The sequence below is a fragment of the Ruegeria sp. CDSA246 genome (genome assembly GCF_059611225.1).
Window position 1 is genome coordinate 229,814 of the sequence record NZ_JBXWPD010000003.1, and the last position, 57,671, is coordinate 287,484.

Here is a 57,671-nt window from a genome sequence, read left to right on the forward strand (position 1 = left end):
AAGACCTGTGTAAAGCGTACGGAATTCTTGTGATTTTTGACGAAATCGCGACTGGGTTTGGTCGCACGGGCGAACTGTTCGCGATGCGTCATGCCGAAGTGGTTCCTGACATCATCTGCATGGGCAAAGCGCTGACAGGCGGACATATTACTCTGGCCGCGACCGCCACGACTGAAGATGTCGCGCGCCGAATTGGCGAAAGCGAAGCAAACGTTCTGATGCATGGCCCGACCTATATGGCCAACCCGCTGGCCTGTTCTGCCGCGGTGGCCAGTCTGGACCAACTATCGGTCAGAGATTGGCGCGCCGAAGTGCACGCGATCGCCGACCAGATCAAGCAAGAACTTGCCCCCGCACGTGAATTGCCAGGCGTTGCCGATGTGCGCGTGCTTGGCGCGATCGGGGTCATTGAAATGGAGCAATGGGCTGATCCCGCGGTTGCGCATGCGCTGGCACCCGATACCGGCGTTTGGTTGCGCCCGTTTGCCCGCAACATCTATTGCATGCCGCCTTACATCATCTCTGCGAATGAATTGAGCCGTGTAACATCGGCCATGATCTCGCTCGTCAAAGGCATGTCATGAAACAGCGGTGGTTATCGCATTCCGGAACGGATGAATTGATCCTGATCTTTGGCGGTTGGGCGCTGGGGGCTGCGCCTTTTGCTGGGCTTTCAGGGCGCGGTGATGTGCTATTCGTCGACGACTTCCGCCACCTTGACGATCCTCTGCCTGATATTGCGCAATATGACCGGGTCAATCTGATTGCCTTTTCTTTTGGTGTCGCATCTGCGGGCCACTGGCTGACGCAAACTGGATTTTGTCCCGATCGGCTGATTGCCGTCAGCGGCACGCTATGTCCGGCTGACCCCGAGCGTGGCATCGCACCGGATATGATCCGCGCCACGGCGGAAAACCTGACCGCAGCCAGTTTCGCAAAGTTCTGTCGCCGCGCCGGATTGAACGGGCCGGTTCCCGAAATTGATCTGGAGGCTGCGCAGGCAGAGCTTCACGCCGTGATCGACCGTGGTGGCGCACCCGAGGTGGCGTTTGACCGGATTTGGATCCCCCAGCGGGACCGAATTATCCCAACGCCGGCGCAAGAGGCGGCATGGGCGCACCAACAATCTGCCGTGCGTGGTATTGCCACCCCGCATGTCCCGTTTCGCGACGGTCAGAACTGGCAGGAGTGGGCCGCATGAACGTACAGATCGCAGACCGCGTCCAGCGCAGTTTCAGTCGCAGTTTCCGCAGCTACCACAGATCAGCGAGCCAGCAGGCCAAAATCGCGGATCGGCTGGTCCAAGAGATGCGGGCCGGCGGCGGGCCGGACCGTTTCCCGGCCGGTTTGGAATTTGGGTGTGGTACCGGCCACCTCACGCATCGGGTGTGTAGCGCATTCGACATTGGTCAGTTGACGGTCAATGACCTGTCGCCCGAAGCGGCTGAGACCGCAACAGCGGTCGGCGCGGACTTTTTGTGTGGTGATGCCAAAACTGTTGAATGGCCATCTCAACCCAATTTGGTCATTTCCGCATCCATGATCCAATGGCTGTTTGATCCCGCAGCCTTCTTGCAAAAGGCGGCCAACGCATTGGCTCCTGGAGGGTGGTTGGCGGTTTCAGGCTTTGGACCAGAACAGTACCGGGAGCTGGTGAAAGTCGGCTCCACAGCCAAAGCGCCGGGCCTGTGCCGATCTGAAGATTTGGCCGCGGCGGTCGAAGGCCAGTTAGAGATTATCAGTTGCGGCGAAATTCTCTCTGCATTGCGCTTTGATACGCCCCGAGACGTTCTCAATCACCTTCGAAGAACTGGGGTCAACGGGCGCGCGCAGAAGGTCTGGACCAAAACCAGTCTTGCCCAATTCTCGGAACAATATATCCGACACTTTGGCGATGATGATGGCGTGCCCCTGACCTATAACCCAACTTGGATCGTGGCCCGCAAACATAGCTGAGTGCTGTTACCAATCAATGCGCTCATAGGCTTCGGTCTGGATACACGAGATCTCAGAGCCCGGGTTGGTCACTACCGCTTCGGCCATAACATCGCCGCCGGTTTCCGCGTCACTTTGCGCAAAATCCAAGTGCCACGGCGCGGGCGGTTCAACCAGTGTTGTTGCAGCAAGCGTTTCGGACAGATCAGGGGCAAGGTCTTTTGCGATTTCATCTGTTTGCCCGACGTCCAGAGCAAAGGAAGTCACTGAAGTCAATTGCGCCCCGTTAAATCCGGTGTCCGTCACCAAGATTTCCCCTTCGATTGCGCCTTGAAATCCTGGGGGCGGGGAAATCTCAAGAAAGTCGAGATCCCAGCCAGATAGATCCGCAGAGCCGCCATCTGTCATCAGTGAATCCTCACCGCTGATCAGCAAAGTATTTGGTGGCAGCCCTTCTAAAGATACAGCAGCCTGATCACTTGCTTGGTCCATCTCGATTGCGACTTCGATCGTCCCGTTTTCGCTGACATATGGGTCTGGGTCAGCTTGCAAAAGCTCGCGCCCCGTTGTGTCCGGCCCGTCCCATTCCAATTTCAATCCTGCACGACCGTAATTCTCAAAATACCGAACTTCGATATCATAAGTGCCGGGTTCCAGGTCGATTTTTCCGGACCGCGTTCGGAACCCATGCAGACCATCATTGTCCACGATCCTAACGCCGTTGACGAAGAGTGCTACGCCATCGTCCGCACCGGCAAAAAAAGTGTAGGAGCCGCCTTCTTCTATTGTGATTTTACCTTCGAGTTTTGCCCCAAACGTATCCCTTGAACCGCCTTCCCAGAATGAGTTGCGACTGTTATCAAAATTGATTTCAGGCACAAATTCCTGTTGCGTCGGGTCAGCGGACCAGTCGATGTCGTCCAGCTTTGACAACCTGTTGTCCATGTCAAAATAACTTGCGCGGAACCCGCCCACAATTTTGGCATCTGGTGAGGGCAGGTCAGCCTGAGTTACTTCGAAAGTCAGGTATTGTACGCCGTCGTGACTGCTGTTTTCACTGGTCGGCGTAGAATGATGCAGGGCTGCTTCGACTGTTCCCGCAAATTCTGGCGGCGGTGTTATGGTGATCATCTCACCTTGCCAGCCTTCCATCTCTGCGATCCCGTCCACATTTGCCGCGAATGCGATTCCGCCAGCCTCGACAATTGTTCCAGTCGGCAGACCTGTCAGTTCGAACGTGGTTTCATCGGTCACGCTGAGCGTTCCCATATCCACACCAATGGCAAGTGGCACGCCCGAAACGGTTTGGGCCGCGGACACGTCTGGGGCTGTAACCACCTCACGTTCGTCAAGACCTGGGCCCTCCCATTCAAGCTTCAGTCCAGCCCGGCCGCAATTTTCGAAGTATCGGATTTCGATCGAATGTGTTCCCGGTTCAAGCTCAATTTCACCTGTTCGAGTTCGAAACCCGTGCAGCCCGTCATTTTCAACGACCTGTTGGCCGTTGATTACCAACATCGCCCCATCATCGGCGCCCAGAAAGAAAGTGAATGTTCCGCCTTGCTCAACTTCGACGCTGCCATTGATCTGGACGCCGAACGTGTCTTTCGCGCCTCCATCCCAAAATGTGTCGTGACCGTTAGCGTAGTTGATTTCGGACGTAACCTCTTCATGGGTCGGTTCTGCGGTCCAGTTGATGTCTTCCAGTTTGGAAAGACGATGATCAACGTCGAAATATTTGGCGTGAAACCCTGACGAAAACGTCATCTCGTCCGTATCCGCCACATTGACAGTAAAGCTTTCGGAGTGACGCAACCCGCCTGCGTCGATCACCGTGACATCAACGGTGACCGAGGATGCCTCTTCATAGTCCAACGCAACACCGGGTTTCAGACGCAGTTGACCACCGATGACTTCGAACCGGTCATCCGAGATTTCGAACCTATGGGTGTCGTCCTGATCCGGATCCTCAAAACTGAGCTGCCCGACAACGGCCCCATCAACATTTTCGGCTACGGTCAGCTCTGCGGCGGTCAGTGTGATGTTATCAACCAAGGCACCGTAGGTATCATTCTGTCCCTCAGGTTCGCGCAGTTCCAGCGTGTCTTGTCCGGTCCCAACGACCTGCAGCTGGAACGTTTCCCAATCTGCGGATTGCGGGTCCAGCTCCGCCACCAGATTGCCGTTCCAATAGACCTCGACCGTATCGGTTCCACCTGCTAGACGCTCACGCAGGTCAACGCCCAGATCATAGAGTTGACCATCCTCTGTCTGGACGACCTGGGAAATACTGTCGATGCCCCGACCATGATCCATCTCGAGCAGCTGATCGCCATCGGATGCACTCGTACCGCCTAAATGATCCCAGATTTCCATTCCATGCGCGTCTTGCCAGGACCCGCTTTCATCCGAGCCAAAGCCTTTCCACCTGCCTTTATCCAAGTCAAATTCTTCGAAACTGCCATTCTGAATGAGGTTTTCATAGGCATTGTCCAGCACAAGACGTATCGGACCCTCGTTCACATCCTGAACGTCTACTGTGAAACGCTCGGTCAGGGTGGACCCGCCAGCATCCGTGACGATGACGTCGACCTCTATCTGCGCCGCTTCCTCATGATCCAGTGCATTGCCGGGCTTTAGCTGCAATTGGCCATCAACGATGTCAAAACGGTTGTCCGAGATGTCAAAGCTGTGCGTGTCCGACGCATCTGGGTCTACGATGGAGATGTTTCCGATCACTGCGCCGTTGGCGTTTTCGGTGACAACACTGTTGTCCAGCGCCAGTCCAGTCGGACCCTCGTTCACATTCTGAACGTCCACGATGAAACGCTCGGTCAGGGTGGCTCCGCCAGCGTCTGTTACCGTGACATCGACCTCTATCTGTGCCGCTTCCTCATGATCCAGTGCAATGCCGGGCTTTAGCTGCAACTTGCCGTTCACGATTTCAAAACGGTCGTCCGAGATGTCAAAGCGGTGCGTGTCCGACGCATCCGAGACTACGATGGAAATGTTTCCGATCACCGTGCCATTGGCGTTCTCGGCGACAGAAGTGTTGTCTAGAGTAACCTCTTGCAGCGCGCTGTTTTCGGTCTGTGTGTCGGTTGGTATTGCCGGGGCTGCATCCAGATTGGGTACGCTTGGCAGCTCCGGACGAGAAGCCGAGCCGCTTACATGGGCAATTCCCACACCTTCGGCTGTTTGGGCCGCTGGACTTGCGGCACTGAATGTTTCCACCCTGGCCGCGCTTTCAACAATTTCCAACGCCTCTGCCTTGGGGTTCTGTGCAATTGACCCAGCCAACGTGTTCGTCGAATAAAAGGTATGGGCGACTGGATCAGTGTTTGTGACGTTGCCGGATTGTTGCGCATGCAAGGTGCGAGGGTTCAACTCTTCCGGGGCACCCTCGCTCCGAGTGTTAGGTTCAATTGTCCCAGAGAATTGTTGGCCTGTGTGTAACGAACTGCGCGTCGGATCTTCGCTTGGCCCGACAACATTGCGGGAAAGATGAGTGGCGATCTCGTGTTGTTCGTCCATATCGGCCTGTGCGGACCTTGTGTGAAAATTCAGGTCGGTCTCTAGTTTACCCATCGCACAATTCCCCAAACAACAGCTGATTCACCGTATTTGGTAACACGCGCCCGCCGATAGCGGACAACTAAGCGCTTAAATTTAAAGGCAAATCTTAGGCAAGATGAGCCGGGGAATTTACGGGTCTTAAACGGAATCCGACCACTCCTGCTGAAATGACCAAGGGGGTGAAAAGCATCATGGAACCGCGTGGATTTGTTGGTCGCATTTCGGCACCTCACTTTGATATCCCGCTTTGGGTTGCCTCTCTGACTATAAATATTCTGTCGCTTTTGATGCCGATTTCCATCTTGCTGATATTCGATCGGGTTATCCCATTTCAGTCTACAGACACGCTGCGCGTATTGACGGTGGCACTGGTGATCGGTGCCGGTATGGAGCTGTTGCTTAGACAGTGCCGTGCCGTCCTTTTGACAACCACGGCTGAGGGGGCAGCGGTCTGGAATTACCGCCGCTTTATGACCAAAGTCCTTTACGCGAATTCTTTGGACTTCTCGCGCGAACCCGCCAGCAATTATGCGGAACGCTACGCAGCTATAGGCCAGTTGCGGGACTACCATTCGGGGCAGGGGCAAACACTCTCGATTGATCTGCCCTTTACCGTCTTGTTTGCGATTTTGATCGGATTGATCGGGGGGTGGCTGATTTTGGTGCCATTGGGCGCGTTCTGCGTTGTGATCATCTTCGCAGCGGTCATGAAGCGGGGGCAGTGGGCTCTGTTCAAGCACCGCAAGTCCTTAGACACACACCGATACGCGTTCTTGTCCGAGATTTTGTCGAACATGCCCACGGTCAAGGCAAACCGGATGGAGCCACAAATGGCCCGCCGCTTTGAATTGCTTGAAGATCAGACCGTCGATATCAGCAAAAAGCTGATCCATTTCTCGAGCTTCGCACAAAGCTTTGGAGCCATTTTCTCGCAGATGACTGTTGCCGCGATGGGGCTGCTGGGGGCCTACTTGGTGATCATCAACCTGATCGGTATCGCCGAATTGGCTGCCTGCATGCTGTTGAATGGCCGAATTATCCAGCCTTTGACCAAACTCATGGCGATGTGGGTTCAGTCGGAAAACTCTGCCATTTCACAAGCACGATTGAACGAAATGGAACAGCTTGAAATCGGGCAAAGTGCAGGGCTTTCCTGCGATCACTTGGGTCAGATCAAGGTGTCCGGTTTGTCCATGCGCCGTTTAAAAGGAAAGGGGAGAGCTTTCTTGCCCCTCAACTTTCAGGTGGAGCAAGGGCATGGCGTTTTGATTGAGCCCGAAGAAAGCTGGATGGTCGCAGCTTTGTTTGACGCAATGACGGGGCAGCGAGAGCCAGATAAGGGTAGATTTTTCATTGGCGGCTTGCGGGCATCACAGTTGATCGGGTGGCGCGGGCAGGACGCGCTGGTTGCGCTCGAAGCCGAGCCCGCGATCCTGTCGGGAACACTGCTTGAAAACATCAGCGCTTTTGGTGACGCAGAGACCGTTGATCGCGCCAAGCAAGTTGCCCTCGCCCTTGGGCTAGAGAAACGCATTCACCGTTTGCCCATGGGTTATGCAACCCAGCTTAACACCGGAACCGGGTTTGAGGCCGACCCGGTGAACCGGCATCTCATTGCATTGACACGGGCCTTGGCGCTGCGGCCGCGGGTGCTTTTGATGAATGAACCAACAGCGGTTCTAGATACAACGGAACGCCAAGCTTTGGCGGATTACCTCCAATCCGTGTCACCGCGGCCCACGATATTTGTTGCAAGCCCGGACCCTCGGATGAGGAAGATAACGGACAAGTGCGTTCGCTTAAGTTCTTCAAACGCCCTAGATCTGGCGGCATGGGCGGTGGACGCAGATCTTGAACGCACTGCCGCGGAAGCCTGGAAAAAGGGTGCTGCATGACCGTAATGAACACTCAGATTGCAAGCGGGATGCTATTTAGACTGCTTTCGGCGGGTGGGTGGCGCAATAGTGAAGACCGGCTGCTTGAGGCGTTTCCGCACGTGCTGGATCGGCTCCACCCGGTTGACATTTTCGAGACGTTGGAAAACCTCCATATCCCCTACACGCAGATCAGATGTCGTGAACGTGAGATCACGGATCACGAATGCCCGGCATTGATAATACCGGACAATGGTGCCTGCTACCTTGCGTTGGATCGGATAGGTGGCACGCTGCAAATCAGCGAAGATCTGAACCCAGATCTGAACCACCTCAAGCCCGGCCGCCGATGGTGCACCGTCATCCGGATCGACCGCTTCACGCATCACCAGACAGACAGGCGGTTCACATCTGTCCGCTCGGCATTCGCAGAATTAGGCCCGATGTTGCCCTGGCTGCTGATCGCCTCGTTGTTGTCCAACGTCCTGGGGCTTATGGCGCCATTGCTGATCATGGGCATCTATGAGCGGGTCATCCCGTCGGGTTCTGTTAGTTTGCTGGTTTCGCTGTTGATCGGTGTGGTGATTGTGGGTGCGTCAGACCTGTGCTTCCGCCATGCGCGCACGCGGGCGTTGGCATATGTTGGCTGGCGTGGAGAGCGTCAGTTGATGATTGCGCTGTTTCGCAAACTGATGTCACTGCCGCTGAGCCAGCTCGGGAAAACGGATGTAAACCAACAGCTATCGCGTTTTCGCCAATTCGAATCGTTGCGCGATGCATTTACCGGGCAGGTCATGACGACCCTTCTGGATCTGCCATTCGTGGTGATTTCCTTTGCGGTCCTTGCATATCTCGCACCGCAGGTCGCGCTGCTGACGCTCGGCTTGGCGGTCTTTCTTGTCTTGCTTGGCGCAATCATCATCCCACATCAAAAACGGTTGGATCAAAAAACGACAGAGGCCGCCGCCGCTAGCCAGTCGGGCGTTCAGGACGCTATTCTTCACCAGCGGGCCATTGCAAATCTGGGGATGCAAAACCAATGGTTGGACCGCTGCATGCCGCTTGCAGAGCGCGCAGAAGCGGCCGCGCGCCGCAGCCGTCAGTTTCAGGCGCTTGCGCAATCATTGGTTCAATCCGTTACGGCACTTGCGACGATGGGGGCCATCATCTTGTGTGCGCATGGCGCGTTGCGCGGTGATATCAGCTTTGGCGCGTTGATCGCCTCGATTGCGTTGGTGTCCAAAATTCTGGCGCCGATTCAGTCTCTGTATTCCAGCTTCCCCCAGATCCTTTCCTTCCGAAGCAGTCGAAATCAGGCGGATCGTGTCCTTAGTCTTGGCGTGGAGATCGAGGTGGGGCTGGAACAAACGCATCAAAAAACATTAAGCGGCGCGATTGCGTTTTCTTCGGTCACGTACCGGCCGGACCCTTTGAACGCGCCTGTCCTTTCGCAAGCCAGTTTCAACTGTGATCCGGGCGAAGTGGTGCTGGTCATGGGCAGCGATGCGGCCGGTCGCACAGCGGTGCTGGATCTGATCGACGGCCTTTACGCGCCTCTGGCAGGTACGATTGAACATGACGGCATCGACATTCGTCAAATTGCTAGGGACGAATTGCGTAAATCCATAACCTACGCCACTTACGACATGTCGATGTTCTACGGCACCGTCGCCCAGAATTTTCGATTGGCCTCGCCGTCTCTCAATGATGACAATATTATAGCTGCTTTGACTGATATGGATTTGCTGGATGACCAAGGTCTTCTGCCAGACGGCATCGACACTCGTTTGACCGACAGTGACCTGGCGCAGATGCCATCGGCAACCTTAAAGTCGCTGGTTCTTGCACGCAGCATGGCGCGCCCTTCTTCGGTCTATCTGTTTTCCGAGCCAACCAACGGCCTGTCTGATCATCGACGGATGTGTTTCAGAAACTGGATTCGCGCGCAGCAAGGGCGCAGGACTGTGATAATCGCAACGGCGGATCGCTCATTCATGCAGATCGCCGACCGTTTCATCTTTCTGAATGGCGACAAGGTTGTCGTGAACAGCGCTGGTGATGCGGGGCGCAAGAGACTTCAGGCCGTATTGAAAACGCTTGGGAGGGCACAGTGAAATCAGGTCCAAAGAAACGTGACACGTCCGGTCCAATGCAACGTGCAAATTGGAGGCGCCGAATGCGGCGGCCTAGATTTGCGGCCTTCCTCTCGCTTGCGGTTTCGGCCATGGTTGGATGCTTGGTGGTTCTGGCAGGGCAAACTACTGTTCCCCAGGTAACCCGCGCCCCAGGGACGATCCTGCCAGTTGGCGCGTATCCACAAATCGAAACGATGCCTGGCGGCATTGTCCGGGCTGTTCATGTCCGCGATGGCCAGTTGGTTGAGGCGGGGGATTTACTGGTTGAACTGCATCACCCGGATCTGACGCGGGAAAGAGACGTCACGTCGGGCCAGCTTGCTGCGGTTCAGCGAGACTTGGCCACAGCGTCCGCTGTACTGGCGGTATTGGATCGCGAAGCTGTGCCTGACAAGGCGGAAATTGATGCGCTCAAAGGCAAGGGCCTGATTTCTGCAGCGGCAAGGTTGGACCTTTATGCTGAAGGCCAACGCATTCAGCTGGCCACGATCAAGCAGCAAGAGGGGACATTGGATATCCTGACACGGGCCACGCAGTTCGCTCAGGCCCGCGTTCGAAAGAAAGAGGAGATTCTGGAGAGATATGCGCAGCTGCGGACGCAGGGTCTAAAATCCCTGAGCGATTTCCTTGAGGAAGAGGATGAAGTGGACGCGGTTCGCGCGGCTGCATCGGACGCCCGGGTGCGCCTTGCCGAAGCCCAGAGCGCATTGATGCTGGCCCGTGCAGCCAAAGTTGAAGAAACCCTGGCGTTGCGAGATGAGGTGCTAACTCGATGGGCCGAACTTGAGCAAAAGCGCGTGGAGTTGGAGATATCGCTGGACGTCGTAAACTCAAAATTGTCGGCACTGCGTATTTCTGCCCCAGCACGTGGAATTATTCAGGCGATAACATATCCTAACCCAGGGGAAGTCATCGCGCCGGGCGAAGTGATTTTTGAGATTTTGCCGACCCGTCGCGCTTTGGTCGTAGAAGCACGTATCGCAAATTCCGAGGTCGGCCATGTTGAGTTGGAACAGCCGGTTTCAGTAAGCGTAGACACATTCGATGCCCGACGTTTCGGTAAGGTCGAAGGACGCCTGCAATCCATCTATCCTGTGCCTCTGACGGATGAACAAACCGGTGAAACCTATTTCAGGGCCTCGTTTAAACTGACCGAAGCCAAGGTTGGCACGGGCCCGTGGGAGCGTCCGCTTCAAGCTGGGATGACCGTTGTTGCGGAAATGACGACCGGCGAACAGACCCTGCTTTCCTACCTGTTAAAGCCGGTGCAGATGACGATGGAACGCGCATTCAGAGAGCGTTAGCTTGCAGATGTAAGACCTTGTAATCATGTAGCAATTCCTGTTTATCGAAACGATCAGTACAGCAAATTGAGCATAAGGAGTGACACAACAAGAAACAGTATGGTCATGACCCCACCTGAGCGTACAAAGTCCATAACTTTGTACCCTGCAGGACCCATGATCAGGGCGTTTACCTGATGGGTTGGGATTATGAAGCTGTTCGATGTTGATATGGCAACTGTCAGGGCAAATACAGCCGGATTTCCGCCTGCTGCCACTGCAATTGAAACGGCCAATGGCACTAGCAGAACGGTGGCGCCGACATTGGACATCACCAACGAAAACGCCGTAGCCAGAACCGCAACGCCTGCCTGAAGGGACCAGGTCGGCCATCCATCCAGAATGATCATGATTTGCTGCGCGATCCACGCTGCCGTGCCGGTATTCTGAACGGCCTGACCTAATGGAATAAGACATGCGAGCAGAAAGACTGTATTCCACCCAACGGCCCGGTAGGCTTCGTCAACGCTCAGCACTCGAGACAACATCATTCCCGCGGCTCCCGTCAAAAGGCAGAGAGAGAGCCGAATGTCGGTGAACAGGATCATCGACAGGGAAATGGCAAAAAACGCCAGCGCCCAACCGACCTTTTGCGGGCGAAGCTCGTCTTGGGGGAAGTCGGTGGTCACCACCACAAAATCGGGGTCGCGCTTGATCCGCATCAGGTTGTCCCAGCGGGTATGGGCGACCAACATGTCGCCTGCGTGAAACTCCTCAAGTCCGATTTGAGTAGACTCGTGCGTTTCGGATTCAACATGGCTGAGCGTTTCCTCGCCGCGATGGATGGCAAGCAACGACATGCCGTATGTCTTGCGGAACAATAGCTCGCGTGGGCATTTCCCGATCAGCTTGCTGTCGGGTGTTATGACAACTTCAGCGATGCCTGCGTTGGTTGGTGCGAATTCTTCGACAAAGATGTCCAACGTCGGCAGGACGGTCAGCCCGTACTTCTGCGCGAACTCCTCTACGACCCAGCGCCTGCCGATGATCGCCAATCGGCAAGGCGCGGCAATTTCGGCCGTCAGGACCTGAACCATTGAGGTTTTTCCACGATAGAATGTCGAAATGATGTACAGGTGATTTTCGTGGTTTATGTCGGCCAAAATCTGCCCGACCAAAGGGCTTTCGGCTGGAACGATTACTTCGAAAACATCGGCTTTCAGGCCGTAGACACGTTGCAGATACTCTTGCGTTCCCTGTCCGGTCCCGGTGTTTTCCGATCCCTCATCACCCGGCAAAACCCACCGACCCAGCAGCAGAAAGTAGGCGATGCCGGTCAGGATCAGAACAATCCCTATCGGCGTCACAGAGAAAAGGCCGAACTGCTCCATTTTCTGACCTTCGGGCAGGCCGTTGTTGGCCGACTGGATCAGGTCGTTCAGCAGGATAAGAGGCGAAGATCCGACCATCGTCATTGTGCCACCAAGGATGGCGCAGAACCCCATGGGCATCAGCAAGCGCGACAATGGGATGCCTGATCGGGAAGATATTCGGCTGACGACCGGAAGAAACAGCGCGGCGGCTCCAACGTTCTGCATGAACGAGGAAATGACCCCTACGGTGCCCGAAATAATCGGCAGCACGCGTTTCTCGGACGTTCCGCCATATTTCAGAATAACAGCGGCGACTTTGTTCATTATGCCGGTCTTGTCGAGCCCCGCGCCAACGATCATGACTGCTATAATGGAAATCACCGCATTGGATGCAAATCCATCAAACAGGTGCGGCACGTCAGCTAGTTTTTCGAGCCCGGGCGCGTAACTGAGGAGGCCGATAATGACCAGAACAAGTATGGCAGAAAGGTCAATCCTGACGATTTCGGATACAAAGAGAAATACGGTGAAGGCAAGAAGGGCGCAAACGACACCCATCTCAAAATTGAAGGCCACCTGTTCCACAATCGTCACCAGGAATTTGTTCTTACATTAAAAAAACATCTAACCCATCAATGTTGGATTGTCATGATGTTTCAAAACCGCAAGCTTGAGCGAAACAAAATTACTACCACTGCCAAAACGTCATGTTTCGAACCGGCGCGTGGGGGCCCTTTGATTGCTTGTCAGGCTGGGGCCTTCACGCCTCTCAAATCATCGGGGTCAGCCACGCCCGCGGTAAGGCGGAACACCCTGATCCGGGATCCAGACGCCTTCGGGCATTGGGCCAGTTTGCCAGAACACGTCGATCGGAATGCCCCCGCGCGGATACCAATAGCCTCCGATACGCAGCCACCTTGGCTCCAGAAACTCTTGCAGCCGGCGGGCAATCGAGATGGTGCAATCTTCGTGAAAGGCGCCATGATTGCGGAACGAGCCCAGAAACAACTTGAGCGCTTTGCTTTCCACCAACCATTGATCGGGTACGTAATCTATCACCAGATGGGCAAAATCCGGCTGGCCTGTCATCGGGCAAAGCGAGGTGAACTCGGGCGCGGTAAAGCGCACGTTGTAATCCACATCAGCCTGTGGGTTCTGCACGCGTTCCAGAACCGCCTCTTCCGGGCTGGCTGGCATTTTGGTGTCTCCGCCCAACTGGGTGAGGTTGCTGTAGATACTATCGGTCATGTTATCTCTCCTGCGGTCAGACGCCGCGTTTGTTGCCCCAGATCAGCACATGTAGCTGGGGCAGAATGCGAGGCGCGAACCAACCGGCATTCAAAGTCTTGTCGATCAGCCATTCCATACGGCCGGTGGCATTGGTCAAATCAACCGGGCTGGCCGGATCGGTTTCCGGGTTACCGGGTTGAAGGTACAGCGGAAGATCCGGATACCGGTCGGCTACGCTGCGTGCCCAGCTGAAATCCGTGTCGTCAAAGATCACGATCTTGAGGACAGTCTGCGCAGGGCGCACGTTGAGGCAGGCGTCAAACGCCGTCCAATCCATATCCTCCCCACTGCTGGGTGGTTTCGGGCTGAGAACCAGCATAGCAAGGTCGGCAAACCACGGCTTTGCGATTGACCCTTGGGTTTCGCATGCAAAGGTATAGCCTTCCGCTTTGCCTTGCTGGATCAAAGGGCCAAAATCCTGAATGGCAGGATTGCCGCCAGACAGGGAAACAGTCAGAGGCCGCCCGCCTGACAAACGCTGAACCTCGGACCAGACGGCCTGCGTGTCCATTGCTGCCCAATCGTGGCGATGGGCGCTGTCGACAGCATGGAGGCTGTCGCACCAGCTGCACCGGAAATCGCACCCGCCCGAGCGTACAAATACCGTCGGCTGACCGATCAGCGCGCCTTCGCCCTGTACCGTGGGGCCGAATATTTCAGATATTCTAAGGGTCATGGGCGATACTCGGCCCATGTCTTGGGCGTTTCGGACACTTTCACCGCTGCGGTTTCGGGCCAGCGGACCGCGCACCAGTCAAAGAAGTGCCGCGCAAGGTTCTCTGCGGTCGATACGACGTTCAGCACATTGTTCAGGTGCCGGTGGTCGAATTCATCGTCGATATAGGTCTTAAGCGGTTTCAGCTCGTGGTAGTCCCGCACGAACCCATCCGTATTCAAATCGCGCCCGGCCAATTCGACCACGACAATATAGTTATGGCCGTGCATCCGGGCACATTGGTGATCATCGGCCAAGTGGGTCAACTGATGTGAGGCGGAAAAGTGGAACTCCTTAGTAATCCGGTACATCAGACACTTGCTCCTGCGATGGCAGATTTCCAGAACTCGGCGTCGTCGTACTTGGTTGGATCGGGCACTCCGGCCAGCTCGAACGCCTCGCGCCGTTCAACACATGTTCCGCATCGGCCACAATGCAAATCGCCGCCTTTGTAGCAGGACCACGTCTGATCGAACGGGGTGTCCACGCGCGCGCCTTCGCGGACAATATCGGCTTTGCTGCGGTGCACGAATGGCACATGCAGCACCACATCCGCGTAGCCGTCCAACGCCGCGCGCTGCATGGTGTCAAACGCATCTGTGAATGCCGGGCGGCAATCGGGATAGATGAAATGGTCGCCGCCATGCACAGCAGTAGCAACCGCATCATCCCCCTGCGCTGCTGCCACACCATAAGCGATGGTCAGCATGATCGCATTACGGTTGGGGACAACCGTGACCTTCATCGTCTCTTCCGCGTAATGCCCGTCAGGCACGTCCACGTCGTCGGTTAAGGCCGAGCCCGTCAGCGACGCGCCGACAGAACGCAGGTCAATAACGTGATGGGGCACGTCCAGCCTCTGCGCGCAGAGGGCAGCGAAGGTCAGTTCTTTGGTGTGGCGTTGGCCATAGTCGAAAGACACAAGCCGCGAGAGGTTTCCTTCCGCGGCCAGCACATGGGCAAGCGACACGGAATCCAGTCCGCCGGAGCAGACCAATGTAGTTTTCATGTTTTCAGTCCTTGTTTTGATAACCGGGTAGGCTGCGACCGGCGGGCGGGACGCTTACGGTCTTTTTCCGGTAAGCGCAATGCACGAATTGGTGGGCAAAAGAGACCTTAGGCCTGACCGCCGCGCCCTTTAGGGATTGGGAAAGCGCGGCGGCACAAGTCCGGCTTGAAACCAACTGACCAATGTCACAATGGAAAAGACGGGCAAACCGGTTGCGCGCTGAATATCTGCCGCGTATGGGCACATATTCGTGCATTCCAGCACGATCGCGCCAAGGTTCGGATTTTCAGACTGCAACGCAAGCGCGGCATCAACGTTATCGGCACGGGCCTTGTCGACATCCAGGCTAAGTTCGTTCCCCAGTATCGCACGGGTAAATTCGCGCCCGCCTTCGGTGGAACCGATAGGTGTATCGTCCGGAACCTGAGCGGTGCGCAGATGTTCACGGGTCAAAGTGGAGGCGGAAATGGTCAGAACCCCTGCGCGTTTTCCGGCCGGAAGGATACCGTTCACCATCTGCACCTGCATCAAAGATGAGGTCACAACCGGAACCGGTACAGCCTCGGACAGCTCTTTCTGAAACAGGGACAGAAACCCGCAATTGGTAGTAATGCCGTCTGCGCCGTCCTTGACCAGTTCTCGCGCGGCATCAATGAACGCGTCCAACATGCCCTCGGCCCGGTGCCGAACGACCAGGTCCGGCGAGGCATCCCGAACAATGCGATAGAGCACCGGAAAAGGCCATGTCAGCGCATTTCCCATATCACCGGGGATGCGTGGGAATTGGGCGTCCAGCATCAGTATGCCCACCGACGCTCCGTAAATGGATTTACCACCTTGGGCGATCATCCGTGCGCCTCCTCGATAATGCGGGCCGAGATGTCTTCGGACCCTTCCATGTAGATGCTGGATATCCCGTGGCGCACGGCGTCCTGCACCTGATCCATTCGTTTGGAAATATGGGCACCCAGTACGCGCGCGGCCTCATCCGCGTCGCGATCCAGCAAGGCCTGCATGACCCGTTTATGTTCATCTTTCGAGCGTTGAACCCGATCCAAGCTCATGGAAACCCAGCGGATATATCGGATGCGTTCGTTGATCCGGGTCAGGGTTTGCACCAGTTCGCAGTTGCCCGATAGCCTGGCAATGCCCAGATGAAAGGCCTCGTCCTTGCCGACGGCTTCTTCGACGGTCAGGCCGGTGATGTCGATGCCGGTGGCGTAAAGTTCATTGCGAAGTGATTGAAGGTCAGCGTCTGACGCTTTTTCGCAGGCACTGCGCGCGGCAGCAGATTCGATGATTTGGCGCAATTCGAACAGATCAAACACGCTCTGGGCGTCGAGCGGGCGGCAGAAAAAGCCCTGACCGGGGCGAAAGTCGAATAAGCGCTCCGCCACCAATCGGTTTAAAGCTTCGCGCAGGGGGGTTCGGCTGACACCCAATTCTTTCGATAGTGCCACTTCATTCAATCGATCACCCGGCCGCAGGCGAAACGAGACGGCCATCGCCTTTACCTGTTCATAGATGTCGTCAACGCGTGGACCCGCCATAAGTACTGCCTTTTTCGTTTTCCAAGGCGTGCCACAGGTCGTTCTTGAAATCAATATACAAAACTGTATACAGTTCTGTGTGCAGAATGAAATCAAAGGAAACCCAGCCATGACCGGGACGAATTATCTGACAGGAGCCGAAGCAATGGTGCGCATGTTGGAAGCACACGGCGTGAAACACATGTTCGGCCTGTGCGGTGATACAACGCTGCCCTTCTATGACGCGTTAGCGCGGATGGATCATGGTATTCAGCACATACTGACCCGGGATGAACGTCACGCGGCCTATATGGCGGATGGATACGCACGCGTCACTGGCAAGCCGGGCGTCTGCGAAGGCCCGTCCGGAGGCGGAGCGACTTACATACTGCCGGGGGTGATTGAGGCCAGCGAAAGCTCGGTTCCCATTCTGGCGATCACCTCTGACGTGGCAACCACAAGCCGCGGGAAATACCCGTTGACCGAATTGGATCAGGCTGCACTGTTCAAGCCGTTGGCAAAGTGGAACGCGTCACTGGACGACGCCTCTCGTTTGCCTGCGATGGTGAGGGCTGCGTTTCGTGCAATGACGACCGGAACACCGGGCGCCACACATCTGGCTCTTCCCTTTGATACGCAAAAAGGGCCAGTGGACGAAGCTGAGGTTTGGGCAGATGCACGCCACCGCAGCTATCCCGCCGAACGGGCTGGACCGGATCTGGATGCCATTGAAGCGGCCGCGGATATCCTGGCCAAAGCCAAATCAGCAGTTATCGTTTGCGGCGGCGGGCCGGTTCTGTCCGGGGCCGAAGAGGCATTGCACCGTGTTGCCAACCTGTTGGATATCCCAGTTGCCACAACAGTTTCCGGTCAGGGCTCCATTGCCGAAACGGACCCGCTGGCCTTGGGCGTCGTTGGCTCGAACGGTGGTGTTCCGGCCACGCGCGCCATTGTGAATCAGGCCGATGTGGTCATATTTGTCGGATGCCGCGCGGGGTCGGTCACGACCGAACGCTGGCGCAGCCCCGGGCGGGATGCCACCATCATCCATATAGACAGCGACCCGATGGTGATCGGTGCAAATTATCAGACCGAAGTCGCCATTTGTGCCGATGCCCGTTTGGCGTTAGAGGCTTTGGCGCGGTCGCTTGAGACGCGGCACGATCTGCCAGACTTTGGCGGAGCGGCCCAAGCCCGTGCCGCCTGGGAGGCCAAGTTGCAAGCGTTCGCTCCGCTCGCAGCAAGTCGCGAAACTCCGATCCGGCCCGAAGCCGTTATGGCGGCTCTTGCAGACATTCTGGACGATGATGCGATTGTCGTCGCCGATCCGGGCACCCCATGCCCCTACTTCAGCGCCCATTACCGCTGGCGCAAACCGGGGCGGCACTTCATCACCAACCGGGCGCATGGCGCGCTAGGATATTCATTGGGTGCCGCCATGGGGGCGCATGTGGGTAGGCCATCGGTCAAGACACTGTCCGTTATGGGGGATGGGTCGTTTGGATTCACTTGCGGTGAGTTTGAAACGATGGTGCGGCACAAGATGCCGATTACCTCGATCGTATTCTCGAACTCGGTATTTGGCTGGATCAAAGCGGGTCAGGATGCAGGCTTTGGGCAGCGTTACTACAACGTCGACTTCAATCGGACCGATCACGCCGCTGTTGCTTCGGCGTTTGGGGTCAAATCGTGGACGGTGAAGGACCCGGACGATTTGCGCAAAGTGTTGAAGCAGGCTGTCGAGTATGATGGCCCAACGCTGGTCGACATTCACTCACAACAGCTTCACGAAGCTGCGGCACCGGTGTCGGAATGGGTGGCATAGGACGCGATGGACGGGGTCAGTTGGGCCAGAAACTCTTGCGCAATCATCGATAAAGGGCGTCCTTTGGCGGTGATTATTGCAAGATCCAGCGTGACTGCCGGTGTGAAAGGGCGGGTTTGATATCCGCCCTCTTCATCGAAGGTCACTGTGAACGGATCAATCATCGCGACGCCCATACCCTGTTTGACAAAGCTCAGCAGGTTTTCCGACAAATGCGTGTGTATTCGCGTCTGCCAGGTACGCTCTGCAGTCTGAAAAATGTCACGGGTTCTGCGATGGGTTTGGTGTTCGGGGCCCATGACGATGAACGGCTCATTCTCCAACAGCTCTGGTGTCAGAACGTCATAGGTCGCCAAATGGCTACCCTCGGGGAACGTAGCCATCGTTTCAAATTGGAAGACCTGAAAGTTCAGCGTGTCATGGAGTATTGGCATCTCGACGATGCCGATCTCGAACAAGCCCGAGGTTACCCACTCCTGTATTTTCGAAGAATACTGAGACTGAAAGCTGACGGACAGATTGGGGCGCGATTTGGCAAAACGGGCAATCTCTCGCGGCATGAAACCAAATGAAAGAAGATGGGGAGCAGCAACCTGCAATTGCCCGGGATGCTTGTTCTGCAGGTCCGATACGGCCTGCGCGACATGGTCCAGCCCGCGGACCACGGTATCGACCTCTCGATACAAAAGCTCTGCCTCTGGCGTCGGCAAAAGACGTCCTTTGTTGCGTTCGAACAAGGGCAGCCGGGCCTCGCGTTCCAGCTCGGCCAACAGATTGCTGATACCCGGTTGCGAGATTCCCAGAACCGACGCGGCCCCAGTTACGGTACCCGTTTCCATGATGGCGTGGAACGCCTGCAACTGACGAAAGCGCAGAGACATAGCTTACCCTATCATTTCTTATGATGGACTTACGAAAACATAGTATTTGAAATGATATGCCGGTCAAGGCAGGCTTCCGCCTATCGCTGGGGAGAACGAATGGGCGATCTGACACAACAAATCATAGGTTACGACCTGTGGCATCTTGAACTGCCCGTCACATCTCGCCGGGACCACGGTATCGGATCTGTCGAAGGTGTGTGCGAGGTCGTTGTCCTGCGCCTGACGTCCGAGGATGGCAGCCAGGGATACGGCGAAGCCTCACCCTGGTCCGTATTCACCGGAACGCCCGAAGCAACTTACGCTGCATTGAATAGGTATCTGCGTCCGTTGGTGATGGGGGCGAGGGTTGCTGACAGAGCCGCTATCATGGCGCGTGCTGCATATGCGGTTGCGCATTGCACCGAGGCTAAAGCGGCACTGGAAGCTGCTCTACTTGATTTGACGGGCAGGATCAGCGCCGTTCCGGTCTGGGCGCTGCTGGGGGGCAAATGCCGCGACGCGATCCCGCTCAGTTGCTCTGTCGCCAACCCTGATTTTGCTCAGGATACCGATCTCTTGATCCGTTTGCAGGACGACGGCGTGAGGATCGTGAAGTTGAAGACTGGGTTCAAGGACCATGCTTTCGATATCATGCGGCTCGAGTATTTGGCGAAGCACTACCCACAGTTCTCGGTGCGTGTGGACTATAATCAGGGTCTGTCGATTGAGGACGCACCAGCACAGGTGCGGGACGTCGCGCAGTTTGATCCGGATTTCATCGAACAACCGGTCCGCGCACATCATTACGGCATGATGGCGAAGCTGCGGCAAATGACGGATGTGCCGCTACTCGCTGATGAAAGCGTCTTTGGCCCCGAGGATATGGAACGCGCTGCAAGGGAAGGGATCTGCGACGGTGTCTCGGTCAAAATCATGAAATCCGGAGGATTGACGCGCGGGCAAACGGTCGCTCGCATGGCCGCCGCACACGGCCTGAGTGCTTATGGCGGAGATATGTTCGAGGCAGGTCTGGCACATTTGGCAGGCACTCACATGATCGCCGCCACACCGGAAGTCACGCTGGGCTGCGAGTTTTATCAGGCCTCTTATTTCTTGGCAGAAGACATTCTTGAGGAGCCTTTCGAGGTGAAAAGGGGCCAGGTCATAGTCCCTGACACACCGGGTCTTGGAGGGAAGCCGGACGAGGCAAAGCTGAACCACTATGCTGTTTCCAAAGCGGTGGCGGCATGAGCGAGAAAAAGACCATTGCCATTATCGGTGCTGGTATCGTTGGTGTCTCGACCGCCGTCTGGCTGCAACGTGACGGACATAACGTCATCCTGATCGACAAGGCCGGCCCCGGAGAGGGCACCTCGCATGGCAATGGGGGTGTGCTGGCCTCTTGCTCGATTATTCCGGTCACGGTGCCGGGGCTTTTGAAAAAAGCGCCCAGGATGCTGTTTGACCCGTCGCAGCCTTTGTTCATGAAATGGGGCTATGTACCCAAGCTGTTGCCGTGGTTGACGCGCTATCTGAAACACGCAAACGCAGATGACGTCGAACGTATCGCGGCCGCACTAACCCCCATAGTCGGAGACAGCCTGAACGATCATCAGGCCCTGGCTCAGGGTACGGCCGCCGAGAAATGGATTGTGCCATCCGACTACCTGTTCCTCTACGAAAACCGCAAGCATTTCGAAGGCGATGCCTTTGGTTGGGGTGTTCGGCGCAAGCTCGGTTTCAAATGGGAAGAACTAGAGGGGGCCGCATTCCACGCCTACGACCCGATCTACAGCAAAGATATCGGGTTTGCTGCCAAACTTTCTGATCACGGACACATCACCGATCCTGGGCGGTACGTGAAAGACCTCGCCGCACATGTCGAGGCCAACGGCGGCAGGGTCATCCGTGCTGCTGTTGAAGATGTCGTACACGATAACGGCAAGGTCACCGGCGTGCGCACCGCTGGTGAGACAATTGCTTGTGACACTGCCATTGTCACTGCGGGCGTCTGGTCCGGGCCTTTGGCCAGCAAATTGGGCGTTTCTGTTCCTCTGGAGACAGAACGTGGTTATCATCTTGAATTGGTGGAACCTTCCGCGATGCCAAAAAGTCCGGTTATGGTTGCTTCGGGCAAGTTCGTCGCCACGCCGATGGATGGCCGCATTCGGCTGGCCGGGATTGTCGAATTCGGCGGGCTGGACGCGCCGCCTTCGAGGGCGCCGTTCGAACTGATGCGCAAGAATGCCCGGGCGGCCTTTCCGGGCGTGACATGGAAGGACGAAGTAGAATGGATGGGGCACCGACCCGCACCGGCAGACTCGATCCCGATCATCGGCGAAGTGCCGGGAATTGACGGAGCATTTATGGGGTTTGGCCACCATCATATCGGTCTGACAGGCGGGCCAAAAACAGGACGTCTGCTGGCGCAGATGATCGCGGGCAGGACCCCAAACGCAGACATGAGCGTCTATGCGCCCTCTCGCTACGCGACTTAAGAAATGTCCGGTAACACAAGCCGGCAAAACAAAATTAAACAGGGAGAAAAAGATGAAGAAATTGACAAGCCTTCTGGCGGCAACCGCTTTGACAGCCGCAGCAACCGCACCGGCGATGGCCGAGAAATGGGATATGCCGATGGCGTATTCGGCATCGAACTTCCACTCGGCCACGGGTGCCGAATTTGCCAAATGCGTGACCACAGGCACCGGGGGCGAGGTTGAAATCGTCACGCATCCGTCCGGGTCGCTGTTCAAAGGCGCCGACATCAAACGTGCCATTCAGACCGGTCAAGCACCGATTGGCGAGCGTCTGTTGTCCGGTCACCAGAATGAAAACGCGCTGTTTGGGTTCGACTCAATCCCATTCCTGGCAACGTCATTCGATGACAGCGCCAAGCTTTGGGAGGCCGCAAGACCTTCGATTGAAAGTCTGCTGGCCGAACAGAACCTGACGTTGCTTTACGCCGTGCCATGGCCGCCGCAAGGACTGTACTTTAAAGACGAGGTGAACTCGGTCGCCGACATGGAAGGCATCAAGTTCCGGTCTTACAACAATGCCACGTCGCGTTTGGCGGAACTGACCGGCATGCTGCCTGTGACAATCGAAGCCGCTGAAATCAGCCAGGCTTTTGCCACTGGTGTCGCGGACTCGATGGTGTCGTCGGGTTCGACCGGGTATGACCGCAAAGTATGGGAAAGCCTGAATTATTTCTACGAAGTGGACGCGTGGCTGCCACGCAACTACGTCATGGTCAACTCAGACATCTGGGCTGGTGTTTCTGATGCCAACAAGAACGTCATCAAGGGCTGTGCAGAGCTTGCTGAATATGCCGGCAATTGGCGCGCCAAGGAATACACCGGATTTACCCTGCAAGGCCTACGTGACGGCGGCATGACAGTCGGTCCGGCGTCCGAGCAGATGACCAACGAGTTGAAAGAGATCGGTGTCACTATGACCAATGAGTGGCTTGAAGCCGCAGGCGACGAAGGCAAGGCCATCGTCGATGCGTTCAATTCGTCTCAGTAATTGGCCAAAGATGGGCGGCGGATCAACCTGCCGCCCGTTTCCATAGAATAACTAATAGTGGGGACAGCATGGCGGCACTACGAGGGCTCAGGTCCGTATTGGATTTCATTTATCAGGCAGCAGGGGTTCTGGCAGCACTTAGCCTGATTGCTATTTTGGTGCTGATCGTTGTGCAAATGCTGGCCCGCTGGACCGGAGAGGTTTTCCCGGGCGCGCCCGACTATGCGGGCTATGCCATGGCTGCCGCGTCCTTTCTGGCCTTTGCCAATGCGCTGAACCGAGGCAGCCACATTCGCGTGTCGATCCTGCTGAATGCGGTCCCCGACCGGGTGCGCCGCATCCTTGAAATATGGTGTTTTACAGTGGGCGCGGCGGTAATGTGGTACTTTTGCTGGTACGCCTACCGCTTTGTTTACTGGAGCTGGAAATTCAACGATGTTAGCCAGGGACAGGACAAAACCGCGCTTTGGATTCCGCAGTCAACAATGCTGATTGGCGCAGTCATCCTTGCAATCGCCCTGACCGATCATCTGATCCACGTCGTTTTTAAGGGCGATCACCGCATCGTCCGTGATCTGGCCGATCAGAGCCACGGGGAGTGAGAGCATGGAAAACGTATCAGTCATCATCCTCTTCCTCTTTGTTCTTTTCACTCTGCTTGGCACCGGTGTCTGGGTTGGCCTTGCCCTTATGGGCGTCGCGTGGGTCGGGATGGAGCTTTTCACGACACGCCCTGTCGGAGACGTGATGATCACGACCATCTGGTCGGCCTCATCGTCATGGACACTGACCGCGCTGCCGATGTTCATCTGGATGGGCGAAATCCTGTATCGAACGCGATTATCCGAGGATATGTTCAAGGGACTTTCGCCTTGGATGGCACCTTTGCCCGGTGGTTTGGTGCACACCAACATTGTCGGCTGCACGGTGTTTGCCGCTGTTTCTGGGTCGTCAGCCGCCACCCTGACGACTGTGGGTAAAATGTCGATCCCGGAACTGAGGAAACGCAACTACCCCGAACGGATGATAATTGGTACGCTGACCGGCGCTGCGACACTGGGCCTGATGATCCCGCCCTCTTTGACGTTGATCGTCTATGGTGTGACTATCAATGAATCGATCACCAAGCTGTTCTTTGCAGGCATTCTGCCCGGATTGGTGCTTGCGACGATGTTCATGGGATACGTCGCAATTTATTCGAAATTCGGGAAAGACTGGAACCCAAACAGCGAAAATAAGCTGAGCTTTTCTGAAAAACTCAAGAACTCACGCTTTTTGCTGCCGGTAATCCTGCTGATCATGGTGGTGATCGGGTCAATGTATCTGGGCTATGCCACTGCAACCGAAGCCGCCGCCTTTGGCGTGATCGGTGGTCTGTTGCTGGCCGCAGGGCAGGGGTCCCTGACTTGGAAAACATTCACTGAAAGCCTGATGGGTGCCACCCGGACCAGTGCGATGATCGCTCTGATCTTGGCAGGGGCTGCGTTCCTATCGCTGTCCATGGGTTTCACGGGTCTGCCGCGCGGCCTGGCTGATCTAATCGCCGGGTGGGAGCTGACGCGGTTTGAGTTGCTGATGGTTCTGCTGGTCTTCTACATCATTCTGGGCTGTTTTCTTGACGGCATTTCCTCGGTTGTATTGACCATGGCCGTGGTGGAACCGATGATCCGGGACGCGGGTATCGATTTGATCTGGTTCGGTATCTTTATCGTGGTTGTCGTTGAAATGGCGCAGATCACACCACCAATCGGCTTCAACCTGTTCGTGATGCAAGGCATGACGAACCATGAGATGAGCTATATCGCCCGCGCGGCAATCCCTATGTTCCTGATCATGGTGGTGATGGTCTTCGTCTTGATCTGGTTTCCGGATCTGGCCACCTGGCTGCCGGAAAACCTAAGGCAAAGCCCGGGCGGGTAGGGGGCTTTGAACCCACTTCATCTGGCGGCGCGTAACGGTCCTTATGTTTTGGTCGCAGGGCTGGCCGCCGGATTGCTGCTGCCCGCGCTGGCCGAGCCGATGCGGGCAGTATTGCCGCCGCTTGTCGCACTACTGCTGTTTCTGACGGTCCTTAGAATTGAGCCTGCTTTGTTGTTGGGTTCCTTGGTCGATTTACGCCAGGTGGCAAACACAGTGATCGCATTCCAGCTGGTTTTACCGCTACTAGTTGTGACTATTGGCATAATCGGTGGGTGGACCGGTACGCCGGTCTTTTTGTCTCTGCTGATCATGGCCGCGGCTCCGTCCATCTCGGGAAGTGCCAACATGTGCCTGATGATGGGACATCCGGCGGAGCACGCTATGCGCCTGATGGTGATAGGGACCGCCGTATTGCCGCTGACGGTGTTTCCCATCTTCGTTCTGATGCCCGAGTTGGGAGACTTTCAATCCGTTCTGATCACCGTCTTGCGCCTGTTTTTGACAATTGCGGGGGCGACTGTTGCAGCCGTGTTGTTGCGCCTCGCGTTTCTGAGAAACCCGTCACAAACTACCCTCAAAAATCTTGAAGGGTTGGCAACGATCACCCTCGCTGTCTTTGTGATCGGCTTGATGCCGTCGGTGACCGCGACTGCGCTTGTTGATCCCGGGCTTGCGGCCTTTTGGGTGGGGTTCGCATGTCTGGCCAATTTCGGCGCGCAACTGGTGATGTATTTTCTGACACGCAACCGAGTGGCTGCCGACAAAGCCACCGCTTTGTCCATTGTCGCCGGAAACCGGAATGTCGCGATTTTCCTGATTGCGTTGCCACCCGAGGTAACGGCGCCACTTTTGGTGTTCATCGGGGCCTATCAGATCCCGATGTACCTGACCCCCATTGTAATGCGCCGTTTTTACCAAGCGTCGGGCAGTTTGGGGTAAAGCGGGCGCGGCAACATTCGCCGAGCCCGCTATTGTATTAGAAATGCACCGAGCGGGCAGTACCGGGAACTTCCATCGGTGGTGCAAACTTGGTCAGGTCGATGCCTTCGACCGCGACCTTATATTCCTCCAGCGTCGGCGTACGACCCAGAATGGCTGACAGAACAACAACCGGGGTTGAACCCAGAAGGGATTCACCCTTCTTTGTCTCACTGTCCGCTACAACACGGCCTTGGAACAGACGGGTGGACGTTGCCAGAACGGTGTCGCCTTTGGCTGCTTTTTCCTGGTTGCCCATGCAAAGGTTACAGCCCGGGCGCTCAAGATAGAGGATATTCTCGTACTCGGTCCGAGCGGTTTGCTTGGGGAACAGGTCATCGAATTCAAAGCCCGAATACTTCTGCAGAATTGCCCAATCACCTTCTTCCTTCAGCTCATCAACGATGTTGTACGTCGGTGCAGCAACAACAAGCGGGGCCTTGAATTCGACTTTGCCATACTCGTCTTCGAGATTACGCAACATCTGGGCCACGATCTTGATGTCGCCCTTGTGCACCATGCAGGAGCCCACAAAGCCCAGATCAACCTTCTTTTCAGCAGCGTAGTACGAGATCGGGCGGATCGTGTCGTGGGTATAACGCTTGGACACATCGGCATTGTTCACATCCGGGTCGGCGATCATCGGTTCGACGATCTGATCCAGATCCACGACGACTTCGGCAAAGTATTTGGCGTTGTCATCAGGGCGCAGGGCCGGTTTTTCACCCGAGCGAATTTCGTCGATACGTTTGTCCGCGATGTCGATCAGGCCCTGCAGCATCTGAACATCGTTATCCATGCCTTTCTCGATCATGATCTTGATCCGCGACTTGGCGATTTCCAGCGATTCAATCAGCGTATCGTCGTTCGAGATACAGATCGACGCTTTGGCCTTCATCTCGGCCGTCCAGTCGGTGAAGGTAAAGGCCTGATCCGCCAGCAGCGTACCTATATGAACTTCGATGATCCGGCCCTGGAAAACGTTGTCGCCGTGCTGCGCCAGCATCTGAGCTTGCGTCGCGTGCACCACGTCACGGAAATCCATGTGCGGTGCCATTTCGCCCTTGAACGTCACCTTGACGGATTCCGGGATAGGCATTGTCGCCTCACCCGTGGCCAGCGCCAGTGCAACCGTGCCCGAGTCCGCACCAAAGGCCACGCCTTTGGACATCCGCGTATGGCTGTCGCCGCCGATGATGATGGCCCAGTCATCCACGGTGATGTCGTTGAGCACCTTGTGAATGACGTCTGTCATCGCGTGGTACACGTCCTTGGGATCACGCGCAGTAATCAGGCCGAATTTGTGCATGAACGCCATCAGGCGCGGGGTGTTGGCCTGCGCCTTGAGGTCCCAGACCGAAGCTGTGTGACAGCCGGACTGATAGGCACCATCGACACTGGGTGACAGGACGGTGGCAGCCATAGCCTCAAGCTCCTGACTGGTCATCAGACCGGTGGTGTCCTGAGAGCCCACGATATTGACTTTGGCGCGCACGTCAGAGCCGGCATGTAACACTTTGCCCGGGGTCGCACCGCGCGCATTGGCATTAAAGATCTTTTCGACGGCCGTCAGTCCCTGACCTTCATGGCTGACTTCCTTCGCCGGGGCGAAGGCCGATTTCAGCTCGATGCCCAGTGTCTCACATGCAAATGTCTGCAGTTTTTTGCCAAAAACGATGGCATAAGAGCCGCCGGCTTTCATGAACTCCATCTTTTGCGGGGTGAATGAGCCGGCCATGTCGACCAATTCTTCACTGCCATCCGCGCTATAGAGCTTTTTCTTTTTCGTGTTGATGGTCAGCACGGTGCCGGTCTCAACCGAATAGCGCTGTTCCAGAATCGGGTTGCCATCGTTGTTGAGGATCGCCTTGCCATCCTCGTCCACTTTCTTGACCCAGTTCTTCAGGTCGACACCAATACCACCGGTAACGCCCACGGTTGTCAAAAAGATGGGCGAAATGCCGTTTGTGCCGGCCACGACCGGTGCAAAATTGACGAAAGGTACGTACGGGCTGGCTTGCTTGCCGGTCCAAAGCGCCACGTTGTTGACACCCGACATCCGCGACGAACCAACACCCATAGTGCCTTTTTCCGCAACCAGCATCACGCGCTTGTCGGGGTGCTGCAGCTTCAGCGCTTCAATCTCTTTTTGTGCGGCCTCGGAAATCAGGCATTTGCCATGCAACTCGCGGTCGGAACGCGAATGCGCCTGATTACCCGGCGACAGAAGGTCAGTGGAGATGTCACCCTCGGCTGCAATATATGTGACAACTTGGATTTCCTCGTCCACATCAGGCAGCTTGGTGAAAAATTCAGCCTTGGAGTAGCTCTCAAGGAGATCCGCAGCGATCTTGTTGCCCGCCTCATAGGCAGCTTTCAGACGGTCCGTGTCCGCCTCATACAGAAAGACCTGAGTTTTCAGAACCTCGCCCGCCTGAACCGCTATGTCTTGCTTGTCGCCCAGTGCAACATCCAGAAGCACGTCAACCGAAGGTCCGCCCTTCATGTGGGACAGCAGTTCGAACGCGAATTCGGGCGAGATTTCCTCAACAGTTACCTCGCCGACGATGACGGACTTCAGGAACGTTGCCTTCGCACCCGCAGCACTGGTTGTGCCAGGCAACGTGTTGTAAATCAGGTAGTGCAACGAATCTGCACGATGCGGATGACCGGTATCCTTGATTTGTTCGATGATTTCCTCGACCAGCGCACCATCGTCGATGGGTTTTGGGCTAAGCCCTTGTTCTTTGCGCGTTTCAATTTCATCCAAGTAATCTGAATACTGGCTCATGGCTGTTTCCGCTTTGTGTGAATCTGCTGCTGTTGAGAGGCGTGGGGCAACTCGCTCGATCGTATTTGTATGCACCGGTATACATTTGTTGCGGAGGTTTCAAGGTGCCACCGTGGAAATTTGCAGGTACTGTATACTTCTATGCTTGGTTCCAACCTTGACCAACGGTCGCAAATACAAACCTAGCCTTTTCCTAAACTCGCTGGAACCTAAGGGCCGGGGCTTGGTGCTTTCAATTGTGCCGTTTGATAGAGCGCCTGCGGGCCACCAAAATTTCATTCGCGACGACGGCATGGATCACACGTTGATCCCTGCACAATCTCGACGTTTTGGTCGAAAGCTCGCGGTTTGAAGAACGGATGGGTGGAGCCACGCGGCTGTATGTGATCCTTCGATGCACCTTCCTACGAACGGGCAAAGGCTTCCGTAAAGCCGCCGAAGCGATCCGTATCCTGCATCGGAATAACATGTACCTCAACACGAACGTTCACGTTGTTCATCAGTAATTCGGCTGTTTCCATTAACTCAACTTTGATGGTGTGGTTAGCGTGGCATAAGCGTTGGCATCAGGTTCGTCGTAGTCGGTGCGCGGGTCAGCATTTGGGCGATGCTCGGAACCGCGTTGTTGACTGCATGCAACGGTGCGTACAGTCACGCCAGTCGCAACTAGCGGCAAACTCCCGTACGGTCGATCATTGAGCCTTCACAAAGCGATTACGTTCGATTTCACCAATAAATGTCGTTCTTACAGTGCACAGCATTGGTCGAAATGGGCTCTCCATACAGCTTCGCCGCTCGACGCACGAATGCGTACTGTCTGAGTCCGCGCCTTCCACGTTACCGACCGGGAACTGAAAAAGGGGGGGCGAACTTCAGCTGGCTCTATATTTTTACGGCGATCAACCAAATTGGAGTGGAGAGAGAAACCGCAATTGATGGCGGGCTGCAAGAGGTCAAAACAACGCCTGACACTACACCAGAACCATATTTTTGCCATGAATGTTCAATCTTTTGGCGAGTATTGAATTTGTTGGGAAATACTATTGTGAACGCGATTCATTCGGAGCTGGTGCCAGCACCAAGCAATTCGTCAATACTGACCCTTGAAACCGAACTGACGAGCGAAGTTCGTTCTGAGCGGTGTCGGCTAGATGCGCGAAGAGGGTTCAAGCAGTTTCTTCTATTGGCAATAGCGGTGGGATGTCTGGCAGTAATATTTCTAGCCGAGCTTCTGGGGGGCTTTGTCGCGGCCTGGAATTCCGGGCTTGACCTGAGCACCGCTGGAGCCAAACTCTGGGCTCCAATCCCGCTTGGTCTATTTTGTTTTTTTCTCGCGCGGTCACACGCATTGAGTGCTGGAAGTCTATGGGCGGTTTGGAGGGGCCGCGCGACTGTAATTCTCAGGGCGGCTGAACTCCATGGTGGCAAAACGCAGTACACTGTCAAGAAAGACTACGTCGAAGCATTTGAAGCCCACCAGACAGAGGCTTGGCATTTTTCACATGTATCAAAACCAATTCACGTTGGGCGGTTTGTGATCTGGAAAAGAGCGAGTTACGGATTGTTTTTTCTTCCAATGCCTTCGGATGAAGACGCCAGAGAGCTCGTGAAGAAGGTGAAAGAGGAAAGCAGGGCGAAGAATTCCAGCGGTTTTGACCCAAAAAACGCTCCGATAGAAGCCAAACACCAGTATATATCCGCGACCGCAGCCTTTCATGCCTTGGAAGGGCTATCCAAAAAACTGGGGACACCCTGTCCCGCCTGGTTGGACTCAGTCTTCAACTATTTGGCGTATGCATGGATTTCGGGTCTCTCTATTTTTCTCTTTATTGTTTTGTTGACCGGGAAGTCATTGGATGCGGGTTTTCCGTTGTTTAATCAAATCGGTGTCATATTGCTGTTTGTCGCGATGACCACAGCAGCGGTAAATGATTGGCCCTATCTGCCAAAACTGCGCCATCTTCACTATTACCGTCACGGGCTTTTACGAGGCTTCGATTGGGGGCCGACGGCAGTGAGTTGCGACAAGGCGGCCATTGAAATCTGGCGCGAAGGTAAACGATTGCGCCTCGATTGGTCTGCGGTTCGTGCCGTTCATATTGAAAATGACCTGACCATTGTCGAAACGAAGGATGATCAGTTGCATGTTGTTCCAGAAATACCCACCGCGGTAAATCTTCTTTCCGCCTACAGAGTGTCTCAGGGGCCGGGTCCATGGTCAGACAACAAACGAACGGCTGCGCCGAAAGTTGAGAAAAAGAAGTGGTGGCAATCCACATTCGCCAACATTGCAATTTGGGTCATCGTCTTTCTTGTCATACTGGGCTTGTTTAATTTGGCTGGAGCCAAACCTGCATCAGCAGAATTGCTACGCGACAAAAACCTACCTGAGTGGCACGAGGAGGTTTCGCAGCGGGATCGAGAAGCGGCATTGCATGCTGATACATCTGTAAGTCTCCCAATTCACGACGAAAAAATCCGAGTCGAAAACAACGGATATCAAAGAGTCAGGCAGAGCTTCTTTGCCGTGCATGATCGTTCAACTCTGGAACTTTATGGCGAGGTCCAATTGCTGGTGGACCCGAATTTTGAGCGTGCCACTCTTCATCGATTGCAGATCCACCGAGATGGTTTAGTGATAGATCAACTCGACTTGCCGTTCGAAGAACTCCGGCGCGAACCAGAGCTCAGCTCAGGTGTGATGCTGGGCGACATCGAGTATTTCGGTCAGATCGCGGATCTTCGTGTTGGTGACACCGTCGAAATGATCTGGTCGATCACTGCCACCACACCCGTTTTCCCAAACCAGTTTCACTATCGATCAGACGGGCTCAGAGACTGGGGTTGGGAAAAGAGGCGCACGTCCATTGACTTGCCCGCTGCAACGCGTTTCGAGCTGAACCATACGGATGAGTTCGATGTTCAGCGCGAAGAGGCTGCCGGCAGGACGATCTTGAGTTGGTCCTTGGAAAAGGCTGAAGAAGATGACAGAAACACACGCTCTGCGGATGATTGGGATGTCTCCAACGATGGGTTGCAGCTCTCGACCTTTCAGGATTGGTTTCAGATCGTTCAGGGACTAACCGGCGACTACAAACCCAGACCGGACTTATTGCCCGGTGACCTGATCAAACTGCTTGATGAAATGCTGGAGCAGTCCGAAGATCCGCAATGGCGCGCGACGCAAGCTTTGCGTTTGGTACAGGACCGGGTCCGGTATTTCAGCGTTTCAATTGGTGAAGGCGGCTGGATACCTCGATCCCCCGACGAAGTCTGGCTGAGCGCATATGGCGATTGCAAAGACAAGGCGCTTCTTCTGATTTCCATGCTGGCCTATTTGCAGATTGAGGCCGATGTCGTTCTCGTCGACCACGACATCGGGCCTGCTTTGCCGCGCATGTTACCTTCACCGTTTATCTTTGATCACGCCATAGTACGTGTTCGCGATCCGCAAGGTGACTGGTTTGTTGATGCAACCGATCTACTGCAAGGCGGCGTAGGTCGGGCGATCCCATTGAAGGATTTTGCCTGGGGCCTGCCACTGGCAGAGGACAGCACCGGACTTGTTGAAGTCGTAACGAATCTTTCTGATGAACCGGCCCGAGAGGCTGTACAGGAATATGTGTTCTTGGATGAAGGCCCGATTGCCGCCGTACTCAATGTTACAGACACATGGCGGGGTGTCGAAGCGGACAACATGCGCTGGCGCTATGACGGCGAGGACATGGAAGACCGGCGCAAGCAATATGAAAAGTGGTACGCCAAACGGTTTCCCGGAGCCACGCACTCAGAGGTAATGATCATTGAGGATGATCTGGACGCCAATGTTTTTCAGCTCGTCCAGCGCTACACGTTGCCGCGCGAGGGGTTTGAAGAAAAGGAACTTTGGAACAAACTGAACCATTATGGCTACGCTATTTCGGACGAGCTTTATGAATTTGATGACGATGAGGTGCTTGAAGGGCAATCTCGCGTAAACGCTCCGATGCACAACGTCCATAAGATCGTGATGCGCAATGTTCCCGCCCCAATCAAAAAGCCCAGTTCGCTTGAGTTCGAAAATGACTTTATTAAATTCGAGACCGGCGGCGAGTGGGATGAGGCGGGGGCAACCTGGACATACCAGTGGAATCTCAAAACAAAACAAACAACGCTTAAGCCAGGTGACGAAGAGGCATGGCGAGAAGCCGAAGATTACGTGGACAATAACGATGGGTACTACGTCTACTTGCATCGTCGGCTATTTGAAGTCGTGGAAGAAAAACCGATTTATTTGGGCCTGAATGCGACGCAGTTGATGATTTTCCCAGTCTTCTTGATAGTTGCAATGCTCATGCTGTTTTTCTTTCGACAAGGAATACGAGCGGAGGTGCTTGCCGCGAAAGCCAAGCAAGAAGAGCGTGAGGGTTGCGCACCCTGACGCCGCTACTGTTGGGCTAAAAACTGATGAACCCACCGCGTCGTTTTTCACTCTACTTGTGAATATTGCTTAGCAATTTGCCCCCGATTTCGGGGGGCAGATTTCTGACGCCTGCGATATTCCTCAGTAGTTGGACCGTTTTGCGGGCGGCTCAGGTTTCAGCACCTGTAGCTTTTGTTTGGGCACCAAAGATGCAGGCAAGCAAGTTACTGAAACGTATATGGGCTACGAATGCTTCAGGTCGGGCTGTCCATCAATTCACTTTGATATCCGAAGAGTGCAGGCAGCCCGCCTGTGTGCAGCAGAATGACTTTCTCCGCCGACTTGATCTTTCCGCTTTCTACGAGGTCCAGCAAGCCAGCGAATGTCTTTGCAGAATAAACGGGGTCAAGGAAAACCCCCTCGACCTGGGCCATCTTTTTCAATGCAGCGCGCGTGGTTGCATTTACTTTGCCATATCCCGGCGGCAAGGCCTCATCAAAAACATCGATCTTGTCCTGTAGAAGTCCTGCGTCGATATCCAGCAAGTCCGCAAGTTTTTGCAGAACGACCTTCATTCGGGCCTGCTGCTTTTCACGATCTCTGCGCACACAAATCCCATACACCGAAGCAGTGCTTTCTTCTAACGCCAGACCGGTCAGCAGTCCGCCATGCGTGGCACCGCTACCCGAGGGGACGACGACCGCGTCGAAATCCGGCATCTGTTGATACAATTCCTGCCCGGCCACAACGTAGCCCAAGGCACCCAAGGGCGGATGGCCCAGCCCCAGATGAATAACGTACGGTTTGTGACCTTTGGCTTTCAATTCAACTGCGCGCGCATGCAGCGCTGCGTCAGCTCCCGCTTCGTCTTCTCCTACTGGGTAACTCATATGCTCGGCACCCAGGATTTGCGCCAGCAGCACGTTCCCGGACGAATAGTACTCCGCCCCCATGTCAGAGACACGCTCTTCCAACTGAAGCACGGATTGCATGCCCAGTTTGGCTGCGGCAGCGGCCGCAGAACGAACGAAATTGGATTGAACGGCGCCGGTGATCAGAATGGTATCAGCACCTTGTTGACGCGCATCTCCGAGATAAAATTCAAGCTGCCGTGTTTTGTTGCCACCAAAACTAAGCCCAGTCAGATCATCACGTTTCAGCCAGAGATCGATGCCCAGTTCTGTCGATAAGTTGTCCAGACGCTCCAAAGGAGTTGGGCCGGACATGAGTTGGGCGCGTGGAAATTTGTGCAGATAATCATTTTGTGTCATCGTGTAACCTTCAAGACCAAGCTATTAAATGCGCGCGATAGAACAAAACTAAGCAGGCAATCAGGGATACCACGCGGATCACTGTTATGACCACCGACTGTGGTAAGTAAGGGCCTACCACACGACCAAGTAGGCTGCCGATCAGAGTTATCGCAACAAACCCCAGTATTTGCGGTTCATATGAGATTGCCTGCGCGTTGGACAATCTGTGCAATAAAAAGGCGATGCCGTATGCCACCAGCGCTATGGGTTGAACCAACTTTGCCACCTCTTTGGCGGAACGACCCTTTGCTATCAAACCGAACACCATTAGAGGGCCCGGTGTCGCCGCCCAAACAGTCGCAAGCCCAGACAGTCCTGTAACGACTGAAAACCCTGCGTTGCCAATGGATCCCCGCAAGGGAAGCAAGGTCGTAATCAACCCGATCAGCAGTAGACACGCCGTCAGGGCAAGAACAAATGCTTCGCTCAAAAAGGGATACACAACAAGGCCACCGGCCACCCCGATACAGCATCCAATGACCGCGGTGCGGATTAGTTGACGGTTGTTTTTTAGAATATGCCGGTCTGTCGCTACCAATGAAACAAACGTGTTCAACAAGAGCAAGACTGGAACTGCCGTCGACGTGCCAAGCAAAATCATCATGGGCGGTCCCGCGATGATGCTGAACCCGATACCAACTCCGACTTGCAGCATTGCGCCAAGGCAGATGGCAATCATTAGGAATGACAGGTCGACGGACACTCAAAACTCCTATGGATCAAGGCAATGTCGCAAGGCCTCAGATATTCCGAGGTCCCCGCCAGCGTCCATTCTTTTTCTCTTTCAGTGACCGCTTTGGTACGGTCAGCGCTGCCACGGCATCAGTCCCGAGTATGGCACCCGGGTCGTCACAGCGTGCGCCATTTGCGCCAGTGTGGTCAGGTCAAAGACAGGAAGCTGCAGTTCTTCCTGAAGCCGCGATGCGTAAGGCGGCAAGTCCGTGCATTCCAAAACCAACGACCGAATGTCCGGAGCTTCAAGAACCAGATTACGGGCCGCATCCAAGACCTCGGTCTCGATCAGGTCCGTGTCCATCCGGGTCCGTGTGTTCCGCAAGATCACTTCGGCGAATTCTGTGGTATCTTCCAATCCCTTCACGGCCACAGGAACTCCTGATGCACCGACACCTTCGAAATGCCGGGGCGTCAATGCGGATGCATCTGCGGTTAGCACGCCCACTGGCGCGTTGGTCCCGGTCATGTGAAAGGCCAGCGGCACCTGGATCAGGCTGGAGGCAAAGACAGGCACTGAAACCGCAGCTGCCAATTCTTTTTGAAACAAGGCTAGAAAGCCGCAACTGCCTGTGATGGCTCGCACGCCTTCAGCCTCAAGCCGCTTGGCGCCTTCGATGAACGGTGCCAGTAACTCGGGCGAAGGGTTGTTCAGCAAGGTCGGGACCGTCACACCGTCGATCATCTCATACAGAACCGGAAATGGCAGACTGGAAGGGTTCTTGATGTGACCCGGCGGTTTTGGAAAATAGCTTTCAAGGCACAGAACACCAATTGACGCCCCGCAAATGTTCTGGCCACCTTGGTAGATTGGCATTGTCATCTGATCCTTTTGATTTGAAGGTTCAAAACCGGGCCAGCGAAAACGGGGCCAGATCGATATTTTGGCTGCGACCGGACACAAGATCGGCCACAAGCTCGCCGGTTTTCGGCGCCATCATCAGCCCATAGTGAGAATGCCCGAACGCGGTATAGAGCCCTTCCCGCCCGTTAACTGGTCCGATCGCGGGTAAACTGTCCGGAAAGGACGGACGTCGACCCATCCAAAACTGCGCCTCGCTTGCATCGAGGCCCGGCATCATGGCCTTGGCTTGTTCGGTCAGGATTTTTTTCTTGCGTGGATCAGCGGGCGCGTCGACGCTACCAAATTCGGCCGTGCCAGCGACTCTCAGACCGTCCTGCATCGAACTTGCGACCACCTTTGCGTCTACATCCATGACCGAATTGTTCAATTGGGCCGAGGGCTTAGGGAATTCGACATGGTAGCCCCGTTCGGCCACAAGCGGCACAGGCATCCCCAATGGTTTCAGCAGGTCGGCGGACCACACACCGGCCGCGAGGATGATGCTGGCAGCACGCATCGTGCCCTGCGAGGTTGTAATCTGCCAACCATCATCTTCAGCCGGTGTCAGTTTGGTGACTTCGGTTTGTACTATTTCGGCGCCTTGCGCGCGCGCTTTTTCAGCCAGAACTGCCCCCACACGTCCTGGTGAGGTTACGCGTGCCTGACCTTTGATCACGATCGCGGCTTTGAATTCCTCTGACAGTGCGGGTTCCAGGCGGCGCAACTCGGCACCATCGATCAGCTCCAGATCGCCTCCTTTCTCCTGGCGGATCAGATATCCAAGCCCATTCAGATCAGCCTGCTTCCGATGGCGAAATGCGTGAATATAGTAGCTGTCGGTGATCAGATTTTCGTGCCCGGTGCCTTGAAGATGACGACGATAAAGGTCGATGGAAGGGCGGCACAAAAGCTCCATCGCGTCCGAGATTTCACGCACTGACCTTTCGCCGGAGTTTCCCAAAAACCGCAGGCCCCAGGGGATCATTTTTGGCCAGTAACTGGTTCTGACCGAAAGCGCGCTTTTAGGGTCCAGTAGCATCTGGGGCAGAGATTTCCAAATGCCTGGCATCGCTTGCGGAATGATTGACCACGGCGACACTACACCTGCATTCCCGAAAGAGGTTTCCTGCCCCGGTAGACCGCGGTCAATCAGCCGAACAGAAATTCCGCGCTCTTGTAGCGACAAAGCGCAACAAATGCCGACGATCCCTGCGCCGATGATGGTCACTTGATCTGTCATGGTTTCACGCCGGAGAGTGACTGCGGTTGCGGGCAATAAGTTGGGTGACGATGACAGGTGATGCCACGGCCAGCGCGATAAGATCAGCAGTCAGGCTGGGCGCGACAAAGATTATCCCAGCGATGGCCATCAGAATGCGTGATGCGATATTCAGCGGGCTCAACCAATACCCGACCACGGCTGCTGACAGGGCAATAACCCCGGCGATGCAACTGGTCGCAGTATAGGTGAACTCCCACAGGTCAAACCCGGTTGAAGACACGAATAGCAGCACCGGCGCATAGACAAAGGCCATGGGCGCGATCACTTTGCCCAATCCAAGGGTGAAAGCAGAAAGACCAGTTCGGAACGGGTTTGAGTTCGCAATGGCAGCCGCGGCATAGGCTGAAGTACAGACCGGTGGTGTAATCTCGGACACCACACCGTAGTAGAGCACGAAAAGGTGGCTGGCGATGGGTGGAACACCCAGTTGCGCCAGCGCAGGCTGCGCCACTGACACCAGCATGATATACAGCGCGGTGGTCGGAATGCCCGCGCCCATCAGGATACAGACGACGGCGATGAACACCAATGAGATGAACAATTGTAAGTCTTCCATCGCAAAGAACTGGAAGCTGCCGAACGAGATCATGTTGTACAGATCCGATGCCAGGTTGCCTGCGCCCTGTGTAACCATGAAACCGATGCGGAACCCGATGCCAGTGGTGTTGATCACGCCTACCACGATACCGACCGCAGCAGCGGCGGCGCCCACGGCCAGCGAGTATTTCACACCCAATTCTACCGCCTGTAGCATCTCGGGCACTTCGATGCGTTTCTGAGGGTTCATAGTTGCGACCACCGTCAATCCGCACAGGATTGTTGTCATGGTCAGGTCAAAGCCGCCGTCTGAGAACTTCCACAGTACAAAACTGAGGAACGCTGCCGCATAGATCAGCGTCGGAGGCTGCCTCAAGCGCGACATGCCAGCGATTACCGCAAGTGATATGCCGCAGAAGGCCGACATGAAGGGCGTGTAACCCGTGAACAGAACCACTAGCAGGCCGATCAGGGGCACTATGTTGGCCCAGCCTTCCGCCCAGACGGCTTTGAGCTGCGGCAGTTGCTCTTTGGTCAGACCTTTGAGATTTAGCTTGCGTGCCATCAGGTGCACGACAGCAAAGACGCCAACATAGTGCAGGAATGCTGGGAAGATCGCAGCAATAACGATGGTGGTGTAGGGAACCTCAAGAAACTCTGCCATGATAAAGGCAGCGGCACCCATGATCGGCGGAGTGATCTGACCACCCGCCGAGGAAGCAGCCTCGACCCCACCCGCAAAATGGCCGGGGTATCCAAGGCGCTTCATGTTGGGAATTGTCAGCGCGCCGGTTGATACGGTGTTGGCCACCGAAGAACCCGAGATCGTGCCGAAGAAGGCCGAGGATACCACCGACACTTTTGCCGGACCGCCAGTATAGCGGCCCGCCAAAATGGTGGCGTTATCGATGAAAAGTTGCCCCAACCCGGTGCGTTGCGCGATCACGCCAAACAGCACAAAGTGGAAAACGATTGTCGAGACGACCCACAACGTGACGCCGTAGATGCCCTCCTGCGGGAAGTACATCGACGAAACGAAGGTTTTGAAGTTCACGCCAGGATGCTGCAACAATCCGGGGAAATACGGCCCAAGCAAAGCGTATGAGATAAATACGCAGATGATCAGCGGCAGAACCCAACCAAGCGTGCGGCGTGCGATGTCCAGCACCAGCAGGATGATGATCACACCCAAAATCACGTCATAACTGTTGGGGTTACCCATACGGAAGGTCTGTTCCTCAATCCCAAGAAACGGAATGCCACGCCAGGCGACGCCCACATACAGCGCCGCAATGATCCCAAGGGCCATGAAGACCAGATCGTAAAGAGGGATGTTGCCAATCCGGAACCTACTGACCTTTAGCGCGTAAAGGCTTTTGGCCCCGATAATCGGGATCGTCGCGTAGACTAGAATGAACAGCAGTGCCAGATAGATGCCCATGTGCCAGTGATCTGCCGGCAGGCCAAAACCGGCCGTGAAGAATTCGTAAAACGCAAAGATCAGGGCCACAACGCGCAGGACCTTGCCGGTTGTCGGCGTAACCTGCCGGACGGCGGCACCCTCGTCGAACTGTTCTTCGATGGCCGCTAATTCTTCGGCTGTGAGTTCGTGGTCATCAAGATTCTTAGTCGTGGACATGATGGCCCCCTGATTTCGCGCATTTAGAGTGTGCGGTGCCCCAAATAGGGGCACCGGACGATGAGTTGAGATGAGAACGGGTTACTGAAGAAGCCCGGCTTCTTTGTAGAACTTCTCCGCACCCGGATGCAGCGGAACGCCCAGTGCTTCGACACCATCCAGAGCGGTATCAGGGGTGATCTGCTTGCCCTTAGCATGACCGTTATCCAGTAGCTTGCGGGTGTTGTCGTTCCACATCGCCTTGGTCAGCTCATAGACCAGGTCGTCGGACAGGTCTGATGACACAACTAGCATCGCGCTGACAGCAGGGGTCTTGGTTTCGCCGTCGATGCCTTCATACACGCCACCTGGAATGGCTGAGGGGATATAGGCTGGAATGATCTCGTTGATCTTGCCCAGATCTTCGTCGGAGAAGGAATGCAGGTTCATACCTTTTGTCGAAGACAGCTGCACCATTGCTGCAACCGGCCAGCCTGCGGCATAGAAATAGGCATCAAGCTGACCATCGGCCAGACGTTCGGCGCTCTGACTGTTGTTCAGCTCGGCCTCATCCATGTTGTCACGGTTGACGCCCCATGCATCCAGCATCTGCAAAACGGCAACCTGCGTACCGGAACCAGCCTGCGCAATACCAACGCGCTTGCCTTCCAGATCACTCAGATCATTAATCGTCGAGCCGGCCGGAAGCACCAGGTGCAGGTCTTCGGGAAACAGATTGGCGACGATGCGCAGTTTGGGATGAGGTTTACCTTCGAACTTACCTTCACCCAGATACATCGAACGCGTGACGTCGGCTGCAGCCAGCCCGGCCTCAAGTTCTCCGTTCTGCACGGCGGCATTGTTAAAGACCGAAGCGGTGGTGGATTGCGCGATCGCGATCAGGCCCGGAACACCGCACTGACCGCCTTCTTCACACGGGCGCGATCCCGGAGGGGCGGAGATTCCGTTTGCGATGGTGCCACCGATGGGGAAATAGGTTCCGCCAGCGCCACCAGTGCCAATACGGAAGAACGTTGGGTCCTGCGCCAGCGCGGGTGCTGCCAGCGCGCCCGCCAATGCAAGACCAGTCAAGCATTTCACAAATTTCATTATCATCTCCCTTGTTGGAATTTCGGTTTTGGTTTTCCCAAACTTCGATCCTGCAAGCGTAGAGGCAAACTGCATAAATACAAATTTGTTATATTTAACTAAACTAAAGTTTTGCTTATATATAAGAATATGAACCTAACTCAGCTAACCGTATTTCGTGAGGTGATGGAGACCGGATCCATCTCTCAAACCGCCAAGAAACTAAATCGCACGCAGCCTGCGATTAGCCTAGCGTTGAAAAACCTTGAAAAGACATTGGGCCTGACGTTGTTCGAACGTAAGGGAAGAAGATTGGTGCCAGTCCCCGAGGCGCACTATCTCTTAGCCGAAACTACGGGTATTTTGGACCGCTTGGCGACAATCTCCAGCACGATGGAAGGACTTATCAAAGGGCATGCCGGAAGCTTGAATATTGCAACGATGCCAGGTCCATCTGCCTTTTTGTTCCCACGTTTCATAAGCCAATCAGTTGGTGAAAACCCCGATATTCGCATCACGCTTTCGACACGCAGTTCACCGCAGATTATGGAGCTTGCGGGGACGCAAAATATCGACTTCGGCTTTGCTGACTTCGAGCATTCAGCCGGCAAAGAACCCCAGTATTCCGCTGAACTTATCCGGGCTGATTGCTTCTGTGCTATTGACTGTGAACATCCTCTTGCGTCGCGCAAGATCCTGAAACTATCGGATCTTGACGGAACGCCAATGGGCGGCCTGCATCCTTCACACCCGTTCCAACGGAAAGTCCGGCAGGAGTTTGAGGACGTTGCCGCCGAGTACAATCAGACTGTTACCTGCCAGTATTTTCTACCTCTTATCCCCTTTGTCAGTTCGGGGCAGTGTTGCAGCATCGTTGACCCGCTAACTGTTGCGACCGAAAAAGAGCTTAATCTATCCAATGGAAAGCTTGTGTTTTTACCTTTCGAGAAACCATTAAGATATGAATACGCTCTCCTCGAACCCGACCACAGGCCACCGTCCCAATTGGCAATACAGATCAAAGCAGGTTGGAAAGCCGAAGTGTTGAGGAAGTTGGAAGCGGTGATGGCAAACCCTCGCGCCACATCGATTGAAGGCACGCGAGGCGAGCAAAGTTGAAGTTTTTTAGCTGGCGTACCCTAAATTCAGCGAGATCGACGGGCGGCTTTGACCAATATGCAGTAACGCGACGAATGGTGGCTCTGGGCCGCGAATTACTCGGGCACGCGATCGCGCGCGAGTGTTTTGGCCCAATGCGGGAAAGTTCCAGTCGCAAGTTCGTTGCATTTTTTGTCGTATAATGCTGACCTTACCGGACAGATGCGTGCAACCTGTGCATGCCGATCCGAAAGGGCATCCAATGGCCGATACTGATCCTGCAAATTTGCACTATGTGACAAACCCGCTGCTGAACAAAGGTACTGCCTTTTCTCTACACGAACGAGAAAAACTTGGATTGCTGGGTCTTCTTCCGCCACACATCGAAACGCTCGAAACCCAGGTTGACCGTGTCTATGCCGCCTTTGAACGTGAGGAGACGCCGCTGGATAAGCATGTTTATCTGCGCGGCCTACAGGATGACAACGAGGTTCTGTTTTACGCTCTATTGGTGCGGCATCTAACCGAGATGATGCCGATAATTTACACACCCGTTGTGGGTGACGCCTGCAAGAGGTTCAGTGAGATCTACGATCACCCACGCGGATTGATCATTTCGTACCCCGAGCGTGACCGGATTGATGACATACTTGAGAACGCCGTCCTGCCCTCTGTCGAGGCCATAGTCGTCACCGATGGAGAGCGGATTTTGGGTTTGGGCGATCAAGGCGCGGGCGGCATGGGAATTCCGATCGGAAAGCTCTCACTTTATACCGCTGCGGGCGGAATAAGCCCGTCTGTAACGCTTCCGGTGGTACTGGACGTCGGCACCAACAATCAGGAACGGCTGGAAGATCCCCTCTATATCGGCTGGCGGCATGAGCGCGTCAGCGGGGATGAATACTTCGAATTCGTCGATCTTTTTGTGCAGGCGGTAAAGCGCAAGTGGCCGAATGTGTTGCTGCAGTTCGAGGATTTCGCGCAGCAACACGCGGCACCTCTGCTTGCGCGGTATCGTGATCAACTCTGTACATTCAATGATGATATTCAAGGCACCGCTGCGGTGACGGCGGGCACTTTGCTGGCTGCCTCAGATGTCACCGGTATTCCGCTAAAGGACGCTACCATCGCGTTTCTTGGAGCGGGATCAGCAGGAGTGGGTATCGCCGAGCAACTGGTTCAACTCATGATCCGCCAAGGATTACCCGAGAGCGAGGCACGCGCGCGCATCTACATGGTGGACCGGAATGGGTTGTTAACCGATGCGATGACGGACCTTCTGCCGTTCCAAACGCAAATTGTCCAACCTCTCACCAAAGTGGGGAGCTGGTCCGATGGTGAAATTTCACTGCTGGATGTGATTAACAACGCCGAACCCAACATATTGGTGGGTGTCAGCGGTCAGGCAGGCTTGTTCTCTGAAGAGATCATTCGGGCGATGGCAGCTCACACTGATCATCCTGTTGTATTGCCGCTGTCAAACCCGACATCGCGAATTGAGGCTGTGCCTGCGGATATTATCCGCTGGTCAAATGGTCATGCCCTGGTCGCCACCGGAAGCCCATTTGATCCTGTTGTCTACAACGGTAAGACGCACCATGTGGCGCAATGCAATAACTCCTACATTTTCCCCGGCATGGGGTTGGGCGTGCTGGCGGCAGGAGCGCGTCGCGTCACCGACGGAATGTTCATGGCCGCCGCCGAGGCGCTCGCCACGCTGTCACCTGCGAAGTCCGATCGCGCAGCCAGCTTGCTGCCCGATATGGGGGACATTCGCGAGGTCAGCAAAGCAATCGCATTTGCCGTTGGGCAACAGGCGCAGTTGGATGGGGTTGCGCCTAAATCCACAGGGGACGATTTGAAAGCGGCGATAGATGCGAAGTTCTGGACTCCGCACTATGAGGAGATTGCCTAAAGCAGATCAGGCTGGAGTGACCGGAAGGTTTCTCATTGCGCATCCAGAGCCCACGGCGTCCAAGTAGGGAATGAACCAGCATGGTTCTGAATACGGCGGCTACGCCGCCTCCCGCCTGAGTGGCTTTTGCATCGCAGCACAAAGGGCACCCATCAGCAGGACCGCAGAGGCCACGACAAGGCTATCTCCAATTTCTCCGGTCAAGTCGCCAATGATACCAGCCCCGATAGGTCCCAGCGTCTGTGAAATGGCGAAAACGACTGTGAAAAAGCTAACGGTTGCGCCCCAATCCTGCTGATCCACATTCTGACGGACAAAGCTGGTGACAGCAGTGGGTGGCATAAAGACCGACAGTCCGAACACGAGTGCCGACAAAATCAATCCATATCCGGATGGAACCAGGATTGGCAGGGCTGATCCAAATGCAACCCCGGTAAGGATCAGCGCCAACGGCGTTCCGGATGAAAAGCGGGCCAAGACCCCGCGCCAAACAAAAGGAGACGCCATAATACTGACCCCAAGAACCATCCATGTTGCCGTAGTCAACAGGACACTGGAATGCTGCTCTTTCATCCAGACAGAGATGAAAGTGACGTAGACAATGTAACCCAATCCGAACAGCGCATACCCCCCGAGTTGGCCAAGCATTTTGCGCACCGGTGGGATGGAAGGAAGCGCGGTGTCGTGTTCGGTTTCGTTCAATTTTGTGGAAGCCCAAACCGAAAATGGGCAAATGACTAGGGCCACCAACCCGACCCCGATCCACGCCCAGTCCCAATTTTGTGGTCCGAATACGTCCAACATACTCGGAAGGGTTGCGCCGCATAACGCGATACCAAATCCGCCGCCACCGCCAAAGTATAAGGCGATGGCCAGCGCATTCTTTCGGGCGCTGCTCTGGAACAGCGATGCTGCCAGCACGCCGCCTGACACAAAGGAAAGAGCGCCAAACAGTCCCACCAAAGTACGACAGGCAGTTTGAAACACGAGGCTTTCATCAAACCCGGTCGTCAAAAGGCACAGTGCGGTCGCCACAGTTCCACTTGCAAACAACCGCGACGGAGAAAAATGCCGGATCAGCAAAAGCGTTAAAATCGAACCCACTATGTAGCCAATCGAATTGGCCGTATTGAGCCAACCGGATTGAGTGAGGCTCCAGCCAAGGCTACTTTTCATGGATGGCAGGATTAGTCCGTATGCAAAGCGACCAAATGCGTTGGATATGCTGACCCCAAGCGCAAGGCCCAGCAATATGAGCCACGGGTTGGTAGGTTTTGCGGTGGCCATGAACATTCTTCCAGGTTGAACGGTCACCGTGCCCCAATGCGCTTGGTCGTGCAATCCTACCTGATCGGCCCCAGCGCATTGCAGCTCTGCTTGGAAAATTTGAGATTGTACTATTTTGATGTGAGTTGAAGGGTTGCTTCCGGTCGATCTGTCTGCAGTGTTTGCGTACGTCATATGTACAAGCCGTCGGCCAATGGGATCCAACCGCCAAAGGCTTCACAGAACGTGCGCAGCACCGCTTTCTTTCGCTGCCATCCGTTTCAACGCCATTCGGTCCAATTTGCCTCCCATGGTCAACGGCAATGCATTAACTATCCGAACCACATCCGGCGCCTTGTATCCGATCTGTTTCCGCGCGAAGTCGATAATATCTCCGGGGCGTACCGGTTTCGCCCCTTCGACCAAGCTCACAAATCCCCATACATCTTCACCGTGCATCTCGTCTCGCACCCCAACCACAACCGCCGCTGCAATGGCGGGGTGCGCTGTCAGGACATCTTCCACCTCTGCCGGGCTGATGTTCGAGCCGTCATGCACGATGATCTGTTTTTGCCGCCCCCGGAACCAGAAATAGTCATCCTCATCCCGTCGCATCAAATCGCCTGTATCGAGCCAGCCATCCCGAAACGCTGCCGCTGTCGCACCCGGGTCGTCCCAATACCCCGTCATCATAGTCAGGCTCTTGACCCAGTGCCTGCCGTCCACTCCCACTGGCACCTCCACCCCAGCCTCATCACGAAGCGCCGAAACATACCCTGGATTGTTCAATCCAATGGAACCGACTTTCTCAACTCCTCCATGGGTGTTCGAATGTGACGTCCCCATTTCCGTCATCCCATAAAACGCCCCGATCGGCACACCCGCCAACGCGCCAAAGGCGTCGACCAGTGTCTGCGAGGGTTTGTCGCCACCTGCCATCATCGTTCTTAATGAACCAAAGTCTTCGCGCACTGCACCGTGCCCCGTTACCAATGCAGCCAAAGGCGCGGGCAATATCTGCGCCACTGTCGGCTTTGTCTGTCGCAGGAGCCCCAGGAGTTCGTCGGGCGAAAACTGCCGCACTACGTTCGTTCTGGCACCGGCCCAAAGCCCTGCGAACGTCAGCCGCAACCCGGCAGTATGGGAAATCCACGACGCCGGAAGCACCACATCCCCGGGTCCCAGCCCCAATCCTTGAGCATTGCTTGCCACCATAGCCCCCATGCTGGCATGGCTATGCGTCACGCCCTTCGGCTTGCCCGTGGTCCCGGAAGTAAAAAATATAAACGCTGGCGCGTCCGCCCCAATCGTCGGCAGTGTCCCCTCAGCCTTACCATCCATCAGGTCCTTCAAGGCGAGTGCCCCGTCCACTTCGCCTGCACAGGATATCAACCTCAAAGGAAGTCGCCCTATGCCTGGTACTGCGGCTACATCCTTGGCGCGTTCGCCATGCACCAACAGCGCCGCCGGCGTCGCCAACCCCAGCGCATGGTCGATATCCGCGGCCGTGTAGCGATAGTTCAGCGGCATCGCCACCAAACCGGCCCGCATGCAGGCCAGATAATGGATCACCAACACCGCCCGGTTCGGCATAATCGAAGCTATTCGGTCCCCCGGATTAAGCCCCAGGCTCAGATACCGAAGCGCCAGCCGCGTACAGGCGGTATCCAGCTCCTGCCAGGTCAAAGCCCCGTCCAAAGCGTAAAGCGCAATCGCCTTGGGGTCCGCCGACAATCCCCGGCGAAAAAGGTTCGCCAAATCCGCAGGAGCGGCCAGCGGCGGCCCGGTTACCGGCATGCTTTTCTCTCCAAATCAACCCGCTTCCGAAGGGCCACCAACTTTCCTCAGTGGACACTCAACGAGCGGAAACCAACCTCTCAATCGGTTGGTCGGTGGATCGAGCATACTGCATTGTTTTCCACTTCCTATAGGGAGCGGCAGGAACGCCTGCAGAACGCGAATTTGCCCAATCCGTGGTTCGAGTTGCCACCAAAGCCCCCTCAGGCTCAGATTCCTTTCTGTTGATTTGATCGCGCAATGTCATTGGGCAGGTTGGCCGCGCAGACCGATAGTAGAGCCTTTGCGCAAACAGCAGCCACTAATCTAATACAGATTTCCGCTTCCAACACCTCTGTGACAGAGCCAAGCGCAACTCTCTTGGTTTTGCGAATCCGGCTTTCGTGAATAGGATGTGCCCAGATCTTCTTGATAAATTGTATTGGAGCAATGGTATGGCAACAGAGCGCTGGACTGTCGGATCATATCTGGCGAAGAGACTGCAAGAAGCTGGAATAGCGGATTATTTTGTGGTTCCCGGCGATTACAATTTGGTGCTGCTGGATGAGCTGCTTGGCAATCGGGATCTGCGAATGATCAGTTGCTGTAACGAGCTCAACGCAGGCTACGCCGCGGACGGGTATGCCCGCGCAACCGGGGGGCCGTCAGCGGCCGTCGTCACTTATTCGGTCGGAGGGTTGAGCCTTTTAAATGCCGTCGCAGGCGCCTATGCCGAAGATCTTCCATTGATCGCGATTTCCGGTGGGCCGAACACAAATTCAGAAGCCGAGTGGGAATACCTGCACCACACGCTTGGCGAAGTTGATTACGATTACCAGCGCGAGATATTCGCCCGCGTCACTGCAGAGGCTGTCACGATTCATCATCCGTCCCTTGCGCCTGTAGCAATCGACAGGGCGATAGACACCGCAATGCTTCGACGCAAACCGGTCTATATCGAAATCGCCTCGAACATTGCGGGTGCACCTACGTCCGCGCCCGTTCCGCGTAGTTTCGCCAGGCAGTCCAGCAGTGATCCGAACACATTAGCGACTGCGGTCGCACAAGTTTCTGAATTCCTGAATGCGGCAGAGCGGCCAGTACTTGTCGCCGGAAGCAAAGTGCGCGCGGGTCAGGCCGAACGCCCCTTGCGAAGCCTTGCCGCGGCCTGCGAATACGCCCAGGCATCAATGCCCAACGCTAAGAGTTTTCTGTCTGAGACAAACGAAAGTTTCATTGGGATTTATTGGGGGCCAGTCAGCACACCGGGCTGTGGGGAAATTGTCGATGCCGCGGACGGGCTGCTGTTTGTTGGGCCTGTTTTCACGGATTACACCACGACGGGTCATCAGCTTGGTTTTGATCCCGGCAAAGCGGTTATGGTGCATCCGACGTCCATACAGCTGGATGACACACATTTCAGCAATGTCCGCATGGATGAGTTTCTGGATGCGTTGACTGACAAACTTACGCCGAACAGCGGTGCTGTCGCCGCCTTCGAACGTGTCAGAACCGAACAAATCCCGCCCGAGCCTGGTGATGCCGAAACACCGGTGACGGTTCGCCAACTATTCGCCCGTGTGCAGAAGATGCTGGATGAGGACAGCACGTTACTCGTGGAGACGGGTGATTCATGGTTCAACGGCATTGAGACCAAACTGCCCGAAGGCACGCGGTTCGAGATACAAATGCAGTATGGATCCATTGGCTGGTCTGTCGGTGCGTCGCTGGGATACGCGTTAGGCAACAGGAAGCGCCGGTTGATCTCATGCATTGGCGACGGTTCGTTCCAACTGACCGCCCAAGAGATTTCGACCATGATCCGGTATGACGCAAAGCCGGTTATTTTCCTCATCAACAACGGCGGCTACACCATCGAAGTTGAAATCCACGATGGCCCTTATAACACCATCAAGAATTGGGACTACGCCGGTTTGATTGACGTGTTTAGCGCCGGAGAGGGTAACGCCTGGGGATGCAAGGTGAAAACAGAAGGCGAGTTGGACCTGGCCATCAAAACAGCATTGGACCATGATGGTCTTTGCCTGATCGAGGTTCTGATTGATCGGGACGATTGCAACGTCAACCTGTTGCGGTGGGGCAATCAGGTCGCGCGAAACAACGGCCGACCCAATCGATGCAAATAGAGAGTTACTCGGGACAAACCGGGCTGTCGGTTGATTGACAAAGTCTGGCGGGCGCAATCTAATCCACAGCGATTATTCCGCCGAACATAGGGGATTAGTTTGCTGAATGGGGCGATGCTCGTCTGGTTTCTTGTAACTAGCGTCAGCGTGGGTTCTGTCATTTGGGATTCGATCAGCAACGGCGTAACAAGTTGGGTACAGCGAACAGCATGGATACTCGTAGCGTTATACACCGGTCTGGTCGGCTTGTTTTTCGACTTGCATGTCGTCGTTCATTCCCGGCAGGTCACGACCAGTAGCCGATGACGGGTCTAACGGCCTGGAACGCCGGGTTGCTCTGAGCCGAGAACCGATCAGCTGCCGGGAACGAGAGTGATGGTACGGCCGATAACGAACCGTCTTTTCCCGAATTGCCGCCAACTTGGGTTTTCTGATCGGAAAAGCTGTTGGAGATAGCCATGATCTTTCCCAAGCTCGATAACGAGAGGTGCACTCCTGAGACTGGTCTGCGGATTGCCATTCAGGTGCCGAATACCCACGTGCAAAAAATCGTGGACGCGGTTCTGGTCGGAAACGCTCTCAGCTACGGTGACTAGAATGGCGTCACCTTCCGGACCCCGATGGTGTCTAACAATTCAGGTCATTGGGATGAGGTCACAACGCAGCAACTGCAGGATGCAGTCGAAGTGCCTTGCGCCAGAGGAGCATCGACAAACCAAACATCCGTTTGCCTTTGCGAAGCGCTATTTCGGGCTGACCACACTTTGGATGCCGAACGGCGTCTAAAGTAATTGCTGGGAATTGTTCCGCTTGTCGATCCGGTTCGCTAAGATGGTGCCCGAGGCAACAAGCAGGAAAACCCGATGCGTAACACAATCTTCTTCCCCTTGGCGGCATTTGTTCTAGGGGTTTTTATGACCACTGAGACTGCAACAGCGGCCTCACTTGGACGATACGAGGTTTTTGCGGTCGAAGAGGGTGACATGCTGAAAATGCGTGCTGGGCCAGGGACAGGCTATATTGTTATCGTTGGGCTTCCAAATGGAACCGCTCTGCGGGTTCACAGTTGCGAACAAACTGGTGGCACTCGTTGGTGCCGAGTGTCGCTTGATCGCGCACGTCAGCTTAAGGGATATGTGTCTTGGGCCTATTTGCGAAAATTGTGATGTGACGATTCCAAGGGCCGCAGTTTATTTAGCGTTATGAAAGGTCGGAAAAAACTATCTTTGCTTTTTGGCTATCCGGCGACTGTTTTTCCTGGCCGCCGTAAGTAACTCAGTTGCTAGATCAGTCGCGACCCTGCCGAAAATATCTGCCTAAAAGGAATTATTGAGTACGACGCGTATAAACCTGTTTACCAGAGCCGCTTTGAAGACTCCGATTTGGTCCGCTGAACGTGAGTTTGCCAGTTTAAGATTTTCCATGCGTCGCGAATGGCCGGATTGGTCGGCCCCACAGCAGCAATTGTCAGGTAGTCGAAGATCCGGGCAGAGCCGATTTTTCAGAACGAGAGCTGGAACTTGCAAAAAAATCAGACCACCAGAGGTAACTTTAGTTGGCGAAACGGTAAGTTAACTGGTCAAAAGGCCAATTATCCCTGCATTTGACGCCTTGTTTATTGGTCGGAGTGAGAGGATTCGAACCTCCGACCCCTGCCTCCCGAAGGCGAGTTCCCGGGGTGGAAATAAACAAAATAAGGGCCTTGAATGCCAACCATTGCACTTCAGTGGCAGATAGCGCTGCGATAACGTTGCGGTTTCATTGCGAGCAAACCCGGCCTCTGTCGTATGTTGGCAAGCTCTTGTTTTTCAGTAGGTCATCCAGCACCTTATGCTCAGTGCTAGTTTGGTCTCTGCATTATTGCCCAACTCCAATCCACTTATACACGGTGAAGAGTTTTGCCATGGGTCAGGCCATTCACTTTCTCCAGGATAGCGTCTGCGTCAATGCAGTGGTGGCGATATAGATCGCCGATTGTTCCGGTCTGACCAAAATGCTCGACACCCATTGGGATAGTCTGATGTCCAAGCACTGCCCCGAGCCAGGATAAAGTTGCAGGATGACCATCGATTACGGTGACCAGCTTGCAGTGCGGCGGGAGGTCGGACATCAGGGTTTCAATGTGGGAGCGTGCCGCTTGGTTACCGCGAGAACGCGCTCGTTGAGCGGCGGTCCATCCAGCATTCAGGCGATCTGCGGATGTCACGGCCAATACACCTATGTCGCGACGGCCTTCACCAATGATACCGGCGGCCTTGATTGCCTCCGGCGCGACTGCTCCTTGATAGGCTATTACAACTTCGCAATTGGGCCCCGGTTTTCGTAGCCAATAGGCCCCATCGATGGCACCTTGGCGGAACTCGTCGTCGACACGCTTTCCAGGCTGTTCAATCGGGTTGGTGGTCAGACGCAGATAGACGGATCCCCCGGTTTCATCGCGAAGCCAGGTGCGCTCGTCCAGCTGCCCTTCACCATCGCGCTGCATGTAGTCAAAGGCCCATTCCATGATCACTGCCAACTCATCAGCAAAGGCGGGTTCAAATGCTGCCAGCCCGTCTTGGCTCATCCCGATCAGCGGTGTTCCAACGGATTGGTGTGCTCCACCTTCGGGTGCGAGTGTGACGCCCGATGGTGTGCCAACCAGCATGAAGCGCGCGTCCTGATAGCAGGCGTAATTCAGCGCATCGAGGCCGCGGCTGACAAACGGATCATAGACGGTGCCAATTGGGATCAGCCGCTTACCGAACAGGGAATGCGACAAACCCGCCGCTCCCAGAAGCAACATGAGGTTCATTTCGGCGATACCAAGCTCGATATGCTGCCCTTCTGGCGTGAATTCCCATTTCGCCGTCGAAGGGATCCGGTGTTCTATGAAGGCGTCGGCTTGCTCGGATCGGGCGAACAGTTTGCGCCTGTTCACCCAAGGACCAAGGCTTGTTGTGCCTGTCACATCTGGGGAGGTCGTCACTATGCGTTCGGCCAATGGGCTGTCGCCTTTTGAAAGATCGTCGAGGATCTTGCCAAACGCCAGCTGGGTCGAGATTTCGCGACTGGTGTCGATCTCGATGGTCGGCACATCCAGCTTGTCATCAAAATAGCGGCGCGGACCTTTGGCAAAGAACGGGGTGCTGGCCAGAAAAGCCTTGATCGCGTCACGGTCTTGCACCGTCGCAAGCGGCTCCCACTCTTCGCCTTCTGGCACGCCCATATGCGACTTCCACGTGGCAAACTGACTATTGTTCATCAGCCCGCCGTGATTGTCCTTGTGGCCTGCAATGGGGGTGCCCCATCCTTTGACTGTGTAGGCCAGGAAACATGTTGGACGATCATGATCGATTTCGGCAAATGTTTGGGCCATGGTCTCGACGCAGTTGCCACCGAGGTTCTCCATAAGTGCTGCGAGCTCTGCATCCGTGCGCCGTTCGATCAGAGCAGTCACATCCCCCTGATCCCCCAGATCGTCCATGAGACGCTGTCGCCAATTCGCACCACCCATGAAAGTCAAAGCGGAGTAATCCTGGTTGGGGCAAGCATCAATCCAGTCGCGCAGTCGGTCGCCGCCGGGCTCGTCGAAGGCAGCGCGTTGCAAGACACCATATTTCACGCGAACGACATCCCAGCTGAAAGCATCGAAGATTTTCTCGATCCGTTCAAAAAGACCTTCCCGGACAATACCGTCCAGCGACTGTCGGTTGTAATCGATGATCCACCACGTGTTTCGTAGGTCGTTTTTCCAGCCTTCTTGTAATGCCTCATAGACGTTGCCTTCATCCAGTTCGGCGTCGCCTACCAGGGCTACCATACGTCCCATTGGCGCGTCTGAGCCCCAGCTTTTGGCCTTGATGTAGTCTTGAATGATCGAGGCAAACGAGGTGATCGCGACACCTAAACCCACAGACCCGGTCGAGAAATCAACATCATCAATATCCTTTGTCCGGCTGGGATAACTTTGCACACCCCCAAATCCGCGGAAATTCTCCATCTTCTCGCGGGTCTGATTACCCATGAGATACTGCATCGCATGAAACACCGGCGACGCATGCGGTTTTACTGCAACCCGGTCCTCAGGGCGTAAGGCTGAGAAGTAGAGCGCAGTCATGATCGATACCATCGAAGCAGACGAAGCCTGATGGCCACCAATCTTGATCCCATCCACCTTTGGTCGGACATGGTTGGCATGGTGGATCATCCAATGAGACAACCACAGCAGGCGCTGTTCGACGATCTTCAGTTGGGTGGGATCAATGTGCATGGCGATCTCCGGTTTTAGGCGGCGCTGCGGGCTGGGTAAGGCAAAGCTTGCTCCAGGTCTGCAAGGATATCTTCGACATCCTCCAGCCCGACGGACAGGCGGATCAGGCCATCGCTGATCCCATGCTCGGCCCGCTCTTCCGGCGCATACGTCGAATGAGTCATGGAGGCTGGGTGCTGGATCAGTGTTTCTGCGTCGCCCAAGGACACCGCACGCTGGATCAAGTCCAGGCGGTTCATGAACTCGATCCCACCGGACAGACCGGACTTGATTTCAAATGCTATCATAGCGCCGGGTTGGGACATCTGGCGCTGTGCGACGTCGTGCTGGGCGAAACTTTCAAGACCAGGGAAGTAAACCTCGCCGACGGCGGGGTGCGCTTCTAGGAAGTCCGCGACGACCTTAGCGGACGCACAGTGACGATCCAGACGCAGGTTCAGTGTTTTCAGACCACGCAGGATCAGCATCGCGTTGAAAGGGGCCATTACCGCGCCGGTCATGTCTTTCATCCCAACAAGGCGGATCTCAGCGATCTGTTCGGCGGTTCCTACAACCAGGCCGGCGACCACATCGCCATGCCCGCCGAGGTATTTGGTAGCAGAGTGCAGTACGATATCTGCCCCGTGCTCGATGGGGCGGGTCAGATACGGGCTGGCATAGGTGTTGTCGACGACAACCGTTGCGCCAACTGAATGCGCAATTGCGGCGCTGGCGGCGATGTCCACCAAGCGCATGTTCGGATTGGCCGGGGTTTCGAAATAAACCACGCGGGTTTTGTCAGAAACGGCCGCTTTCAGGTTCTCGGGGTCTGTCATGTCGACATGTGTGATGGTGACCCCCCATTTCGCCAAACCATGACGCATAAAGGCGAAGGTGCAGCCATAGAGCGTTTTGTCCACGATGACTTCGTCACCTGGTGACAGCAGGGTCCAGAGCACTGCCGTGATCGCCCCCATGCCGCTTGAGAGAGCTAACCCGGCCTCGGCCCCCTCAAGCACGGCAATGCGTTGTTCAAGAAGGTCGCATGTGGGGTTTGAAATACGGCTGTAGATATGACCTTCACGCTCTCCTGCGAACATCTCTCCTCCAGCTTCGGCGGTTTCAAAGGTAAACGTGGACGTTAGATGTAGCGGTGGCGTCAACGCACCGTCATTTTCCAGTGGATTATAAGCATGGTGAATGGCGCGGGTGGCAAATCCGGTTGAACGAGTCATTGCAAGCTCCTGATACATGTTAGAGCCAGTTTACGCCTTTACTTTGGGCTACTGGTTGCGAAATATACCATCATTAGTCATGATATTGGCATATTCTGCTAAGCAGAGGGTTAAATGGACACTAAGGATAGGCAGATCATTCGAGCGTTGCAGCGGGACGGGCGCATGACGAACCAGGATCTTGCCAACGAAGTAAACTTGTCTCCCTCACCGTGTTTGCGCCGGGTTAAAAACCTTGAAACCAACGGAGTGATAAAGGGATATAGCGCCGACGTTGACGCTGCCGCGTATGGGATGGCAATTACTGTCTTCGTGCGTATCCGGTTAGAGCGACACAATGAAACGGACGTTCAGAACTTCGAAAAGCGCATTCGGATGATCGATGAAGTTCTTGAATGCCACGTGCTGACCGGCGCAATGGACTACCAGTTGCGGGTTTTGGTATCGGATCTCGAGGCCTACGAGGAATTCATTCGCCACCGAATTCATCCGATCGGTGGGATAGCCTCAATCGATACCAGCTTTGTCTATGGAACGGTTAAAAAGACCGCTATTTTTCCGCCCGGATAGAAAGATCGACTCAGAATGAGTTGCTCCCAACTGGCTAAACTTTTTAGCTCGCTGATTTCTTCCCGCCGCAATTTCCCATTGTCAGCATCGCTATAGAGAAGACATGCAGCACGTGCTGCGTCACTTTTGAGAAGATTGCGATGACCAAAAAACCACACGAAAATACAAGGTTGGCAAAATACGTTGAGCGCCGGGTGCTGGAACTGAAACCGACCAAGAGCCAAGCCGAGATCGCGGTGCAGGTGGGATACGTAAGCCCGAACATGATCACGATGATCAAACAAGGTAGTTCCAAGGTAGCACTGGATCGAGTCCCGACTTTGGCGAAAGCTTTGGAATGCGACGGCGCCTACCTTATGCGCCTCGCAATAGAACAGTCGATCGGCCTCACTGCAGCCGAGGCAGTAGTCGAGGTGTTCGGAGAACCTGTCACGTCGAATGAACTTGGCTGGCTGAAAGCAATACGCAAGGCCTCCAACAACACCGATCCTCGGCTGACTAGCCGGTCAGAGACGGCGATCAAGACCATCTTCGGGAGGTAGGTGCCATGTATGACGTGAAAGACGACCTGACATTGAATGAGCGCGCCTGGTTGCGGTTCCTCCGTGACGCGAGCAACGGAAGTGATCCGGAGCCTAACTTACTTCGAGTGCAGCTATTGAGGCGCCTTTGTCGACCTCACAAAGAAAAATGGAATGGGTTTTCGAGATTACGGCGAGGAATGGCTGGTGAACCCTGCCTCGCCGGGTCCCTTGCTGATTGAACTGAGGTCGCACAAGGTTGACAAAGGTTTACATCTGCCATTCGCGGGATTGACGGATGTAAACCTTTCGACCACAAAAACACCCCAAAATCAGGCCAAAGGTTTACACTAAGTTTACATTTAGTTGACAGATTTCACCCGAAAACCAGTTTTTCAGACCAAAATGTAAACCTTTGAACCAGAGAAACCCAATAAAACATGGCTCTCTGAAAACAACACATCCGAACCAAGGCCAGAAAAGCGCGCACAGCGACGAAACACAGGCCAGCTAACACCTGACACACGTAAGAGAACGGACGTAACACAGGGCAGAGCACAGCGCTCCTGAGAGAGAACCAGATAGAGAGCGTAAGCACAGGTCGATGCCAGGCAGTGTATTGAGCTACTAGGGAGAGAAGAAACCGACGATTGCTTATAGACAGGAAATAGATGCACCTAGATTGCAATCACCATAGGGAGCACCAACACGCAACAGCGCCTTAGAGAGCGACAACCAAGTGTAATAGGTGCCGATGCGTAGAGAGGTATGTAGAAACCCGGAGTGCCTATAGAGAAGAGGTGATCGTAGGGAGGAGTGCTAAGGGGCGGCACCCGATTTGCGTTTACGTTTACCTGAACTTTTGTATGCTCCGTTAGTTCTGAGTGCTCATTGGGAAGCCGGTAATTTGCGGTCGAGCGAAAAGCAGGCTGCACTTTGATTGTATGTGCTGTTATTCCTTTGGAAGTTCGTATGACGACTTCAAGAGAGAAGCTTCATTGAACCCTTGAGACGTCTTTCCGCATCTTCTGCAATCGCCCTAAGTCTTTCCTGCCGAGTTGGCTCACGAGCAGTGTCGCTCACTGGTTTAGCTCTGCTTTTAACGGGGCGGTCTGAACTTTCATTGTTCGATCGGCTTGGAACATTTTTCCGTGTATGCGGACTATTAGATCTTGCCATTGCGCTTTACTCCTAGCCTGAACGAAAATAGACCGATGATTGTTTTCTGGCAACCGCCCGGAGATCAACGCCAGCACCACAGGCGCGTCGCCCCTTCGCACCAGTGACGCAGTCGTATAACTTGCAATTCGTTACGCCCAACTGGGCGGCTCAAAAAACTGCTCGGGGGCCTGGAGTTGGACAAACTATCAGTCATGCAAGCTTTTTGCCGTATCGTTGAACGCGGCAGCTTTGCACGTGCCGCGGAAGATCTTGGTGTCTCTCCTGCGCTATTGAGCAGAGAAATTAAGCTTCTGGAAGAAAGTCTGGGAACCGTCCTCCTCACCAGAACGACCCGATCTATGTCACTGACTGACACCGGCAGTCTCTATTACCAAGATGCAATTGGAATTCTCGACGCGGTCGAAAAAACGGAACAGACCATAAGGGAAGGTTCAAAAGCGATGCGTGGGCACCTTCGGGTGAATGCGTCAAGTTCCTTCGGCCAAACCGTTATCGCACCGATGCTTCCAGAGTTCTTGGAAACCTATCCAGATCTGCGATTTACGCTTTCGATGGACGACAAGGTGATCGATATGGTCGAGGGCGGGTTCGATCTGTCGATACGAATCCGAGCTGCGATGCCGGATTCGGCCCTTGTTGCGCGACGGATCGGCGTGATGCGACAGCGGATTTTTGCGTCTCCTGACTATTTAGAGCGATGCGGGACGCCGACTCAACCGGCGGATCTGAAAAACCACGCTATCATCGGCTTTTTGCTTGCTGATCATTTGACGAGCTGGAAGCTCTCGGCCGCCGAAGGTGTCACAACATTAGAGCTTGATCCACGCGTGCGCGTCGGCAACAGCCTCGTTTTGCGGGATCTGCTGATAGCGGGGCAAGGCATCGGAACACTGCCCGAGTTCGTCTCCGATGCTCCCGAAGCCAGCGGGGCCTTGGTGCGAGTTCTTCCTGACCACGAACTGCCTGCGCCAGAAGTATTCGCCGTTACAGCATCCCGCTTGGGAATGGACGCAAAGGTCACAGCCTTTCTTGATCACCTGCGTCTGGCTCTGCGGTCGTGACATTATTCAACACAGGTAAAGAGTGAAGTCAGAAGTCGCGACTTAATTGGCGAAGTAACAAGTCCCATCCTCTCAGGAAACAAGTCACAGGCCTGAGAGGTTCCTAATGTCACGTATTCTCGTTCTCTACTACTCAAGCTATGGCCACGTTCGCGCATTGGCCGGTGCCGAATCTGAAGGCGCCAGAAGTGTTCCTGGCACCGAAGTTGACGTTCGGCGTGTGCCCGA

The 57,671-nt window shown here is 55.1% G+C and carries 44 protein-coding genes (2 of these 44 running past the window's edge); 23 read left to right on the forward strand and 21 right to left on the reverse strand.

The features are described from left to right. The 3 genes in view from bioA to AC2FI9_RS05710 are tightly spaced (each overlapping or abutting the next) and all read left to right on the forward strand, a layout consistent with a single transcriptional unit that may run on beyond the window. Positions 1-584, forward strand: partial view of an adenosylmethionine--8-amino-7-oxononanoate transaminase gene (gene bioA, locus AC2FI9_RS05700; protein ID WP_496766451.1) — the end only. 703 nt of this gene lie to the left of the window's left edge; the window shows 584 of its 1,287 coding nt (coding positions 704-1,287); its start codon lies beyond the left edge, outside the window; its stop codon occupies positions 582-584. Next, the gene (locus tag AC2FI9_RS05705; protein WP_496766453.1) at positions 581-1,201 is read left to right on the forward strand and encodes a pimeloyl-ACP methyl esterase BioG family protein; all 621 of its coding nucleotides are present in this window, start codon (positions 581-583) and stop codon (positions 1,199-1,201) included. The genes bioA and AC2FI9_RS05705 overlap by 4 nt, the downstream gene beginning before the upstream one ends. Continuing rightward, positions 1,198-1,956, forward strand: coding sequence for a methyltransferase (locus AC2FI9_RS05710; protein WP_496766455.1), 759 nt, complete (start codon positions 1,198-1,200; stop codon positions 1,954-1,956). The genes AC2FI9_RS05705 and AC2FI9_RS05710 overlap by 4 nt, the downstream gene beginning before the upstream one ends. A gap of 6 nt (positions 1,957-1,962) precedes the next feature. On the opposite strand, the gene AC2FI9_RS05715 is transcribed toward AC2FI9_RS05710, so the two are convergent. Then, complete coding sequence (locus AC2FI9_RS05715) at positions 1,963-5,523, reverse strand: PA14 domain-containing protein (protein ID WP_496766457.1); 3,561 nt, start codon at positions 5,521-5,523, stop codon at positions 1,963-1,965. Positions 5,524-5,678: 155 nt separating this feature from the next. Here AC2FI9_RS05715 and AC2FI9_RS05720 point away from each other — a divergent pair, with 155 nt between their 5' ends. From AC2FI9_RS05720 to AC2FI9_RS05730, 3 genes are all read left to right on the forward strand, one after another. Further along, entirely contained in the window at positions 5,679-7,406 is a 1,728-nt protein-coding gene (locus tag AC2FI9_RS05720) for an ABC transporter transmembrane domain-containing protein (protein WP_496766459.1), read from the forward strand. Next, positions 7,403-9,499 carry a peptidase domain-containing ABC transporter gene (locus tag AC2FI9_RS05725; RefSeq protein ID WP_496766461.1) on the forward strand — a complete coding sequence of 699 codons (2,097 nt, stop codon included), beginning with the start codon at positions 7,403-7,405 and terminating at the stop codon, positions 9,497-9,499. The genes AC2FI9_RS05720 and AC2FI9_RS05725 overlap by 4 nt, the downstream gene beginning before the upstream one ends. A gap of 62 nt (positions 9,500-9,561) precedes the next feature. Further along, complete coding sequence (locus AC2FI9_RS05730) at positions 9,562-10,824, forward strand: HlyD family type I secretion periplasmic adaptor subunit (protein WP_496766463.1); 1,263 nt, start codon at positions 9,562-9,564, stop codon at positions 10,822-10,824. Between the two features lie 53 nt (positions 10,825-10,877). On the opposite strand, the gene AC2FI9_RS05735 is transcribed toward AC2FI9_RS05730, so the two are convergent. The 7 genes from AC2FI9_RS05735 to AC2FI9_RS05765 form a co-directional block, all read right to left on the reverse strand. Continuing rightward, entirely contained in the window at positions 10,878-12,734 is a 1,857-nt protein-coding gene (locus tag AC2FI9_RS05735) for an SLC13 family permease (protein ID WP_496725210.1), read from the reverse strand. Between the two features lie 225 nt (positions 12,735-12,959). Next, positions 12,960-13,424, reverse strand: coding sequence for a preQ(1) synthase (queF, locus tag AC2FI9_RS05740; protein ID WP_496724662.1), 465 nt, complete (start codon positions 13,422-13,424; stop codon positions 12,960-12,962). Positions 13,425-13,440: 16 nt separating this feature from the next. Further along, positions 13,441-14,142, reverse strand: a complete 702-nt coding sequence (queE, locus tag AC2FI9_RS05745) for a 7-carboxy-7-deazaguanine synthase QueE (protein ID WP_496766465.1) — start codon at positions 14,140-14,142, stop codon at positions 13,441-13,443. Next, entirely contained in the window at positions 14,139-14,492 is a 354-nt protein-coding gene (gene queD / locus AC2FI9_RS05750) for a 6-carboxytetrahydropterin synthase QueD (protein WP_496766467.1), read from the reverse strand. Before queD ends, queE begins: the two co-directional genes overlap by 4 nt. Continuing rightward, positions 14,492-15,190 carry a 7-cyano-7-deazaguanine synthase QueC gene (gene queC / locus AC2FI9_RS05755; RefSeq protein WP_496766469.1) on the reverse strand — a complete coding sequence of 233 codons (699 nt, stop codon included), beginning with the start codon at positions 15,188-15,190 and terminating at the stop codon, positions 14,492-14,494. The genes queD and queC overlap by 1 nt, the downstream gene beginning before the upstream one ends. A gap of 129 nt (positions 15,191-15,319) precedes the next feature. After that, positions 15,320-16,039, reverse strand: coding sequence for an aspartate/glutamate racemase family protein (locus AC2FI9_RS05760; RefSeq protein ID WP_496766471.1), 720 nt, complete (start codon positions 16,037-16,039; stop codon positions 15,320-15,322). Continuing rightward, positions 16,036-16,740 (reverse strand): GntR family transcriptional regulator, encoded by a 705-nt coding sequence (locus AC2FI9_RS05765; protein WP_496766473.1) that lies wholly within the window; start codon positions 16,738-16,740, stop codon positions 16,036-16,038. The genes AC2FI9_RS05760 and AC2FI9_RS05765 overlap by 4 nt, the downstream gene beginning before the upstream one ends. A 109-nt stretch (positions 16,741-16,849) precedes the next feature. On the opposite strand from AC2FI9_RS05765, the gene AC2FI9_RS05770 reads away from it, so the two are divergent. Continuing rightward, positions 16,850-18,544 carry a thiamine pyrophosphate-binding protein gene (locus AC2FI9_RS05770; protein WP_496766475.1) on the forward strand — a complete coding sequence of 565 codons (1,695 nt, stop codon included), beginning with the start codon at positions 16,850-16,852 and terminating at the stop codon, positions 18,542-18,544. Here the strand turns inward: AC2FI9_RS05770 and AC2FI9_RS05775 are convergent. Then, the gene (locus AC2FI9_RS05775) at positions 18,505-19,425 is read right to left on the reverse strand and encodes a LysR family transcriptional regulator (RefSeq protein ID WP_496766477.1); all 921 of its coding nucleotides are present in this window, start codon (positions 19,423-19,425) and stop codon (positions 18,505-18,507) included. The genes AC2FI9_RS05770 and AC2FI9_RS05775 overlap by 40 nt on opposite strands. Positions 19,426-19,524: 99 nt before the next feature. On the opposite strand from AC2FI9_RS05775, the gene AC2FI9_RS05780 reads away from it, so the two are divergent. The 6 genes from AC2FI9_RS05780 to AC2FI9_RS05805 all read left to right on the forward strand — a co-directional run bounded on the left by AC2FI9_RS05780 (position 19,525) and on the right by AC2FI9_RS05805 (position 25,794). Then, the gene (locus AC2FI9_RS05780) at positions 19,525-20,658 is read left to right on the forward strand and encodes an enolase C-terminal domain-like protein (RefSeq protein WP_496766482.1); all 1,134 of its coding nucleotides are present in this window, start codon (positions 19,525-19,527) and stop codon (positions 20,656-20,658) included. Next, positions 20,655-21,905, forward strand: coding sequence for an NAD(P)/FAD-dependent oxidoreductase (locus tag AC2FI9_RS05785; protein ID WP_496766484.1), 1,251 nt, complete (start codon positions 20,655-20,657; stop codon positions 21,903-21,905). Before AC2FI9_RS05780 ends, AC2FI9_RS05785 begins: the two co-directional genes overlap by 4 nt. A 52-nt stretch (positions 21,906-21,957) precedes the next feature. Further along, the gene (locus AC2FI9_RS05790; protein WP_496766486.1) at positions 21,958-22,935 is read left to right on the forward strand and encodes a TRAP transporter substrate-binding protein; all 978 of its coding nucleotides are present in this window, start codon (positions 21,958-21,960) and stop codon (positions 22,933-22,935) included. Positions 22,936-23,003: 68 nt separating this feature from the next. Next, positions 23,004-23,537: a TRAP transporter small permease gene (locus AC2FI9_RS05795; protein WP_496734651.1), complete on the forward strand. Its 534-nt coding sequence runs from the start codon at positions 23,004-23,006 to the stop codon at positions 23,535-23,537. 4 nt (positions 23,538-23,541) lie between these two features. Next, positions 23,542-24,855: a TRAP transporter large permease gene (locus AC2FI9_RS05800; RefSeq protein WP_496724643.1), complete on the forward strand. Its 1,314-nt coding sequence runs from the start codon at positions 23,542-23,544 to the stop codon at positions 24,853-24,855. 6 nt (positions 24,856-24,861) lie between these two features. Then, positions 24,862-25,794 carry a hypothetical protein gene (locus tag AC2FI9_RS05805; RefSeq protein WP_496766488.1) on the forward strand — a complete coding sequence of 311 codons (933 nt, stop codon included), beginning with the start codon at positions 24,862-24,864 and terminating at the stop codon, positions 25,792-25,794. A 37-nt stretch (positions 25,795-25,831) separates the two neighbouring features. Here AC2FI9_RS05805 and AC2FI9_RS05810 read toward each other — a convergent pair whose 3' ends face one another. Next, positions 25,832-28,624, reverse strand: a complete 2,793-nt coding sequence (locus AC2FI9_RS05810; protein WP_496766490.1) for a bifunctional aconitate hydratase 2/2-methylisocitrate dehydratase — start codon at positions 28,622-28,624, stop codon at positions 25,832-25,834. 736 nt (positions 28,625-29,360) lie between these two features. On the opposite strand from AC2FI9_RS05810, the gene AC2FI9_RS05815 reads away from it, so the two are divergent. After that, on the forward strand, positions 29,361-33,044 hold the full coding sequence (locus AC2FI9_RS05815) for a DUF3857 domain-containing transglutaminase family protein (RefSeq protein WP_496766492.1): 3,684 nt from the start codon (positions 29,361-29,363) through the stop codon (positions 33,042-33,044). 236 nt (positions 33,045-33,280) lie between these two features. On the opposite strand, the gene AC2FI9_RS05820 is transcribed toward AC2FI9_RS05815, so the two are convergent. The 6 genes from AC2FI9_RS05820 to AC2FI9_RS05845 all read right to left on the reverse strand — a co-directional run bounded on the left by AC2FI9_RS05820 (position 33,281) and on the right by AC2FI9_RS05845 (position 40,462). Continuing rightward, on the reverse strand, positions 33,281-34,297 hold the full coding sequence (locus AC2FI9_RS05820; protein WP_496766494.1) for a D-cysteine desulfhydrase family protein: 1,017 nt from the start codon (positions 34,295-34,297) through the stop codon (positions 33,281-33,283). Between the two features lie 10 nt (positions 34,298-34,307). Then, positions 34,308-35,042 (reverse strand): TSUP family transporter, encoded by a 735-nt coding sequence (locus AC2FI9_RS05825; protein ID WP_496766496.1) that lies wholly within the window; start codon positions 35,040-35,042, stop codon positions 34,308-34,310. A gap of 102 nt (positions 35,043-35,144) precedes the next feature. Then, a complete protein-coding gene (locus AC2FI9_RS05830) occupies positions 35,145-35,894 on the reverse strand; it encodes an aspartate/glutamate racemase family protein (protein ID WP_496766498.1) in 750 nt (249 codons plus the stop codon). Between the two features lie 22 nt (positions 35,895-35,916). Continuing rightward, positions 35,917-37,155 carry an NAD(P)/FAD-dependent oxidoreductase gene (locus AC2FI9_RS05835; RefSeq protein WP_496766500.1) on the reverse strand — a complete coding sequence of 413 codons (1,239 nt, stop codon included), beginning with the start codon at positions 37,153-37,155 and terminating at the stop codon, positions 35,917-35,919. Positions 37,156-37,159: 4 nt separating this feature from the next. Beyond that, entirely contained in the window at positions 37,160-39,373 is a 2,214-nt protein-coding gene (locus AC2FI9_RS05840) for a TRAP transporter permease (RefSeq protein WP_496766501.1), read from the reverse strand. Positions 39,374-39,454: 81 nt separating this feature from the next. Further along, a complete protein-coding gene (locus AC2FI9_RS05845; protein WP_113788396.1) occupies positions 39,455-40,462 on the reverse strand; it encodes a TAXI family TRAP transporter solute-binding subunit in 1,008 nt (335 codons plus the stop codon). A gap of 129 nt (positions 40,463-40,591) precedes the next feature. Here AC2FI9_RS05845 and AC2FI9_RS05850 point away from each other — a divergent pair, with 129 nt between their 5' ends. Both AC2FI9_RS05850 and AC2FI9_RS05855 read left to right on the forward strand, forming a co-directional pair. Beyond that, entirely contained in the window at positions 40,592-41,560 is a 969-nt protein-coding gene (locus tag AC2FI9_RS05850) for a LysR family transcriptional regulator (protein ID WP_496724624.1), read from the forward strand. 241 nt (positions 41,561-41,801) lie between these two features. Then, on the forward strand, positions 41,802-43,454 hold the full coding sequence (locus AC2FI9_RS05855; RefSeq protein WP_496766503.1) for an NAD-dependent malic enzyme: 1,653 nt from the start codon (positions 41,802-41,804) through the stop codon (positions 43,452-43,454). Between the two features lie 99 nt (positions 43,455-43,553). On the opposite strand, the gene AC2FI9_RS05860 is transcribed toward AC2FI9_RS05855, so the two are convergent. Both AC2FI9_RS05860 and AC2FI9_RS05865 read right to left on the reverse strand, forming a co-directional pair. After that, positions 43,554-44,741, reverse strand: a complete 1,188-nt coding sequence (locus AC2FI9_RS05860) for a YbfB/YjiJ family MFS transporter (protein ID WP_496766505.1) — start codon at positions 44,739-44,741, stop codon at positions 43,554-43,556. 216 nt (positions 44,742-44,957) lie between these two features. Next, positions 44,958-46,517, reverse strand: a complete 1,560-nt coding sequence (locus AC2FI9_RS05865; protein ID WP_496766507.1) for a class I adenylate-forming enzyme family protein — start codon at positions 46,515-46,517, stop codon at positions 44,958-44,960. A 434-nt stretch (positions 46,518-46,951) separates the two neighbouring features. Here AC2FI9_RS05865 and AC2FI9_RS05870 point away from each other — a divergent pair, with 434 nt between their 5' ends. Next, positions 46,952-48,643: a thiamine pyrophosphate-binding protein gene (locus AC2FI9_RS05870; protein ID WP_496766509.1), complete on the forward strand. Its 1,692-nt coding sequence runs from the start codon at positions 46,952-46,954 to the stop codon at positions 48,641-48,643. A gap of 286 nt (positions 48,644-48,929) precedes the next feature. Here the strand turns inward: AC2FI9_RS05870 and AC2FI9_RS05875 are convergent, their stop codons facing one another. Beyond that, positions 48,930-49,103, reverse strand: coding sequence for a hypothetical protein (locus AC2FI9_RS05875; protein ID WP_496766511.1), 174 nt, complete (start codon positions 49,101-49,103; stop codon positions 48,930-48,932). Between AC2FI9_RS05875 and AC2FI9_RS05880 the strand changes: the two genes are divergently transcribed. Continuing rightward, positions 49,102-49,239 (forward strand): hypothetical protein, encoded by a 138-nt coding sequence (locus AC2FI9_RS05880; protein WP_496766515.1) that lies wholly within the window; start codon positions 49,102-49,104, stop codon positions 49,237-49,239. The two genes, AC2FI9_RS05875 and AC2FI9_RS05880, sit on opposite strands and share 2 nt — an antisense overlap. 318 nt (positions 49,240-49,557) lie before the next feature. Beyond that, complete coding sequence (locus AC2FI9_RS05885) at positions 49,558-49,809, forward strand: SH3 domain-containing protein (protein WP_496725206.1); 252 nt, start codon at positions 49,558-49,560, stop codon at positions 49,807-49,809. 713 nt (positions 49,810-50,522) lie between these two features. Here the strand turns inward: AC2FI9_RS05885 and AC2FI9_RS05890 are convergent. Further along, on the reverse strand, positions 50,523-52,895 hold the full coding sequence (locus tag AC2FI9_RS05890; protein ID WP_496766517.1) for a thiamine pyrophosphate-binding protein: 2,373 nt from the start codon (positions 52,893-52,895) through the stop codon (positions 50,523-50,525). A gap of 14 nt (positions 52,896-52,909) precedes the next feature. Further along, on the reverse strand, positions 52,910-54,109 hold the full coding sequence (locus AC2FI9_RS05895) for a methionine gamma-lyase (RefSeq protein ID WP_496766519.1): 1,200 nt from the start codon (positions 54,107-54,109) through the stop codon (positions 52,910-52,912). Between the two features lie 114 nt (positions 54,110-54,223). Between AC2FI9_RS05895 and AC2FI9_RS05900 the strand changes: the two genes are divergently transcribed. From AC2FI9_RS05900 to wrbA, 4 genes are all read left to right on the forward strand, one after another. Further along, positions 54,224-54,679: an Lrp/AsnC family transcriptional regulator gene (locus tag AC2FI9_RS05900; RefSeq protein ID WP_496766521.1), complete on the forward strand. Its 456-nt coding sequence runs from the start codon at positions 54,224-54,226 to the stop codon at positions 54,677-54,679. A gap of 140 nt (positions 54,680-54,819) precedes the next feature. Next, on the forward strand, positions 54,820-55,221 hold the full coding sequence (locus AC2FI9_RS05905; protein WP_496766524.1) for an XRE family transcriptional regulator: 402 nt from the start codon (positions 54,820-54,822) through the stop codon (positions 55,219-55,221). 1,352 nt (positions 55,222-56,573) lie between these two features. Further along, positions 56,574-57,443 carry a LysR family transcriptional regulator gene (locus AC2FI9_RS05910; protein ID WP_496766526.1) on the forward strand — a complete coding sequence of 290 codons (870 nt, stop codon included), beginning with the start codon at positions 56,574-56,576 and terminating at the stop codon, positions 57,441-57,443. Positions 57,444-57,549: 106 nt separating this feature from the next. Continuing rightward, positions 57,550-57,671, forward strand: the 5' end (the start) of a protein-coding gene (wrbA, locus tag AC2FI9_RS05915; protein ID WP_496766528.1) for an NAD(P)H:quinone oxidoreductase. It continues 502 nt past the right edge of the window; only the first 122 of its 624 coding nucleotides appear in the window; its start codon is at positions 57,550-57,552; its stop codon lies beyond the right edge, outside the window.

Bases quoted from the DNA above. Each gene is read 5' to 3' on its own strand.
- AC2FI9_RS05720 (WP_496766459.1), top strand. From the start codon at position 5,679: ATGACCAAGGGGGTGAAAAGCATCATGGAACCGCGTGGATTTGTTGGT.
- AC2FI9_RS05870 (WP_496766509.1), top strand. From the start codon at position 46,952: ATGGCAACAGAGCGCTGGACTGTCGGATCATATCTGGCGAAGAGACTG.
- AC2FI9_RS05730 (WP_496766463.1), top strand. From the start codon at position 9,562: ATGCGGCGGCCTAGATTTGCGGCCTTCCTCTCGCTTGCGGTTTCGGCC.
- queF (WP_496724662.1), bottom strand. From the start codon at position 13,424: ATGACCGATAGTATCTACAGCAACCTCACCCAGTTGGGCGGAGACACC.
- AC2FI9_RS05815 (WP_496766492.1), top strand. From the start codon at position 29,361: ATGTCGTTCTTACAGTGCACAGCATTGGTCGAAATGGGCTCTCCATAC.
- queE (WP_496766465.1), bottom strand. From the start codon at position 14,142: ATGACCCTTAGAATATCTGAAATATTCGGCCCCACGGTACAGGGCGAA.
- AC2FI9_RS05855 (WP_496766503.1), top strand. From the start codon at position 41,802: ATGGCCGATACTGATCCTGCAAATTTGCACTATGTGACAAACCCGCTG.
- AC2FI9_RS05890 (WP_496766517.1), bottom strand. From the start codon at position 52,895: ATGCACATTGATCCCACCCAACTGAAGATCGTCGAACAGCGCCTGCTG.
- AC2FI9_RS05830 (WP_496766498.1), bottom strand. From the start codon at position 35,894: ATGACAATGCCAATCTACCAAGGTGGCCAGAACATTTGCGGGGCGTCA.
- AC2FI9_RS05880 (WP_496766515.1), top strand. From the start codon at position 49,102: ATGATCTTTCCCAAGCTCGATAACGAGAGGTGCACTCCTGAGACTGGT.
- AC2FI9_RS05765 (WP_496766473.1), bottom strand. From the start codon at position 16,740: ATGGCGGGTCCACGCGTTGACGACATCTATGAACAGGTAAAGGCGATG.
- AC2FI9_RS05780 (WP_496766482.1), top strand. From the start codon at position 19,525: ATGGGCGATCTGACACAACAAATCATAGGTTACGACCTGTGGCATCTT.
- AC2FI9_RS05885 (WP_496725206.1), top strand. From the start codon at position 49,558: ATGACCACTGAGACTGCAACAGCGGCCTCACTTGGACGATACGAGGTT.
- AC2FI9_RS05775 (WP_496766477.1), bottom strand. From the start codon at position 19,425: ATGTCTCTGCGCTTTCGTCAGTTGCAGGCGTTCCACGCCATCATGGAA.
- AC2FI9_RS05735 (WP_496725210.1), bottom strand. From the start codon at position 12,734: ATGGGTGTCGTTTGCGCCCTTCTTGCCTTCACCGTATTTCTCTTTGTA.
- AC2FI9_RS05820 (WP_496766494.1), bottom strand. From the start codon at position 34,297: ATGACACAAAATGATTATCTGCACAAATTTCCACGCGCCCAACTCATG.
- queD (WP_496766467.1), bottom strand. From the start codon at position 14,492: ATGTACCGGATTACTAAGGAGTTCCACTTTTCCGCCTCACATCAGTTG.
- AC2FI9_RS05800 (WP_496724643.1), top strand. From the start codon at position 23,542: ATGGAAAACGTATCAGTCATCATCCTCTTCCTCTTTGTTCTTTTCACT.
- queC (WP_496766469.1), bottom strand. From the start codon at position 15,190: ATGAAAACTACATTGGTCTGCTCCGGCGGACTGGATTCCGTGTCGCTT.
- AC2FI9_RS05770 (WP_496766475.1), top strand. From the start codon at position 16,850: ATGACCGGGACGAATTATCTGACAGGAGCCGAAGCAATGGTGCGCATG.
- AC2FI9_RS05865 (WP_496766507.1), bottom strand. From the start codon at position 46,517: ATGCCGGTAACCGGGCCGCCGCTGGCCGCTCCTGCGGATTTGGCGAAC.
- AC2FI9_RS05900 (WP_496766521.1), top strand. From the start codon at position 54,224: ATGGACACTAAGGATAGGCAGATCATTCGAGCGTTGCAGCGGGACGGG.
- AC2FI9_RS05905 (WP_496766524.1), top strand. From the start codon at position 54,820: ATGACCAAAAAACCACACGAAAATACAAGGTTGGCAAAATACGTTGAG.
- AC2FI9_RS05790 (WP_496766486.1), top strand. From the start codon at position 21,958: ATGAAGAAATTGACAAGCCTTCTGGCGGCAACCGCTTTGACAGCCGCA.
- AC2FI9_RS05850 (WP_496724624.1), top strand. From the start codon at position 40,592: ATGAACCTAACTCAGCTAACCGTATTTCGTGAGGTGATGGAGACCGGA.
- AC2FI9_RS05895 (WP_496766519.1), bottom strand. From the start codon at position 54,109: ATGACTCGTTCAACCGGATTTGCCACCCGCGCCATTCACCATGCTTAT.
- AC2FI9_RS05715 (WP_496766457.1), bottom strand. From the start codon at position 5,523: ATGGGTAAACTAGAGACCGACCTGAATTTTCACACAAGGTCCGCACAG.
- AC2FI9_RS05725 (WP_496766461.1), top strand. From the start codon at position 7,403: ATGACCGTAATGAACACTCAGATTGCAAGCGGGATGCTATTTAGACTG.
- AC2FI9_RS05785 (WP_496766484.1), top strand. From the start codon at position 20,655: ATGAGCGAGAAAAAGACCATTGCCATTATCGGTGCTGGTATCGTTGGT.
- AC2FI9_RS05705 (WP_496766453.1), top strand. From the start codon at position 581: ATGAAACAGCGGTGGTTATCGCATTCCGGAACGGATGAATTGATCCTG.
- AC2FI9_RS05710 (WP_496766455.1), top strand. From the start codon at position 1,198: ATGAACGTACAGATCGCAGACCGCGTCCAGCGCAGTTTCAGTCGCAGT.
- AC2FI9_RS05860 (WP_496766505.1), bottom strand. From the start codon at position 44,741: ATGGCCACCGCAAAACCTACCAACCCGTGGCTCATATTGCTGGGCCTT.
- AC2FI9_RS05875 (WP_496766511.1), bottom strand. From the start codon at position 49,103: ATGGCTATCTCCAACAGCTTTTCCGATCAGAAAACCCAAGTTGGCGGC.
- AC2FI9_RS05840 (WP_496766501.1), bottom strand. From the start codon at position 39,373: ATGTCCACGACTAAGAATCTTGATGACCACGAACTCACAGCCGAAGAA.
- AC2FI9_RS05835 (WP_496766500.1), bottom strand. From the start codon at position 37,155: ATGACAGATCAAGTGACCATCATCGGCGCAGGGATCGTCGGCATTTGT.
- AC2FI9_RS05810 (WP_496766490.1), bottom strand. From the start codon at position 28,624: ATGAGCCAGTATTCAGATTACTTGGATGAAATTGAAACGCGCAAAGAA.
- AC2FI9_RS05845 (WP_113788396.1), bottom strand. From the start codon at position 40,462: ATGAAATTTGTGAAATGCTTGACTGGTCTTGCATTGGCGGGCGCGCTG.
- AC2FI9_RS05760 (WP_496766471.1), bottom strand. From the start codon at position 16,039: ATGATCGCCCAAGGTGGTAAATCCATTTACGGAGCGTCGGTGGGCATA.
- AC2FI9_RS05910 (WP_496766526.1), top strand. From the start codon at position 56,574: ATGCAAGCTTTTTGCCGTATCGTTGAACGCGGCAGCTTTGCACGTGCC.
- AC2FI9_RS05795 (WP_496734651.1), top strand. From the start codon at position 23,004: ATGGCGGCACTACGAGGGCTCAGGTCCGTATTGGATTTCATTTATCAG.